The organism is Acinetobacter sp. RIT698, from assembly GCF_009668065.1.
In the GTDB taxonomy this organism is placed as follows: domain Bacteria; phylum Pseudomonadota; class Gammaproteobacteria; order Pseudomonadales; family Moraxellaceae; genus Acinetobacter; species Acinetobacter guillouiae.
In genome coordinates this window covers 1-57,671 of record NZ_WJYH01000002.1, presented here as the reverse complement: position 1 = coordinate 57,671, position 57,671 = coordinate 1, and the positions used below count along the sequence as shown (strand labels likewise).

General features: G+C 38.7%; 56 protein-coding genes and 4 tRNA genes (1 of these 60 running past the window's edge). 24 read left to right on the top strand and 36 right to left on the bottom strand.

What is annotated here, in order from left to right:
• Together GJV03_RS01180 and GJV03_RS01175 are read left to right on the top strand one after the other, a co-directional pair.
• Nucleotides 1–240, top strand: partial view of a nucleotidyltransferase domain-containing protein gene (locus GJV03_RS01180; protein ID WP_154129287.1) — the end only. 525 nt of this gene lie to the left of the window's left edge; 240 of the gene's 765 nt are visible here — the last part of the coding sequence; its start codon lies beyond the left edge, outside the window; it ends in the stop codon at nt 238–240.
• 31 nt (nt 241–271) lie between these two features.
• Complete coding sequence (locus tag GJV03_RS01175) at nt 272–1,153, top strand: pirin family protein (RefSeq protein ID WP_154129286.1); 882 nt, start codon at nt 272–274, stop codon at nt 1,151–1,153.
• A 34-nt stretch (nt 1,154–1,187) separates the two neighbouring features.
• On the opposite strand, the gene GJV03_RS01170 is transcribed toward GJV03_RS01175, so the two are convergent.
• Entirely contained in the window at nt 1,188–1,580 is a 393-nt protein-coding gene (locus GJV03_RS01170; protein WP_154129285.1) for a hypothetical protein, read from the bottom strand.
• Nucleotides 1,581–1,924: 344 nt separating this feature from the next.
• Between GJV03_RS01170 and GJV03_RS01165 the strand changes: the two genes are divergently transcribed.
• Nucleotides 1,925–3,166: an MFS transporter gene (locus GJV03_RS01165; RefSeq protein WP_154129284.1), complete on the top strand. Its 1,242-nt coding sequence runs from the start codon at nt 1,925–1,927 to the stop codon at nt 3,164–3,166.
• A 62-nt stretch (nt 3,167–3,228) separates the two neighbouring features.
• Here GJV03_RS01165 and GJV03_RS01160 read toward each other — a convergent pair whose 3' ends face one another.
• The 3 genes from GJV03_RS01160 to yccS all read right to left on the bottom strand — a co-directional run bounded on the left by GJV03_RS01160 (nt 3,229) and on the right by yccS (nt 6,429).
• Nucleotides 3,229–3,516, bottom strand: a complete 288-nt coding sequence (locus GJV03_RS01160; protein WP_034615366.1) for a DUF3817 domain-containing protein — start codon at nt 3,514–3,516, stop codon at nt 3,229–3,231.
• Between the two features lie 162 nt (nt 3,517–3,678).
• Nucleotides 3,679–4,233 carry a hypothetical protein gene (locus tag GJV03_RS01155; RefSeq protein WP_105714021.1) on the bottom strand — a complete coding sequence of 185 codons (555 nt, stop codon included), beginning with the start codon at nt 4,231–4,233 and terminating at the stop codon, nt 3,679–3,681.
• 30 nt (nt 4,234–4,263) lie between these two features.
• The gene (yccS, locus tag GJV03_RS01150) at nt 4,264–6,429 is read right to left on the bottom strand and encodes a YccS family putative transporter (RefSeq protein WP_354666819.1); all 2,166 of its coding nucleotides are present in this window, start codon (nt 6,427–6,429) and stop codon (nt 4,264–4,266) included.
• Between the two features lie 184 nt (nt 6,430–6,613).
• Between yccS and GJV03_RS01145 the strand changes: the two genes are divergently transcribed.
• Nucleotides 6,614–7,837 carry a DUF2252 family protein gene (locus GJV03_RS01145; protein ID WP_105714019.1) on the top strand — a complete coding sequence of 408 codons (1,224 nt, stop codon included), beginning with the start codon at nt 6,614–6,616 and terminating at the stop codon, nt 7,835–7,837.
• A 111-nt stretch (nt 7,838–7,948) separates the two neighbouring features.
• Here the strand turns inward: GJV03_RS01145 and sodC are convergent, their stop codons facing one another.
• The 3 genes from sodC to GJV03_RS01130 form a co-directional block, all read right to left on the bottom strand.
• Nucleotides 7,949–8,503 (bottom strand): superoxide dismutase family protein, encoded by a 555-nt coding sequence (sodC, locus tag GJV03_RS01140; protein WP_004718225.1) that lies wholly within the window; start codon nt 8,501–8,503, stop codon nt 7,949–7,951.
• Between the two features lie 275 nt (nt 8,504–8,778).
• Complete coding sequence (locus GJV03_RS01135) at nt 8,779–9,897, bottom strand: AI-2E family transporter (RefSeq protein ID WP_004718224.1); 1,119 nt, start codon at nt 9,895–9,897, stop codon at nt 8,779–8,781.
• A 100-nt stretch (nt 9,898–9,997) separates the two neighbouring features.
• Complete coding sequence (locus GJV03_RS01130; protein ID WP_004718222.1) at nt 9,998–10,642, bottom strand: ParA family protein; 645 nt, start codon at nt 10,640–10,642, stop codon at nt 9,998–10,000.
• Nucleotides 10,643–10,771: 129 nt separating this feature from the next.
• Here GJV03_RS01130 and GJV03_RS01125 point away from each other — a divergent pair, with 129 nt between their 5' ends.
• Entirely contained in the window at nt 10,772–11,239 is a 468-nt protein-coding gene (locus GJV03_RS01125) for a Holliday junction resolvase-like protein (RefSeq protein ID WP_154129283.1), read from the top strand.
• A 205-nt stretch (nt 11,240–11,444) separates the two neighbouring features.
• Here the strand turns inward: GJV03_RS01125 and GJV03_RS01120 are convergent, their stop codons facing one another.
• Complete coding sequence (locus tag GJV03_RS01120; protein ID WP_154129282.1) at nt 11,445–12,068, bottom strand: class I SAM-dependent methyltransferase; 624 nt, start codon at nt 12,066–12,068, stop codon at nt 11,445–11,447.
• Between the two features lie 183 nt (nt 12,069–12,251).
• On the opposite strand from GJV03_RS01120, the gene GJV03_RS01115 reads away from it, so the two are divergent.
• Entirely contained in the window at nt 12,252–12,842 is a 591-nt protein-coding gene (locus tag GJV03_RS01115) for a hypothetical protein (protein WP_004718214.1), read from the top strand.
• Nucleotides 12,843–12,921: 79 nt separating this feature from the next.
• Nucleotides 12,922–13,329, top strand: a complete 408-nt coding sequence (locus GJV03_RS01110; protein WP_004718213.1) for a protease inhibitor I42 family protein — start codon at nt 12,922–12,924, stop codon at nt 13,327–13,329.
• A 94-nt stretch (nt 13,330–13,423) separates the two neighbouring features.
• On the opposite strand, the gene GJV03_RS01105 is transcribed toward GJV03_RS01110, so the two are convergent.
• Together GJV03_RS01105 and GJV03_RS01100 are read right to left on the bottom strand one after the other, a co-directional pair.
• Nucleotides 13,424–13,981, bottom strand: coding sequence for a hypothetical protein (locus GJV03_RS01105; protein ID WP_154129281.1), 558 nt, complete (start codon nt 13,979–13,981; stop codon nt 13,424–13,426).
• 29 nt (nt 13,982–14,010) lie between these two features.
• Nucleotides 14,011–14,787: a class I SAM-dependent methyltransferase gene (locus tag GJV03_RS01100; RefSeq protein WP_105714018.1), complete on the bottom strand. Its 777-nt coding sequence runs from the start codon at nt 14,785–14,787 to the stop codon at nt 14,011–14,013.
• A gap of 89 nt (nt 14,788–14,876) precedes the next feature.
• Between GJV03_RS01100 and GJV03_RS01095 the strand changes: the two genes are divergently transcribed.
• Nucleotides 14,877–16,166: a hypothetical protein gene (locus GJV03_RS01095; RefSeq protein ID WP_004818705.1), complete on the top strand. Its 1,290-nt coding sequence runs from the start codon at nt 14,877–14,879 to the stop codon at nt 16,164–16,166.
• Between the two features lie 77 nt (nt 16,167–16,243).
• Here GJV03_RS01095 and GJV03_RS01090 read toward each other — a convergent pair whose 3' ends face one another.
• Nucleotides 16,244–16,687 carry a hypothetical protein gene (locus GJV03_RS01090; protein ID WP_154129280.1) on the bottom strand — a complete coding sequence of 148 codons (444 nt, stop codon included), beginning with the start codon at nt 16,685–16,687 and terminating at the stop codon, nt 16,244–16,246.
• 127 nt (nt 16,688–16,814) lie between these two features.
• Nucleotides 16,815–17,918, bottom strand: coding sequence for a fatty acid desaturase (locus GJV03_RS01085; protein ID WP_154129279.1), 1,104 nt, complete (start codon nt 17,916–17,918; stop codon nt 16,815–16,817).
• Nucleotides 17,919–18,000: 82 nt separating this feature from the next.
• On the opposite strand from GJV03_RS01085, the gene GJV03_RS01080 reads away from it, so the two are divergent.
• Both GJV03_RS01080 and GJV03_RS01075 read left to right on the top strand, forming a co-directional pair.
• Nucleotides 18,001–18,699 (top strand): TetR/AcrR family transcriptional regulator, encoded by a 699-nt coding sequence (locus GJV03_RS01080; protein WP_056516975.1) that lies wholly within the window; start codon nt 18,001–18,003, stop codon nt 18,697–18,699.
• Between the two features lie 33 nt (nt 18,700–18,732).
• On the top strand, nt 18,733–19,689 hold the full coding sequence (locus GJV03_RS01075; protein WP_154129278.1) for a 2-hydroxyacid dehydrogenase: 957 nt from the start codon (nt 18,733–18,735) through the stop codon (nt 19,687–19,689).
• Between the two features lie 139 nt (nt 19,690–19,828).
• On the opposite strand, the gene GJV03_RS01070 is transcribed toward GJV03_RS01075, so the two are convergent.
• Together GJV03_RS01070 and GJV03_RS01065 are read right to left on the bottom strand one after the other, a co-directional pair.
• On the bottom strand, nt 19,829–20,476 hold the full coding sequence (locus tag GJV03_RS01070; RefSeq protein WP_004718194.1) for a hypothetical protein: 648 nt from the start codon (nt 20,474–20,476) through the stop codon (nt 19,829–19,831).
• 205 nt (nt 20,477–20,681) lie between these two features.
• Nucleotides 20,682–21,395, bottom strand: a complete 714-nt coding sequence (locus tag GJV03_RS01065; RefSeq protein WP_154129277.1) for a hypothetical protein — start codon at nt 21,393–21,395, stop codon at nt 20,682–20,684.
• A 313-nt stretch (nt 21,396–21,708) separates the two neighbouring features.
• On the opposite strand from GJV03_RS01065, the gene GJV03_RS01060 reads away from it, so the two are divergent.
• Entirely contained in the window at nt 21,709–22,101 is a 393-nt protein-coding gene (locus GJV03_RS01060; RefSeq protein ID WP_056516777.1) for a hypothetical protein, read from the top strand.
• Nucleotides 22,102–22,154: 53 nt separating this feature from the next.
• Here GJV03_RS01060 and GJV03_RS01055 read toward each other — a convergent pair whose 3' ends face one another.
• The 7 genes from GJV03_RS01055 to GJV03_RS01025 form a co-directional block, all read right to left on the bottom strand.
• The gene (locus tag GJV03_RS01055; protein WP_154129276.1) at nt 22,155–22,538 is read right to left on the bottom strand and encodes a hypothetical protein; all 384 of its coding nucleotides are present in this window, start codon (nt 22,536–22,538) and stop codon (nt 22,155–22,157) included.
• Between the two features lie 323 nt (nt 22,539–22,861).
• Nucleotides 22,862–23,248: a hypothetical protein gene (locus tag GJV03_RS01050; protein WP_154129275.1), complete on the bottom strand. Its 387-nt coding sequence runs from the start codon at nt 23,246–23,248 to the stop codon at nt 22,862–22,864.
• Nucleotides 23,249–23,253: 5 nt separating this feature from the next.
• A complete protein-coding gene (locus GJV03_RS01045) occupies nt 23,254–23,847 on the bottom strand; it encodes a DUF6036 family nucleotidyltransferase (protein ID WP_154129274.1) in 594 nt (197 codons plus the stop codon).
• 2 nt (nt 23,848–23,849) lie between these two features.
• The gene (glyS, locus tag GJV03_RS01040; RefSeq protein ID WP_154129273.1) at nt 23,850–25,919 is read right to left on the bottom strand and encodes a glycine--tRNA ligase subunit beta; all 2,070 of its coding nucleotides are present in this window, start codon (nt 25,917–25,919) and stop codon (nt 23,850–23,852) included.
• The gene (gene glyQ, locus GJV03_RS01035) at nt 25,919–26,896 is read right to left on the bottom strand and encodes a glycine--tRNA ligase subunit alpha (protein ID WP_004718182.1); all 978 of its coding nucleotides are present in this window, start codon (nt 26,894–26,896) and stop codon (nt 25,919–25,921) included. Before glyQ ends, glyS begins: the two co-directional genes overlap by 1 nt.
• Nucleotides 26,897–27,002: 106 nt before the next feature.
• A complete protein-coding gene (locus GJV03_RS01030; RefSeq protein WP_154129272.1) occupies nt 27,003–27,395 on the bottom strand; it encodes a hypothetical protein in 393 nt (130 codons plus the stop codon).
• 240 nt (nt 27,396–27,635) lie between these two features.
• Complete coding sequence (locus tag GJV03_RS01025; RefSeq protein ID WP_154129271.1) at nt 27,636–28,154, bottom strand: 3'-5' exoribonuclease; 519 nt, start codon at nt 28,152–28,154, stop codon at nt 27,636–27,638.
• Between the two features lie 153 nt (nt 28,155–28,307).
• Between GJV03_RS01025 and GJV03_RS01020 the strand changes: the two genes are divergently transcribed.
• Nucleotides 28,308–29,792, top strand: coding sequence for an FAD-binding oxidoreductase (locus tag GJV03_RS01020; RefSeq protein ID WP_154129270.1), 1,485 nt, complete (start codon nt 28,308–28,310; stop codon nt 29,790–29,792).
• On the opposite strand, the gene GJV03_RS01015 is transcribed toward GJV03_RS01020, so the two are convergent.
• Nucleotides 29,755–30,207 carry a hypothetical protein gene (locus GJV03_RS01015; RefSeq protein ID WP_154129269.1) on the bottom strand — a complete coding sequence of 151 codons (453 nt, stop codon included), beginning with the start codon at nt 30,205–30,207 and terminating at the stop codon, nt 29,755–29,757. The genes GJV03_RS01020 and GJV03_RS01015 overlap by 38 nt on opposite strands.
• A gap of 24 nt (nt 30,208–30,231) precedes the next feature.
• Between GJV03_RS01015 and GJV03_RS01010 the strand changes: the two genes are divergently transcribed.
• Complete coding sequence (locus tag GJV03_RS01010; protein ID WP_151956651.1) at nt 30,232–30,648, top strand: lysozyme inhibitor LprI family protein; 417 nt, start codon at nt 30,232–30,234, stop codon at nt 30,646–30,648.
• 122 nt (nt 30,649–30,770) lie between these two features.
• A complete protein-coding gene (locus tag GJV03_RS01005; protein ID WP_354666818.1) occupies nt 30,771–31,871 on the top strand; it encodes an HPP family protein in 1,101 nt (366 codons plus the stop codon).
• Nucleotides 31,872–31,996: 125 nt separating this feature from the next.
• Here GJV03_RS01005 and GJV03_RS01000 read toward each other — a convergent pair whose 3' ends face one another.
• Nucleotides 31,997–32,257 carry a PspC domain-containing protein gene (locus GJV03_RS01000; RefSeq protein WP_004718168.1) on the bottom strand — a complete coding sequence of 87 codons (261 nt, stop codon included), beginning with the start codon at nt 32,255–32,257 and terminating at the stop codon, nt 31,997–31,999.
• Between the two features lie 328 nt (nt 32,258–32,585).
• Between GJV03_RS01000 and GJV03_RS00995 the strand changes: the two genes are divergently transcribed.
• Complete coding sequence (locus tag GJV03_RS00995) at nt 32,586–33,257, top strand: hypothetical protein (RefSeq protein ID WP_154129268.1); 672 nt, start codon at nt 32,586–32,588, stop codon at nt 33,255–33,257.
• Between the two features lie 191 nt (nt 33,258–33,448).
• Here GJV03_RS00995 and GJV03_RS00990 read toward each other — a convergent pair whose 3' ends face one another.
• Nucleotides 33,449–34,219 (bottom strand): TorF family putative porin, encoded by a 771-nt coding sequence (locus GJV03_RS00990; RefSeq protein WP_154129267.1) that lies wholly within the window; start codon nt 34,217–34,219, stop codon nt 33,449–33,451.
• A 608-nt stretch (nt 34,220–34,827) separates the two neighbouring features.
• Here GJV03_RS00990 and GJV03_RS00985 point away from each other — a divergent pair.
• The gene (locus GJV03_RS00985; protein ID WP_154129266.1) at nt 34,828–37,803 is read left to right on the top strand and encodes a cytosine permease; all 2,976 of its coding nucleotides are present in this window, start codon (nt 34,828–34,830) and stop codon (nt 37,801–37,803) included.
• A 405-nt stretch (nt 37,804–38,208) separates the two neighbouring features.
• Here the strand turns inward: GJV03_RS00985 and GJV03_RS00980 are convergent.
• From GJV03_RS00980 to GJV03_RS00955, 6 genes are all read right to left on the bottom strand, one after another.
• Nucleotides 38,209–38,284 (bottom strand) — tRNA-Lys (locus GJV03_RS00980).
• Nucleotides 38,285–38,448: 164 nt separating this feature from the next.
• Nucleotides 38,449–38,524, bottom strand: a tRNA-Lys gene (locus GJV03_RS00975).
• Nucleotides 38,525–38,617: 93 nt separating this feature from the next.
• Nucleotides 38,618–38,693, bottom strand: a tRNA-Lys gene (locus GJV03_RS00970).
• Between the two features lie 92 nt (nt 38,694–38,785).
• Nucleotides 38,786–38,861 (bottom strand) — tRNA-Lys (locus GJV03_RS00965).
• Nucleotides 38,862–39,056: 195 nt separating this feature from the next.
• Nucleotides 39,057–40,898, bottom strand: a complete 1,842-nt coding sequence (locus tag GJV03_RS00960) for a long-chain-acyl-CoA synthetase (RefSeq protein WP_154129265.1) — start codon at nt 40,896–40,898, stop codon at nt 39,057–39,059.
• Between the two features lie 207 nt (nt 40,899–41,105).
• Nucleotides 41,106–44,525 carry an Rne/Rng family ribonuclease gene (locus GJV03_RS00955; protein ID WP_154129264.1) on the bottom strand — a complete coding sequence of 1,140 codons (3,420 nt, stop codon included), beginning with the start codon at nt 44,523–44,525 and terminating at the stop codon, nt 41,106–41,108.
• Nucleotides 44,526–45,294: 769 nt separating this feature from the next.
• Between GJV03_RS00955 and GJV03_RS00950 the strand changes: the two genes are divergently transcribed.
• The 4 genes from GJV03_RS00950 (at nt 45,295) to GJV03_RS00935 (ending at nt 48,500) form a co-directional block, all read left to right on the top strand.
• Nucleotides 45,295–46,233 carry an RluA family pseudouridine synthase gene (locus GJV03_RS00950; protein ID WP_004718156.1) on the top strand — a complete coding sequence of 313 codons (939 nt, stop codon included), beginning with the start codon at nt 45,295–45,297 and terminating at the stop codon, nt 46,231–46,233.
• Between the two features lie 153 nt (nt 46,234–46,386).
• On the top strand, nt 46,387–47,055 hold the full coding sequence (locus GJV03_RS00945) for an HAD-IA family hydrolase (RefSeq protein WP_056516818.1): 669 nt from the start codon (nt 46,387–46,389) through the stop codon (nt 47,053–47,055).
• Nucleotides 47,056–47,135: 80 nt separating this feature from the next.
• Complete coding sequence (locus tag GJV03_RS00940; protein WP_154129263.1) at nt 47,136–47,837, top strand: YafY family protein; 702 nt, start codon at nt 47,136–47,138, stop codon at nt 47,835–47,837.
• A 57-nt stretch (nt 47,838–47,894) separates the two neighbouring features.
• Nucleotides 47,895–48,500 (top strand): glutathione S-transferase family protein, encoded by a 606-nt coding sequence (locus GJV03_RS00935; protein WP_154129262.1) that lies wholly within the window; start codon nt 47,895–47,897, stop codon nt 48,498–48,500.
• A gap of 139 nt (nt 48,501–48,639) precedes the next feature.
• Here GJV03_RS00935 and GJV03_RS00930 read toward each other — a convergent pair whose 3' ends face one another.
• The 3 genes from GJV03_RS00930 to GJV03_RS00920 form a co-directional block, all read right to left on the bottom strand.
• Nucleotides 48,640–49,311: a DUF1345 domain-containing protein gene (locus GJV03_RS00930; protein ID WP_154129261.1), complete on the bottom strand. Its 672-nt coding sequence runs from the start codon at nt 49,309–49,311 to the stop codon at nt 48,640–48,642.
• Nucleotides 49,312–49,435: 124 nt separating this feature from the next.
• Nucleotides 49,436–50,344, bottom strand: a complete 909-nt coding sequence (gene hcaR / locus GJV03_RS00925) for a DNA-binding transcriptional regulator HcaR (protein ID WP_154129260.1) — start codon at nt 50,342–50,344, stop codon at nt 49,436–49,438.
• Nucleotides 50,345–50,888: 544 nt separating this feature from the next.
• Nucleotides 50,889–51,347, bottom strand: a complete 459-nt coding sequence (locus GJV03_RS00920; protein ID WP_154129259.1) for a GNAT family N-acetyltransferase — start codon at nt 51,345–51,347, stop codon at nt 50,889–50,891.
• 127 nt (nt 51,348–51,474) lie between these two features.
• On the opposite strand from GJV03_RS00920, the gene GJV03_RS00915 reads away from it, so the two are divergent.
• The 4 genes from GJV03_RS00915 (at nt 51,475) to GJV03_RS00900 (ending at nt 54,819) form a co-directional block, all read left to right on the top strand.
• Nucleotides 51,475–52,413 (top strand): cation diffusion facilitator family transporter, encoded by a 939-nt coding sequence (locus tag GJV03_RS00915; RefSeq protein ID WP_004818752.1) that lies wholly within the window; start codon nt 51,475–51,477, stop codon nt 52,411–52,413.
• 2 nt (nt 52,414–52,415) lie between these two features.
• Nucleotides 52,416–53,546: an MBL fold metallo-hydrolase gene (locus tag GJV03_RS00910; RefSeq protein WP_154129258.1), complete on the top strand. Its 1,131-nt coding sequence runs from the start codon at nt 52,416–52,418 to the stop codon at nt 53,544–53,546.
• A gap of 39 nt (nt 53,547–53,585) precedes the next feature.
• On the top strand, nt 53,586–54,104 hold the full coding sequence (locus GJV03_RS00905; protein WP_154129257.1) for a hypothetical protein: 519 nt from the start codon (nt 53,586–53,588) through the stop codon (nt 54,102–54,104).
• A gap of 64 nt (nt 54,105–54,168) precedes the next feature.
• Nucleotides 54,169–54,819: a hypothetical protein gene (locus GJV03_RS00900; protein WP_151956662.1), complete on the top strand. Its 651-nt coding sequence runs from the start codon at nt 54,169–54,171 to the stop codon at nt 54,817–54,819.
• 2 nt (nt 54,820–54,821) lie between these two features.
• Here GJV03_RS00900 and GJV03_RS00895 read toward each other — a convergent pair whose 3' ends face one another.
• The 3 genes from GJV03_RS00895 to GJV03_RS00885 all read right to left on the bottom strand — a co-directional run bounded on the left by GJV03_RS00895 (nt 54,822) and on the right by GJV03_RS00885 (nt 57,276).
• Nucleotides 54,822–55,220, bottom strand: a complete 399-nt coding sequence (locus GJV03_RS00895) for a DoxX-like family protein (RefSeq protein WP_151956663.1) — start codon at nt 55,218–55,220, stop codon at nt 54,822–54,824.
• A complete protein-coding gene (locus GJV03_RS00890; RefSeq protein ID WP_151956664.1) occupies nt 55,207–55,653 on the bottom strand; it encodes a thiol-disulfide oxidoreductase DCC family protein in 447 nt (148 codons plus the stop codon). The genes GJV03_RS00895 and GJV03_RS00890 overlap by 14 nt, the downstream gene beginning before the upstream one ends.
• 102 nt (nt 55,654–55,755) lie before the next feature.
• On the bottom strand, nt 55,756–57,276 hold the full coding sequence (locus GJV03_RS00885) for a catalase (RefSeq protein WP_004718136.1): 1,521 nt from the start codon (nt 57,274–57,276) through the stop codon (nt 55,756–55,758).
• Nucleotides 57,277–57,671 lie beyond the last annotated feature (395 nt).

The following is a 57,671-nucleotide window of genomic DNA, read 5'->3' as shown; positions in this document are numbered from 1 at the left end:
GATCAAATCGACGCTCATGATCCCTTACGGCATTGGGCAGAAGATTATTTGGAAATCAAAAAACAGCAGAAAGAAAAAGCGCAATTGTCTGTTGCGGAACAAGCGCAAATCTTAAAACTGTTAGAAAATAAAATTGAGGCCTTAAATCTAAGAGCGATTGAACCGACCAATGATATTGAAAAATTGAATCAATATCTCACCGAATATAGCTTTAATTTAAAACAACATTTTTATGGCTAATGTTTTTACTCAATCAGAGAATAGTGACACTATGAAAACCCTTGCCTTTATTCATCGTAATGACACCCGCTTTGCGATAGGGGATTTTTATCCTGTACTTTCTGTCTTTTCACACTATGAATTAGGCAATACCGTCTCTCCCTTTCTGTTATTGGATCATTTAGGACCTGGTGTTTTAAAACCGACCAATTTACGCAAAGGGGTGAGTGAGCATCCTCATCGTGGTTTTGAAACGGTTACCCTGATTTTTGCTGGTGAATTAGAACACCGTGATTCATCGGGTGGTGGTGGTATTGTTTCAGCGGGTGATGTGCAATGGATGACCGCAGCTTCAGGTGTGGAACACAAAGAGGTCTTTAGTGAGGCATTTTCAAAAACGGGTGGTTATTTTGAAATGGTGCAACTGTGGGTAAATTTACCTGCCAAAGATAAAATGAATCCACCACGTTACCAAAGCTTGCGAAAAGCCAATATTCCAGTGATTGAACTTACGAATAGTGCTGGAACGGTACGAGTGATTGCTGGAGACTACCAAGGGCAACACGGGCCAGCAAAAACGCATTCACCACTTCAAGTTTTGGATATTGAAATCCAAGCAGGGCATAAGGTCAGATTGCCCGCAGGCGCAGGAGAAACCACACTGGTCTATTTACGAACGGGTAAGGCACAGTTTCAAGCTGAAGATGAGATATTTGAAGAGCAAGGGCTTGCTGTGATGTCGAGCTTGGAACAAGACTTTGAAATAACGGCATTACAACAGTGTAAATTGTTGCTGCTTACAGGCAAACCGCTTCAAGAACCGATCAATGGGCATGGGCCATTCGTCATGAACAACTACGCAGAAATTCTTGAAGCATATGACGATATTAAGCGTGGTACATTTATCAAATCAACAGTGCGCGATGATGAATAAAGCAAACTGTGAGAATTACAATTTGCTTTGATAATTAATTTATCGATTGTGGTTTGTTCTTGAGTGCAATCAAGCCTTTGATCAGTAATGCAATCCCGATACCCACACATAATCCCATTAGGAACTTGCCAAATATACCCAAGCCCAATTCTTTATGGTTGGCGGAGCTAATTGCTTTCGCCGTATCTTCAGCCGAGGCGGTCGCATTGGCTTGACTATCCATCAATGCCACAAAGCCTGTATCTGTTTTACAGCTTCCTATGATAGTGCTTGAGTTTTCAGCATATTTATTTTGAACCAATTGTTCACATCGCGCCTGATCTTCAGCGCTAATTTTAGGTGCAGAACTGATAAAATAAAGTCCTCCACCCACCAACAATAAAATCACGCCAATAATGATCAGCGATATTTGGTTTTTATTTTTCATTTAAATTATTTATATCCGCTTATACAGCATTTAGAGTAGCTTAAGAATAATAAATGTTCAACTTTCACTGGAAATTTGTCTGTGTTAGACTAGTAAAACTTAACCCTGTGTGTACCTCTATGAGCTTTCTCATAAATCGGGTCAAGTTATAAATCTCACAAATATAGTTTCAGCAATTACTTTACCTATTGAATTAGACACCTTGTGAATACGGTGTTGAACTGCCTTTATTCAACGTAAATTCCACAATTTAATATTTATATTTCAGTGCTTGTCATTGGGCGAACGCTTATCTTTAAAAAGTAGTGTGAGCAATGCAAGCCAATAAAGATATGTAGAAAATAATGCAAAATTTAGTGCAAAAAGAACAAACTGCAAGTTTGAGTCGCGCTACGCTTATGTTTCCATTGGCGTTGGTGTTATTTGAATTTTCAGTTTATATCGGTAATGATTTGGTTCAGCCTGCGATGCTCGCAATCACCAAAGAATTTGGTGTGAGCAGTGCATGGGCACCATCATCTATGTCATTTTATCTCCTCGGCGGGGCATGCGTCGCAGGGATACTCGGACCTTTGTCTGACCGATTAGGACGTAAGAAAGTGTTATTGTCAGGTGTTGCATTCTTTGTCATCACCTGTTTATTAATTTTACTCACCCACAATATTGAAAGTTTTCTTGTTTTAAGATTCTTGCAAGGTTTTGGTTTATCTGTGATCGCAGCAGTGGGTTATGCTGCGATTCAAGAAACCTTTGAAGAGCGTGATGCCATTAAAGTCATGGCACTGATGGCAAATATTTCTTTGCTTGCCCCTTTGATTGGCCCTGTTGTCGGCGCATTTCTGATTGATCATGTGTCATGGCACTGGGGATTTATTGCGATTGCCTTTTTAGCTTTTCTGAGTTGGTTTGGTCTAAAAGCCAAGATGCCAGCACGTACAAGCAGTATTCCCAAAAAACCGTTGAGTTATATTTGGGATGATTATATGCAAGTCTTGAAAAATAAAACGTTCATGGGCATGACCCTCGGCTTGCCAATGGTGGCGATGCCTTTGATGCTATGGATCGCATTGTCTCCAGTGATGTTGGTTGAGGAACTGGGACTCAGTAGTATGCAATATGGTCTGGCGCAATTCCCTGTATTGGGTGGGTTGATTCTAGGTAATATTGTGCTGATTAAAGTGATTGATCGTTTGCCACTGGGTAAAACAGTTTTGATTGGTTTACCTTTGATGCTTTTAGGTACCGCAATTTTGGTGGTTGGGATCATTTGGCGCGAATATTTTCTTCATTGCATTATTTTAGGCATGACCTTAGTCAGCTTTGGTGAAGGAATTAGTTTTTCAGTGCTTTATCGTTTTGCGTTAATGTCATCTGAAGTTTCTAAAGGCACTGTCGCTGCTGCTGTTTCAGTGTTGATGATGTTCACTTTCTTCTTTGTGATTGAACTGATTCGAATTCTGTATGAGCATTTTCATCTCTGGGCTTATGCGTTGTCATGTTTTGCGTTAATTGCTTTGTGGTTCACTATTCCACGTGGATTATTAAAAACAATTATGCAGCAACGTAAAGTAAATGGTGAGTTTTAAGCTCACTTGAGTTTCCCTCTCCTTGTAAAAGGGGAGGGAGCTTTGCTTCTTAAATAAACAGGTTAAGGCTGTTGTAATGCTTTTAATTTATGATCAAAAACAAAAGGCCCAAAAGGTAAAATTGAAGCAATTAAACCTAAAATAAACATGTGAATGGACCACTTCTGTTTTCCACAGACAATCAATAACACTGCAAGAAAAGCAAGAAATAACACACCATGTCCCATGCCAATATATTTCACATAAATAGGCATATCCCAAATATATTTCAAAGGCATCGCAATAAAGAGAAGAAGGAGAAAGGAAATACCTTCAAGAAAACCAACAATACGTAAAGATTTGATATTCATGGTCACTTAGTCAAATGAGAATGAAGCTTGAGTCTAACCGAATTATCTAAACGATTTGAAAAAAATAGTAAATAAAATCGATTGATTTAAATAGATGAAAGATCGTTCTTGAGAATAAGTTTTTAGTCTCCAGACCAGATATAGCCCAATATTTAAGATCGATTATTGTAAAGCTTTGATTGCAGCGTCCTGCTGTTGCTGTTCAAATTCAGTGATATAAACACACCCGATATAGGTTTTGTGTTCACCTTCATCTACAACGGGATTCGATTCAGCCAAAGTCAGTTTACGCAAAGATTTTTCGGTTTCTTTGGTCTCAAGATCTGTTTTTACAACTTTCTCTCCTGAAAAATATGGCATATCTTTAAAGAACGGATTTTGCGTGATTTGAAACTTTTTAGCGAGGTCTTTGGTATCCGCATTTCTTAAAACAGCCAACATTCCACCAGAAACCAAACTAATTTGATCTGTAGATTGACCGAATACCGTAATGGGAACTTTACTGACATAGCTATATTCTTCACCTTGTTTGATCCAGCCATTCTTTTTCAGATCATCCTCAAATTCAAAACCTAAGGCATAATAATTTTTAAGTGTCTTTTTACACTCTAAAAATTGCTGTAAGTCTTGATTAAATTGAGAATCTGCAAAAGCATTGGGCGCAGCACCGATAGTCAATGCAGAGAATAAAAACGCTAGGCAATGTTTAAGTTTCATGTGAAGCCTCTAAATGTCTGGTCATTCTTGCTATTTAATTTCTAATCGAAGTAAGGTTGTTTTTAGTTTTAACAACTCAGGTAAGGTTTCCAATAATAAACTGATTTGTTTAAGCACCAAAAGTAAATTATCTGACAAATTTTCTTGATCACTGATGTGCTGAATTTCAGTGAGCTTTGTTTCAATGAGCTTTGTTTCAATTAAGGCTTCATTTACAGCGGTTTGGTTAAGCAAAACATCAGTTAAGGTATGTTTGCACCATAACATCAAATCTAAAATCTGCTGATCATGTACATGTTCACGATGGCTACCTAAAGCTGAAACATAACTGAGCTGGCTATGGCTATAGACCAAGTATCTAAAGGCATTGTGAATTAAATCCGGATTTGGATTGGGCTCAGCACTTAAACTGGAAATCATCGTGGATAATTCAATCTGTGCATTATGTGCCGCTCGACGTGCTTTACGATAATCAATACTGTTGGTACGGCCTTGTTGATATTGTTCAACAACCGCATCGAAATAGTCTAAGGTTGCTTTACTGCTTTTCCGGATATTGTTGGAAATATCACGGAAGTTCCAGTCTGGCCAAATAAAACTGACCGCAAACCATGCGATTAAACACCCCAAGAGGGTGTCGATAATGCGCGGTAAAATAATGGCATAGCCTGCGCCTTTTAAATTAAAGATCAACAAGACCATTAGCGTTGCCATTAAAGTCGCCATGGCATATTTCTTTGAGCGTAAGTAGAAAAAGTACACCCCAAAAATAATGGTAAGGAGCAATTGGCCTTCAATACTGGGGACAAAGTATAAAATCGGAATACCCAAAAGTACCCCTAATACAGTCCCTAGCGTGCGCAGTTTTAAACGACTTTTGGTGGCAAAATAACTAATTTGGCATACAAATAAACTGGTAAGTAAAATCCAATAGCCGTTTTTGGCAAAGGGCAGTAGCGAAATGGTATAGCCCACAGCAAACACAAACGCGATACGCACGGCATGGCGAAATAATGCAGAATTTGGGGTTAAATGTTGTTTAATCTTGAGCCAAAGGTCTGGTAGATCATGGATATCATCATCCAATAAATTGAGATTATCTCGATGTTGGCTATAACTTTGTTGATAGTTACGTTGTTCAATACTCAGGTTAACAAATTGATCTTGCACATTTTTCAGATTGTTTAATACCAACAGTAAGTTTTTTACTTCTAAATTATGTGGGTTGTGTTGAATCCATTCCTGCATTGAGTTTTCTAAATGGGCTAAAGCAATATTGTTGTCTGTATGTGTTTGAAAGATTTGGCGCTTTAAAATTGCCTCGGCAAGTTGCTGACAATTACGCGCCTGCAAACGTACGTTCTTTTGAATGCGATATATTAAATCTGTGCGGCTAAAGTTCTGGTGAATCTTTTCATAGTGCAAATAATTGGAGGTAACTTGTTCATGAATATCTTGAGCCAGAAAATATAAATTGAGCCAGTAAATGGTGTTTTTATTGGCACGAGAGGCTTTTAATCGGGTCAGTAATGAGGCTTTGGTTTGGTTTAAGTTTTGTACCAACTGACTGTTTTGCAAAGAAAGATCATATAAAAGTTGCTCAACATTGTCGACATTATCAGGATCAAACAGTTTTGCTTTTGACATCAACAGCTCGGAAAGAAGATTGAAGCTATTGGATAAGTTGTCTTGTACAGCCTGTGTCGGTTTCAGTAGATAGAAAATGATAGAGGTCAAGCCATACCATAATGTGCCCATGACAAAATAACTGGGCTGTTGATACCACTCAGTATATTCACCCAAGCCAAACATGGTATAGATTGACAAGAGCACGGTACCAAATGAAATGGTGGCGTAGCGTTGCCCCAATGCCCCCATTAAGATAAAAGCTGCGCTGGACAGAGATAAGTAAATTAAAAATAAAAGTTTATAGGGATGTAAAAAATCTAAAATACTACTCACAGTAAAAAATAGCACACAAACCAAGCCAAGATTTCTTAAACGAATACTCAGTCGGTCATCAAAATCTGTGAGTGCTGTTGCAATTGCACCAAGCGTAATTGGAACAATGAGCTGTTCATAACCTAGAAAATACAGCCCAAGCGTTGTTCCAGTTAAAACAATCAAAATCTGTAGGCAATAAATCAAAGTTGAATTTGATTTTATATTTTGAAAGATTTGCTGATAACTATTCACAGTGTCAATTCAGTGGCTTGGGCGTTTCAATATTTTACTCATTTCTGAAAAGGCGACACGATTTATTGCATATAGAAATGTAAAAAATAAACGGTAATATTCAACATTTTGTATACAGTTTAACCCTTACTTAAATGCTTAAAAAAACTCAGAATAAGCGATCAAATACTTAAAAATAGTAAAAATGTCAAACCAGCAAAACACTGAAATAAAACAACCTCGTTATCGCAATGCTGAATTAACAGAACGTCGTAATTTAAAAATGGCGGGTTCGATCCATGCCTATGTACGTGGCAATACGGCCAAATATTATGATTGGTTGAAGCAAGCTGAAATAAGTTCGATCCCACAGGGGCCAGCGATTTGGATTTGTGGAGATTGTCATACTGGGAATTTGGGCCCTGTTGCCAATGCTGAGGGTAAAATTGATATTGAAATTCGTGACCTAGATCAAACTGTGATTGGTAATCCTGCCAATGATGTTATCCGTTTAGGGTTATCCTTAGCCACAGCTGTGCGTAGTTCAGATTTACCCGGTGTGGTCACCGCGCAGATGATTGAAGCGTTGTATGCAGGTTATGTGAATGCCCTAGCACATAATGGTCGAGGGATTGATAAATTACAGCGACCAGTACTTGTGCATAGTGCGATGCAAAAAGCACTTAAGCGAACCTGGAAAAATTTAGCAAGAGAGCGTTTAGAAGGTTTAACGCCAGAAATAACCTTGGGGAAGAAATTTTGGCCCTTATTGAAAAAAGAACATCTCGAAATTCATCGTGTTTTTAATCAGCCCGATATTCAAGACTTGGTCACAATGATTGGTCAGCGTGATCAATCAGCTCAGTTGAAAGTCATCGATTCAGCATATTGGGTTAAAGGGTGCAGTTCTTTAGGCTTATTGCGCTATATCGTACTGATGGATTCATCGAATCATATTGTCAGAGATGGGAAAGGCCTATGTTTAATGGATCTGAAAGAAGCCACAACAGCACTTGCACCACGCTATTCAAATACACCGATGCCAAAAGACAATGCAGCAAGAATTGTTGAAGGTGCAAGACACTTATCACCCTTTTTAGGGGAGCGGATGCGAGCAAGCAAGTTTTTAGATACTTCGGTTTTTATTCGAGAGTTATTACCACAAGATTTAAAACTCGAAATAGAAGGGGTCAATGAAGTTGAAGCCAAAGATTTAGCTTTCTATTTGGCTTTTGTCATTGGTCGTGCACATGCTCGACAGATGGATGATTCAGTACGTAATGCTTGGGTGAAAGAGCTAAAACGCAATCAATCAAAAACCATTGATGCGCCATTTTGGCTATGGCGTAGTATTGTTGAATTGATGAGTGTACATGAGGCAGGTTATTTGGAACATTGCCGTCGTTATGCGCTTTCGCATCTGAAATAAAGACAATGTGGATAAGCGCATACTTATCCACAATTTGGGTCTGTTGACAATTCGTCTATGTTTACGGCTATAAACCATTTATGAAAGGCCTACAGCCCCTAATGATTTAAATTATTGAATCACACCACATGCAATACGATCCCCACCGCCACCCAGTGGTTTTGGATGATCTGAATAATTATCGCCACCCGCATGAATCATAATAGCTAAGCCTTGAATATCGGCCAGTTTTAGACGTGGTGCAATTAAGGTTGTTTTGGCATTACCATTTGAATCTACATTGAGTACAGGTAAATCGCCCATATGTCCATCATTGGGGGTGCCATGTCCAGTTTTTTGCGGATTGAAATGACCACCCGCAGCTAAAGCCGCGCCCATTTTTCCGTCTTTTTCAGCAGGTGCACATGAGCCTTTTTCATGAATATGGAAACCATGATAACCAGAAGGTAATTGGCTAAGTTGGGTGTTGATGGTTAAACCATTTGGAGAATCTTGCAAGCTTACTGTACCAATTTTTGCACCAATGCCTTGTGCAGAGACCGCATGCATATCCACTGTTTGTAATGGTGTTTTAAGCTTAGGTTTGACCGTTGTTGTACTACATGCCGCTGTAAAAAGTGCGATACATGTACAAAGTATAGAAGTTTTAAAGAAAGTAGATGTCATCGAACGCATCCAAAGTATTTGATTATGATTAGTCACTATTCAAACAAAGCACGGCCTGATAAACAATGTGAATTAAATGTCTGATTGTATGAATTTATTTAACAGTAAATTTGATTGGCATTGATTATGCTGACTAAAAATAAATAAACAAAATAATTACGCAGAATATCTGCGATATATAGATCGTTAGACAAGGTATATTCGCCAATTAAAGCTTATTCGCGAATATACGATTTCAAATATTGAAATTTTAATTGTCACTTGCCTGAATTGGGCTAAGGTTTTGTAGGCTGATCATCATCAATGTCATAGGCCATCGTGGCATCTGGCATTAGGATTTCTGGCTCAGTGGTTTCATGTAACCACTCACGCCAAATGGCCAAAAGAATTGCAAGAATGACAGGGCCAATAAACAGTCCAACCAGTCCAAAACTTGCTAATCCACCAAGTACACCAAACATGATCAACAAGAACGGAATCTTGGTTGCACCTGAAATAACCAAAGGTCGAATCACATTATCAGCAGTACTGACAATACAAACACCCCAAGCCATTACACCAATTGCTTCCATGGTTTGACCTTGTGAAAACAGCCATAATGAAACTGCACCATAAGCAACAGGAGGGCCGAATGGAATCAGTGCCATCAAGAAAGTCACAATGGTGAGTACCATTGGATTTGGAACACCGGCAACAAAATAACTCACACCAGCAAGAAATGCTTGAGCAACCGCAGTTAAACCAACACCATAAACCACAGCACGGGTTGTTTCAGAAATGGTGTCAAGATAATGGTGAATACGTGGGCCAATTAACATTTGTAAGGCTTTACTGACTTGTTCCAAAATGGTTTGACCATCTCGATAGAAGAAGAATAAAGACATGATTGCAAAACCCAGCTTAACCAAATTCTTGGTAATTTCGTTCAGGACGAATTTACCATAGTTCATATGGCCTTGAATCCACAGACCAATGGTTTGCGAAAGGCTGGTAGGATCGGCATTAATTTCACGTACAGTACGGCTGACTTCTTTGCCAATGATGGGAAGTTCACGGATAAAGTCTGGAACAGTCAAATGACCTGAAGATAATTGGCGTTGTAGGTCGAAATAAAGATTTCGTCCTTCATGTTGTAAAATAAAAATGGCAAAAGTCAGTGGAATTCCAACCACCAAAACCACCAGCGTAATCATCAGTGATGCACTGAGGGTTGGTCGATTCGAACCAAACATTCTTAAGATGCGTTTGTACATTGGCCAAGTCATATAGGCGATAATACATGCCCATAACACAGGTACAATGAAGTATTTGAGAATATCGTAACCCAAAAAAATAAGGATGAACAATAATCCAAACAATAAGATACGTTGTAAGTTCGAAGTGAATTCTTGCACTAATTACTCTAAAAATTGTGAGTGATTGACTCAATATTAACTGAAAAATAAAGTGTGGCAAATTTTAAGCACAATTTATTTGATCTTTATTGAATTGGTTTTAGAACCAATCGCTTGGATCGTCTATTAAAGCATCAAGTAAGGGTTGCCATTGTTCTTGAATGGTTAAAAAGTTCTTTTGGGTTTTATCAAAAACATTTAGACCTTGCATCGCCAATTGGCTATAGGCAGTACGTTCAGATATCCATGCAACAGGTTTTTGTTCGATTTTATCAAAGAATTGCTGAATATCTTTCGAGCTTGAGCTGTTGGCTTTCATTCGATTGGCAACCAGATATACAGAAACTTTACCTTTACGAATTTTTTTAATGTCTTGGATGTGTTTAAGGAAACGTCGGGTACTGTCGATATCAAAAAAAGAGGGTTGTAACGGAGTGACTACAGCATGGCACTCACTAATCAGTTGTTCAGCATGTTCACCAGTTAAAGCGCCTGGTGCATCAATCACTAAATAATCTAAGTTTTTAGGTGCATCTCCAATCGATTTTTCATGACGCCAATCCAGACTTTGAATTGTTGCTGCAGTGTCAGGACGTTGCTTTAACCATTGCAATGCAGATTTTTGTCCATCTGCATCAGCCAAGGCCACTTTATAGCCTTTTTGTGCAAGCGCCGTCGCTAATGTTATTGCCGTAATCGTTTTCCCACAACCGCCTTTCAAATTTGCAACAAGTATTGTTTTCATGATTGATCAATTAAGTCTGTAAGCTAACCTTCACCTTACTTTAGCATTAATTTTTAGCATATAGGTTATACATGACAAAACTTTAGTAGTTGTTTACATTGTGCAAGATATCGAGTTAAAGGAAAAAGCATGTCCATCTGGATGGCGATGTTAATTGGTGCATGTATTGGCATCGTTTTAACCACAATCGTGTTATCAAGTACGCGTAATGGCAAAATCAAAGCAGAGTATGAGCAGTATATTGCTGAGTTGGAATTAGAGCATCAGCAGGCTTTAGCAAGCGCACAAAAGCGTAGTGTAAATACCAGTCGTGCTGTGCTGAAAGGCAAAATGGCGGAACAACTTGCACCAATCATGCCTGAGTTTCGTTATTTACCCAGTGATGCCAAGTTTTTAGGGGATCCTATTGATTATGTCGTGTTTGATGGCTATACCGATTTTCGAGATGGTGAAGGTTTGGCTGAAGATATTGAAGTGGTGTTGATTGATATTAAGAGTGGTGGGGCACGTTTGACCAAGGGGCAACAAGCGATTGCTCAAGCAATCCAAGATGGCCGAGTGCGCTTTGAAACGATTCGGATTGATTTTGACGATTAGAAGGTTGAAGTGTTGTTGCATCGAGTGTGTAGATTTTTAGCCTAAATCAAAAACCAAGGTCCTTTTCGACTTTGCTTTAGATCAAGTGAAAAGGACACTGTTTTTAAATTGTGGGTGAAAGGCGAAACGATCTTGTTTTTAACAGGGATTGAGTGAGGTTAAAATTTCTCTATCAAATTTATCTATTCTATTCAATGGCGCAAGCTTAAAGCTTGTGTGCTCTGGCCATAAACATACGTCGTCCAATTTTTGGCAGATCCTCAGCATCAAAATAATATTTTTCAGAAAACTTAAAATTGGCGTTTAAAAGTTCAAGTTCGATATTACGGTTTAAGTGACATCCATCAGCAATAACTTTTTGTATAGGCGTTAAAATATCTTGTAATTTTTTTAAGGTGTTATTGTCATGATATTGAACGTGTTCAATTAGATGCAGTGTCCCTTGAGGTTTTAAAACGCGATAAATTTCTTGAATGGCTTTGTCTAAATTGGCAATGCTACACATGGTCCATGTACTGACGATATTTTCGACTGAATGATCTGCAAAAGGCAGCTTTTCTGCGCTGGCTTGAATGTGTTGTACATGAAAAGGTGCATCAAATACCCGTTTTTGAGCAAGTTGATAGACATCTCGGTTTGGCTCAAGCGCATAAACTTGATCAACCTCTTGGTAAAATGGCAGGTTTAAACCTGTGCCAAAACCAATTTCTAAGACTTCACCTCGAACTTTTCCAAGTAATTCTGCACGTCCATCCATCATGCTTGGTGTTTGCATCACCTGATTAAGCAAATGCGGGAAAATACGTTGTTGGTAAAATTTATAAATCATCATTGTATGCAATTATATGGATATAAGCTAAATTCTAACCAAAGCCTGCTTTGAATATAAGACAAAAATAGGACGAAATCTCTGTATTTTGTTACCGAAACTCGATTTTTATTTTAAGTTTTTATATTAATACTAGGATTATAGATTTTGTACAATTTTTAAGTGTGGTTTGAGGAGCATGATATGAGTAAAAAGTTAGTCTGTGCAGCGTTGATGGCACTGAGTGCTTTTCAGGTCTATGCTTTTCAATCCACTGATTCTTCTAAAGTTTCAAAAGCCAATCCAGCATTTAATATTGCCAATGGTTTAGCACCAATCGACCAACATCAGAAAATTTCTGTTTTGGAACCCTTTCATGGGGAGTTTCGGATCCTCGGTTCAAAAGAATATAAGGATGATGAGCAAGCAAAATTTTCTCCAATTGATTATGCGGTAACTCGCGGTTTATTTACTGAGCCTGAAATTGCCCGCCAGATTTCGATCAATCAATATGATCGTTTCTTAAATTGGAAAATGGCTCGACCACCAATTCCTGCTCAATTGGCAACTCAATTGGTCAGTAATATGCATATTATTCCCGCTAATCCTGAAATTGCTCAACAAATCAAACAGGTAAAGCGTGGCGATTTAGTTCGTTTAACTGGTGATTTGGTTCAAGTGAATGATAAAGATTTGGTGTGGAAATCTGCTTTGGATTGGAATGGTGTTGGTGATGGGGCGTGTAAACTGATTCGAGTGAATTCTATTCAGTGGTTGGAAAAGCAAAATATCTAAATTCAAATTGAGCCACATCAGAGAAGATGATAAGGTTTGCTATAATTTTAGCCAGTTTGAATCATAAAGAGTGTGATAAATGAAAGGTTTAGTGGGTTTTACTTTGTTGGTTTGCAGTTTGGGCTTAGTCGCTTGTCAAAGTTCAAGTCCTACAGTGGAAGGTAAAACACATGAGTATACACTGAAACAAAAGTGCCCAACTTTGATGGATATGAAAGTAGGTGAAGTGCTTGTATTCAATGCACCTGAAAACCCAAGCACAGGTTACCAATGGCAGTTATTACAACCACTTAAAATATTTAAAACAGAAGAAACCTATTTGCAAAATGATAATGAAGAGGGAGCAGTGGGTGTCGGTGGCACCAAGACTTTCCGTTTTAAAGCTGAAAAACCAGGACAAGATTATATTGAATTGGTGCATGTTCGTTCATGGGAATCTTCAAAACAACCTGATCAACAATGGCGTTGTCGTATTCGGGTTTCTTAGGATTTCACTTTAATTGTACTGGTTCAAACATGATCAGCGTTTCTTCTCTTGTGCCATTTGATCTAGCACAAGAGAAGATTAAAGCATTAGTTTTTTATTTTTTATCGGTCAATTGTTTCCAGTGATCGAGTTGATCTTTGGCTGTGAACATACCCCCCATACCTTTTACATCATCAGCTGAATTTTTAGATTGACCGTCTTTAGACAGTTTATTCTCGTCATAGATTTTGGCTTGATTTTCCCAAAATTGATAAATTAAACCTTGAATATAGCGACCTTGTTCAGTTTTTAGATCCAGTTCTTTAAGCATATTCAACGCAGATTCAATGCTATCACGTTTGAGTTGCTGATCAATTTCGTAGGTCAGCGTATCTTCAGCTGCACGTTTTTTAAGGTCAGCTTCTAAAGCATTATTATTTTCGGTAAATTTCTGATCATATTCTTCAAGTAATGCAATATCGTGAGCATCATCGGGTGTACTTGGAAAGCTTTTAATCGGTTTGGTTTTCAATTGATCCATGATCTCTTGAGAGGCGTCTTTAGGTTCAGATGAATTGTTTTGCTGTGGGCTATCTTTAGGAGAACATGCTGCCATGAAAACGACGGATGTAAGTAAACCTGAAAGGAGTAAAGGGCGAAGTATTAAATTCATGATAAACATTCCTCATTAAAGCGTTTCGATTAGCGCAGTTTCCTAAAGTTATAAACATAGGTGACATAAGGGAAGTCTATTTCATCTTGCGCATGTTTACCCGTATATTCCAAGACAATATGTTCGAATTTGTGTTTCAGCGCGAGTTGCTCTTGTTCTGGCATCGCTGCAATAAAACTGGTGGATAATAAGCGCTTACTGACCACGTTTTCCACGGTTCCAGTTTGTACTTGTGAAAAGACTTTGGCTGTTTCAAGTTGGAATAAAAATTGATTTTCAAACGCCAATTTCCATTGCCCACTATGGTAACGTGGTGTGTCTCCTTCGATCGTCGCGAGCAGATCTGCCAATGCTTTAACCCAGTCTATCGTCTCATCGCGCTGGTTCCAGACCAAACCAAGATGACCCTCAGGTTTTAAAATGTGGTGAATTTCATTCAAGGTTTCAATATTGGCAAACCAGTGAAATGACTGGGCGCACAAAACAGCATCAATACTTTCAGATTCTAACGGAATTTGATCACTCTTTGCTTGAAGCGTTTGTACATCAGGATGTACTATTTTCAATTGTTCCAACATTTCTGTGACGGGCTCGACAGCAATAATATTGGGCGTTGCTTGTTTGAGGTAAGGGAGAAATTTTCCAGTACCTGCACCTAAGTCAACAACGCTTGAATCTGGGCCTAGAGCTAAATCTTCTTTTAACCATTTGACCACGTCTTGTGGATAATTGGGTCTGACTTGTTGATAAAGTTCAGCAGCAGTACTGAAGCCTTTTTGAGCAGCAGGATGTAGGGAATGTGTCATATTTTGCGCTTTTTTATCTGACTAGACTCTATAAAATATGACACTTGAAGCAATCAATAGGCAAGCGCCTATTTATTTAATTTCAGCCAATGATAGAGCTAGTGCTCGGTGTGCGAATGGATAAGCAAATAATTTTTGAAGATGATCATATTAGAGCAATCTATTTACAAGGCGATTCTGACACTTTAGTCCTGTCATTTGGTGACTTGATTTCTAGAGCCAAAGGACTTTCCATCAATGCTGAAAAGTCTTTGATGAAATATAACTATGCCGTGGTCGGGATTATGCCAAAACAGAAGTCTTGGTTTCCTGCCTCAAGCATGGCTGCATTGTTAGAGCACTTAGATCCCATTTTAAAACAATTTAAAAATATCGTGGGTTATGGCGGTTCAATGGGTGGCTACGCGGCAATCAAATATGCCAAAGCTTTAAAAATGAATCGAGTGGTTGCCATGGTTCCACAATATTCAATCGATCCTTTAGAGGTTGAGGACAAGCGTTATACAGATTTCTATGATGCTGAATTAAATGCGGATATGCGTATTCAGGCACAAGACATCGTTGCAGACTGTGAATATATCATTGTTTATGATCCTTATTTTGAAAATGATAAAGAACATTATTTAAAAATTAAGCCATTGATCCCTCAATTGCATACGTTACATTTACCGTATACTGGTCATGATGCGATTGCAGTTTTAGCTAACTCTGCGTTACTACATGATTTTATTGAACGTGAATACGATCAAACTTATTTTTATAAGCAGATTCGTGAAGTAAAGAAAAACAGCAAATTTTATTATCGAAGTGTGATTGCTCACTTATTGGGGACACATAACGAAGCTTTGGGTAAAATTCTAAAAGGTACAGATATTCAACTGGATAGTACTTTCTTTGATGCCAGTTTAAAGCAGACCATTACGCGTATTTTATTGACCAATAAGCGAGTGGATGAGCAAGATTTGCAGAAACTGGGTATTCAAGTCAATTTTGCTTTTGAAGATAAAACGCAGCTACAAGACAGTTTTGGCAATATTTTAGTATTTAACGTGATCACACAAAAGCTAGAAAGCTATGATCAACAAGTAATTGATGTGAATGGCAAATACATTATTCCATTGCATGTTGAAAACAATGGTTTGGCACAAGTCGAGATCAAAAAGCAGACCTATTTGATCTGTATGAATGATCGCCGTGTAACCAAATTATTTAAGCAAGATGAAGCGTTATCTTTGGATATGAATCCAATTGTGATTAAAAAAACCACTGACTTTTATGTATTGACCTATAAAAACTTTTATATGAGTTGTGATATTCAAGGTTTGGTGAGTTTTGATGATGAAAGCTTAAATGAGTTTTGTCACTTTAAGGTTGCTTAAAGTCAGCGGTTGAGCTGAAACACCATTTGCTGTCTAACGATTTGACATTTGAGCCATTTAAATAGACAGATACAGCTTTAGTTACACTGCTTTAAATAGGCGATTGGAAATAAAGCTGTATATTTTTTAAATTCATTTTGAACGTCTAAATCACTGACTTTATAGACTTCGCTAGAATGTTGATAAACATCAGTCACTGCTGCCAGAGAACCTTCTTCACTGTCTCTATAGTGATAACGGAAGGTTTTTTGCGTGGCATGGAGTAGTTTTTGCTTCATGGGTGGTTGATGAAGGAAGGTATAATTAAACACACGATTTTCCATCTCCAAATAATATCGAGCTTGAATACGACAACCTCGATTTAATTTAATCAGTTTGAATTCATTTCCCTCAGAACTTCTAAACTCTGCTTCATCCAAGTTATTAATCGATTGTAAAATATATGCTTTTGCATAGGCTGGTGAATATAAGCCAAAACAAAGCAGAGCGAGCATAAGTGACGGATAAGCTGTCCTATTCATTGTGCGGTCTTTTTAGCTGATTGTTTAACTCACTATAAGGCGTAATCAGGTGTTTTAAAATATAAAACAAGACCCCATACCAGAGGCCTCCATTAACTCAAAAGTTATAAATAAAAAATTATAAATTTTAGAATCTACGATTCGCTCGTTTAAACGTCCCAAAGTCATTAAAACGAACCCCATTTTCTTGCATCACTGGATAGCAGTCTTGGGCAATGGCTTGACGAATATAAAATGGATCACGTACAACAAAATGGTGAATGGCATGTGTACCAGCAAAGTTAAAACAAAAGGCTTGTAAAGGTTTCATTCGCCAATCTGTCCAGACCTGACACTGCTGAACGATATTGCCATCTTCAACATCGCCATAATAATGCATATTGGAACTGGTAAAATGCAGGCTTAAAGTGCGTAAAAAATTTGGTGCTGCAATGCTTACGGCATAAAACTTTGTGGTTTTGTCTGCAAGTCTCCATAAGCTATTTTTAGGTTGTGCTATGCCTGTGGCTTTCATTGCCAATTTGGCAGCATTGATCAATAAGAAACCATGCCATAAGGCATAATGAATATGTCCAAAGGGTGCATAACTCGCAGAAAGTTTTGCTTTTAATTTGAGTTTATCTGCTTGGGATAAATGCTTTTGAGCATGAATAAAACGCTTGGTGGTTTTCATCATGGTGATGGGGCGTAAATAGATCGCAAACATATTGTCACCAGTCATCAGCAAACGTTTTAAGCCCCATTGGTCACCATTGTTAATACCGCGTTCTTCTAAATCTGTTTTGGTACCCGATGATTTGTGATGATGTAGATGTACCTCGCGACGTATCCATGGGTTCACGGTACTTGGGCGAAAGGCGTAAACGGCTGCCAACATGGCATCATTGATTTTTTTGTTTTTACGGTAATACATTTGGTGAATAAGATCATGCTCTAGTTCATGTAAGAGCGACATCCAAAATGCAGAAAGCGGAATTGCCACATACCAAGGCATTTTCCCACGAGTGTATTGTGTTATATTGAAAATAATCCCTGTTACAGCTGTTACAAGGATGGCTAGGCCAATTTGGTCTTGGTGCTGAACCAGCCAAGGATGACGTTCGCGTAATTGATTTCCAGCTTCCAAAATTGTTTTACGAATTCGGTGGCTACGTTGTTCATCTTCTGGATCAGCAAAAAGTTTAGTTTTGCTTTGTATGGACATTTGTACATCGGAAAGGGGTAAATTCATCTCCGGTTTCCTCTATATTTTTGTAGTACTACAAGGAAGTTTTTAAAACCAACATTTGTTGGGTTTTATGAGAGATTATCTGATGATTAAAATAACGTCAACGTCAGTTTTAAAAAAAATGACGAAAAAGGTGAGCCAACCAAAACAAGAACGTTCCCAAAAAAGAATGGATAAGATGCTGGCAACCACGCAAGAGTTACTGTTATCCATTGGAATTGAAAAGATTTCGATTCCTGAAATTGCCAATGCATCTGGCGTTCCACGGACCAGTATTTATCAGTTCTTTCCGACGAAATACGATATTTTTCGTCATATTGCACTGACGCATTTAAACGATTTAGTCAAACAACTCGGACAAGCTGCTGTTCGAGTGTTGACGGAAAACCCAAATGCACCCATAGAAGTATACGGACAGTTACTCTCAGAGAGTATGATTCGTACCACAGCCAAATATTTTAATGAATCTGAAACGGCGAGCTTGTTGATTTTAAGTGGACCTTTTACCCGGCAAGCTTATCTGGAATACCAAATAGAATTAAAAAAGGTCAGTCATGGTGTCCGAAAAGCATTGGAAATGATTAAAGTGGATGAATATGTACCACAGGAGCCTGATACATTGACGATTTTGATGGAATTGGTTTTTACTTGTATGAAGCATGGTTATTACAACGAAAGCTATATTTCTGAAGCCATTATTCAAGAGGCCTACCGTATGACCAATGCATACTTATTGGCTTTAAAGAATAATTCTTTTGGTTTTCCAGAAGCATCTGCTTCGTAAGTAAAACTGGCTCTCTATCATTAAGGAAAAGCAATGAAAGCTGTATTTTTAGATTATGAATCTTTAGATAAACAGGATTTGGATTTTAGTCAGCTAAAAGCAGCTTTTGATGACTTAATACTTTATCCATCGACCACAGCAGAGCAAGTTCTAGCACGCATTCAACATGTAGACGTGGTGATCAGCAACAAAGTGATTGTGAATGCTGAGGCGATGGAGCAATGTAAAAATTTAAAATTAATTTTGATTTCGGCCACGGGGACCAACAATATTGATTTAGATTTTGCACGATCAAAAGGTATTGTCGTGTGTAATTGTCAGGGCTATGGCACATCTGCAGTTGCACAGCATACACTGACGTTAATGTTGGCATTAGCAACATCTTTACTCAAATATGAGCATGCAGTTAAACAAGGCGAATGGAACAAATCGCCAATTTTCTGCTTACTGGATTTTCCAATTGTTGAATTATCTGGAAAAACTCTTGGTATTATTGGCTATGGTGAGCTTGGTCAAGCGGTTGCCAAATTGGCAGAAGCTTTTGGGATGAAAATTTTGGTCGCATCATTACCCAATCGACCAACGCATAAGGATCGGACACCTTTTACCGAATTGCTTGCGCAAGTCGATTTTCTTTCTCTGCATTGTCCTCTAACAGATGAAACACGTGATTTAATTGATAGCCAAGCCTTTGATAAGATGAAAAAATCTGCATTTTTAATCAATTGTGCCCGCGGTGGTATCGTTAATGAACAGGCTTTAGCAGACGCATTAAGACAAGGCAAAATTGCAGGTGCGGCAACAGATGTACTTTCTGTTGAACCGCCGACACAAGGTAATGTTTTACTTGCAGATGATATTCCAAACTTGATTATCACACCGCATAGTGCGTGGGGCAGTGTTGATGCACGTCAACGTATTGTGAATCAAATGCTTGAAAATGTTGAGGCATTTAAGCAGGGGAAAGTGATTCGTCAGGTGAATGGCTAAAGAGCCGAGTGAAAAAGCACAATGAAAAAAGGCGCAATAAAAAAAACACCGTTAAATAGCTATATTCGTTTTACTGCTATCACCTTGAGCATAGGTAGCGCAAGGTGTGGAGATCGACGGATTAAGTGTGTTTAGCTGCTTATCTTGGTACACCAACCTCATCATCTGTTGAACTTTGCGTATTGCTTGAGTTGGTATCTTTTGAACCTGTGTTATTGGTGTTGACATCACGCTCTTGGTTTTCGATTGGTAATGACTGTTTTTTAATTTCAGGTTCTTCTTGCCCATTGTTGGGTAATTGATTTTGAACTGCGGGTTGAACAGGTTGTGTGGTGATCGGCGTATTTTGAACGTTTGCTGTAGTTGCAGCAGTTACAGTATTCGTCGTATTGGGTGTGGTCGAAGATTGGCTTAAGCTGCCTTGTTCAATCGGAACATTTAAATTGGTTTTACCCATCACTCGATCTTTGGTTTGCTCAACTTTTTTTACCGCAGTATCTATGCCTTGGCGAGTACTATCACGAGCCTCAGTGGCTTTTTCAGTGGTATATTTTTTGGTATTTTCAATGGTTTCATCCAAAGACGGTTTAATTTTTTGAATCCCTTTTTCGGTCGCATCACCTACTTTTTCAGCGGTATTCTGTACAGCTTCACCGGTCTTATGTGCCAACACTTTAAAAATATTTGGATTATCACCATATGGCTGATTTTGAGTATTGGTTTGCGCATAGAGTGATGGTGTTGCAAGTATTGCAGTGATCACACATAGACTTTTGATCATCTTCATGATGTTTTGATCCCTTTATGATGATTGTAGCGATTCGCTCAGTGCTAATTGGGATTATCATACTGTTTTATTTAGATAAAAAGTAAAATGGAAAGAAAAATCCTACAGCAAGAAAACATATGTATACATTGCATACCAAATTACTAGTAGATGTATAAGAAAAGCTCACCTAAGTGAGCTTTTTTAAATGGGCATTAAATCTAAATTATTTTGTAGCAACTTTAGCGTCTGTAGATACGGCGACTTTAGCGCTATCTACTGGTGTTTTCACATGGGTTTGTGAATTTACTTTTGCACCTGTATTTGCTGGTTTAGGTTTAACTAAATCCTTGGTTTTCTGCCAAGTTTTACTTGTCGCTGATTTGGTTTTGTCTTTTACTTTAACAGCTGCTTCTTTGGTGTTGTGACCCGCTTCAGAACTTAGTTTCTTGGTATTTTCCCACGCACCTTTCGTTGCGACTTTACCTTTGTCTATGCCTGTTTCCACACCAGTCCCGACTTTATCAGCAGCATGTTTAGTGCCGTCCCATGCATCTTTAGATACATCACGGGTTTTATCGACACCTTTTTCAACACCTGTCCCGACTTTATCAGCTACATTTTTAGTGCCATCCCACGCATCTTTAGACACATCACGGGTTTTATCGACACCTTTTTCGAGACCTGTACCTACTTTAGCAGCAGTATTCTTAGTGCCATCCCAAGCGTCTTTAGACACTTCACGGGTTTTATCAACACCTTTTTCGAGACCATTACCTACTTTATCTGCTGTGTTATGGATACCTTGACCAATGTTGTTTAGAATGCCTCCATTGGTTCCGACTTCAGCAGAAGCATTTGCACTTACATCTGTATTGGCAAAAAGAGGAGAGCTGGCAAGAAGTGCTGTGGCGATCACTGTTGTTTTAAGCATTTTCATAATTAGTTTTATCCTGTACCTGAATGAGTTCAAGTTTGAGTGTTGCCTATAATAATGTGAAATATGTATAAAAATAGCCTTAGAGATAAAACAGCAACAGCTTATCTACAGAGTTTTAACAATAGTGTAAGAATTGTGAATGAATGTTACGACTAGACGTGTTTGGAAGACTTGGGCATTTTTATTTTTTAAATTCTGATGCTTATAAGAATATGAGAACGATGATAAAAGCATTTTCTGTAAGAATTTCTAGCTTGTTATTAAAACAAAAACGACATAAGCTTTGGGTTAAATTGTTGGTTTAATCATCATAATGAAAAATATAATAATCTTAATATTTCTCACCTTTATATTGAGTTTAAAACCCAGTTTTGCCTGCGGCTGTGGTGATGAATTGTCTTCCAGCCATCAAATAATGAGTTGGATTGTGATGGGCGTGGTTTTTTTAATTTATTTGATTCCAAGCCTTTATTTTGCAAAATATTTTAGGAAATATCAGCTATCTATTGAGCATTTGATTTTGTCTCATGTGCTGATGATTGCGATGCTCTACGCAATGATGAATTCGTTTAAATTGGGTTTAAATCCAATTTATTATTGGTTTGCTGATTACCTCCCAAATAGTTTCATATTTGCTGCGATTGGATTCATTGGCGTCCTTGTTTGGATTTATCCCGTGATTTATGTGGCTAAAAGAGCGAAATAATTTTGTATTTAGCTCTTTTAGCTTCGACGACGTATCAAAGTGAAGTGACGAGATTAATTACATTTTTCCAGATTTGATGTTTTAAAGTTATTTTTAAGTGAGTTGAAGTTTTTTAGCTTTTCAGCATCTTTTGGGTCAAAAACAGTTTGTTTATTTTCGACTTCAGCATCTACATTTGAAAATGCTGAGATGAGCTGATCACCTTTAAAAATCCAATGTTCTGTGGCTTTTCCTGTTTCAAAGTTGCCAGTAAATTCGATGACACAGTTGTCTGTTTGTTTGATGAGTTTGGCAAGGTTATGTTTTGTGCTTGGTTCAGCAGAGATATTTTTATGTTGTTCTAAAACAGTTGGAGCATTTGGATCGGTGGGTGTGGTTGAGCAGGCAGAGAGGGCGATCACTATTAACGGTACAGATAATAATATTTTAGAATTCATATGCTTTTGATCTTAAACTTAACTTGATCAATTGAGTCTATACAATGTATTGGGAATATTTAGTTTTAGATTGTTAATTTTTATTGTTATGTTTTCATTTATTTATGCGTTTTGGAAAGCGGAGACTAAAAATAAACCCGCTCGAAAGCGGGTTATAATTTATATTTCTACTTAGTGCTGTAACACCGAAATATCCGCAACACTTGTAAACAAGTCACGTAACTGTGCAAGTAAACGTAAACGGTTTGCTCCCAACTCTGAATCCCTGATTCTCAAAGAACGTATTCGTCGCCTAATGTAAAAGACAACAGAACAAATGATTTTTACCCATGCTCTTGATAATGGCGTGTTTGAAGTGTGAGTAATTGTGATTTTAAATGATTTAAATCTTCATCTAAACCAAATCTTTGCGCTAGAGGATCAACCAAGTGGCTTGAGTCAAGATGAGTGGTCTGTAAAGACAAATCATTTGAAAAAGACTTTAACTGTTGTCTACGAGACACGCTAGAACACGAATAGCGTCTAAATTTTTCAAGTAAGAAAACTAAACGGCGTGTTTCAAGTGTACTTAGATTATTTGTTATAGAAGGTAAAAGCTCTGAATAGAGTAAAGCTTCAGCAACTGGTTTCACTTCACTAAATGTTGCCGATGATAATGGTTGTTTTAACAACGTATTCAAAGCATGTTCAAACTCTACCTGATTCATCATATGAGTTAACCTCTTAACTCCGAAAGGATTGACACGATATATTGAATATTCGAGTGTAATTGTTCAGGAGTCGCATAGTACATTTCAGCATTATTCGCTGATTTTTTAAACGCTTCAAGAGAAAACTTACCATTAAGGTATAATTTTTTGATGTCTTCGATATCTCTATCAGATAAACGAGCAAGTTTTGAAATGGCTAAATCTAAACCGGATACTAAATAAACTTCAACAATGCTATTGGCAACTAAAGGAATCGCTCTTTCAGGATAGTCAGGGTCGACAGATGCAAGGCTGGTGTTAAAACTACGATCAAACTCTAAATTAGTTTCAAGATTATTATCATCTAAATATTCAACGTCATTATTTTCTAAAAACAAAACTATATCGTGTTTCTTTAATTGCTGGATTGCCTGAATTTCAGCATCTATATCATTGCTACCACGAGCATTGGTATGAATATGAAATGCACAACCACCAAAAATAAATGCTTTTACAGCGCCATTAGGTAGATTCTTATGATTTTTTAATATGTAATTCTCAAGCTCTTGAAAGAGCTTGAGAATAGCGATAGTAATTGGAGAATTACTATAGATTGTCATACTTAGTGCTGTAACACCGAAATATCCGCAACGCTTGTAAACAAGTCACGTAACTGTGCAAGTAAACGTAAACGGTTTGCTTTGAGTTCTGCATCATCTGCCATGACCATCACATTCTCAAAGAATGCATCAATCGGTGCACGAAGCGCAGCCAACTTAGAAAGCGCAGTGGTGTAGTCTTTCGCGTCCAAAAGTGGTTGAACTGCAGGTTTGATATTTTGAATCTCGGTATAAAGCGCCTTTTCAGCATCTTCAACTAATTTAGCTTCAACAATCTCACCTGTAGGTGCAGCTTCTTTTGCCAAGATATTGGCAACACGCTTATTGGCAGCAGCCAAAGCAGCAGCTTCTGGCAAGTTACGGAAATGATTTACCGCTGTCACACGCTTATCAAAATCAAGTGGAGATTTTGGAGAAAGTGCTTGAACAGCCTGAATCACATCAACCGCAACACCTTGGTCTTCGTACTTAGCACGGTAACGACCTTCAAGGAATGCGACAGCATCGGCTAAAGTCTTCGCATGATCTTTCAATACATCGCCATAAGCAGCCAAAGCAAGCTTGATCAGTTCTTCAATCGAAACATCAAGATTATTTTCAGTCACCAAACGTAAGATACCAATCGCAGAACGACGTAAAGCAAATGGATCTTTCGAACCTGTTGGTGCTTGGCCAATCCCGAAAATACCTGTGAGGGTATCTAAACGATCAGCAAGGGCAATGGTTGTACCTGTTTTCGTTTTTGGTAGAACATCGCCAGCGAACTTAGGTAAATATTGTTCACCTAAAGCTTCAGCAACTTCATCATTTTCGCCTTCAATACGTGCGTAATAAGTTCCCGCGATCCCTTGAAGTTCAGGAAATTCTCCGACTAACTCTGAAGTTAAGTCACATTTTGCAAGCAGAGCAGCTTTTTCAGCATCTACAGAATTTGCACCTGTGATTGCGGATAACGCCACAGCCAATTTTGCAATACGTTCAGACTTGTTCCAAAGTGTGCCCAATTGTGCTTGGAAGACCATATTGGCTAATTTCTCTTTACGAGAAGCAAGTGGTTGCTTTTGGTCTTGTAAGAAGAAAAACTCTGCATCAGACAAACGAGGACGTACAACTTTTTCATTGCCTTCAATGATTTGAGTTGGATCTTTAGACTCAATATTGGAAACAGTAATGAAATAAGGCTGTAATTTATGCGCTGCATTGACCAAGCAGAAATACTTCTGGTTGTCTTGCATCGTGGTAATCAAGGCTTCTTGAGGTACAGCAAGGAAACGCTCTTCAAAGCTTGCACGTAGCGCAACAGGCCATTCAACCAATGCGGTGACTTCATCACGCAGGTCAGCAGGAACGATGGCAATCGCATTGACTTCATCAGCCAAAGCTTTAACTTGTTGGTCAATGATCGCTTGACGCTCTTCAAAAGAAGCTACGACATGTGCTGCTTTTAATTTCGGTAAATAATCATCTGAATTTGTGAGTGAAATCGCTTCAGGCGCATGGAAACGATGACCATAGGTCAGATTACCCGCTTTATGATCCTGAATCGTTGCATCAATCACATCATTGTCTTTTAACAAGACCACCCATTTCACTGGACGAACAAATTCAGTACGGCTTGCCGCAGAACGCATACGTTTTGCGATGGGTAGATTATCCAGTGCTGTTTGTAAAATTTGTGGAAGTAAAGCGTCAAGACTTTGACCTTTCACATCTTTTAAATAGCAAACTTTTTCAACTTTACCTGCTTGGAAAGTTGATACTTGATCCGCAGTAATGCCTTGACCACGCATAAAGCCTTCTAAGGCTTTAGTTGGTTTGCCTTCTGCATCATAAGCAGCTTGTAGGGCAGGGCCATCAAAACGCTTTTGAGTGTCTGCTTGTGCACCATCAACATTGACAATTTTTAATGCCAAACGACGTGGTGCTGCATAAGCTTCAATTGAATCAAATGCCAAACCTGCGTCTTTTAAACCTTTAACCGTTTCAGCTTGTAACGCATCACGTAAGGTCTTTAAGCTTTTAGGTGGTAATTCTTCACAGCCAAGTTCGAATAAAACTGTATGTTTAGACATTATTTATTCTCCTCAGCTTTTGCTTCTGCTTCAACTTGTGCTTTTAACTGTGCAAGCACTTCGTCACGTAAATGCGGTTCAGCCATTGGGAAACCGAGTTTGGCACGAGCAGCCACATAGCTTTGTGCAATAGAGCGTGCCAAAGTACGCACACGTAAAATATAACGTTGACGTTCAGTGACTGAAATAGCACCACGTGCATCGAGTAAGTTAAAGCTGTGTGATGCTTTGATGACTTGCTCATATGCTGGAAGTGGAAGTTCCGCTTCCATTAAACGGGTTGCTTCAGCTTCATAAAAGTCGAAGAGTTCAAACATTTTTTCAACGTTGGCATATTCAAAGTTATAAGTTGATTGCTCTACTTCATTTTGATGGAACACATCACCATAGGTGACGGTACCAAATTGGCCTTTGGTCCAAACCAAATCATAAACTGAATCGACACCTTGCAAGTACATTGCCAGACGTTCAAGACCGTAAGTGATTTCACCTGTGACTGGGTAGCATTCAACCCCACCAACTTGTTGGAAGTAAGTAAACTGAGTCACTTCCATACCATTTAACCACACTTCCCAACCTAAGCCCCAAGCGCCCAATGTTGGAGATTCCCAGTTGTCTTCTACAAAACGAATGTCATGTGTAAGCGTGTCAATACCAATCGCTTCTAAAGAGTCTAGATACAGTTGTTGGATATTGTCAGGGTTCGGTTTAAGCACCACTTGGAATTGATAGTAGTGTTGTAAACGGTTTGGGTTTTCGCCATAACGACCGTCTTTAGGACGACGTGAGGGTTGAACGTATGCTGCGTTCCATGTTTCTGGCCCAAGCGCACGTAAGAATGTTGCAGTGTGAAATGTCCCTGCGCCCATTTCCATATCGTAAGGCTGTAACACCACACAACCTTGTTCAGCCCAGTAGTTTTGTAAGGCAAGAATTAAGCCTTGGAATGTATCAATATGCGATATGGCGCGACTCATGCAGCATCCACTATAAGTATTAGAAAAAATTGGTTCTAAGTATAAGGATTTTGGGGAGGTGTGGCAAAGGTTAGTCTATAAATATTGATTCTTATCGCAGATCAACTTATGTACATTTTTTCAGATTTTCTTTTGAGATAAAGCTTTTCATTTCTTTGGCCTCTTTTCTTATTTTCATTTCCTCAATGTGCTCTTCAATTTTTGCATCTGGAGCATCACTATTGATTATGGGTTCCGAGCTTGAATTTTCAGATATTAAAATGAGATCGTCCCTAAAAAAAGCCCAATCTTTTTCTATTGTGGGTGTATTTTTAGAAGTGGTTTTTGCTTTTAAGATACAGATTTTATCTTTTTTAATCAGCGTAAGTTCAAGTGTGCTTGATGGTTCGCCCGTCATTGCAATTCGCTTTGCTTCTAAAATTACAGGTTCATTTGATGTACTACATGCAGCAAGGAAAAAAGAAGAAGTTAAAATGATGAAGTGGGTTATTTTGTTCATTGGTAAAATTAAATAAGTTAAATTATATGTTTGATATTAACATAAAAAATTTATATTCATGAGCTTTGTAAAGGTAGAGGGCGCTTCAAAAGCTGAATGTCGGAAGTTCATCATGACGATGTCACAACGCTTCATTCAATGTTAAGTAAATGAATTATTTAGAAATCATAGGGGCGAATTTAGAGGATGATAAAATGCACAAGATCATTATTGGGCTGTAGCAAAATTAGAAAAGATCAATTAAAACTTAATCTTCAATCCATAATCCTTTTTCAATGCCAATAAAGCCTCAGCATTGCCTTTGGCATCGTCAACAGGGTTATGGGTATGTGCTGTTTTACGTAAATGCTTAAAACTTTGAAAGCTATCTTTGACCAGTCCTTTATACAAACTGCCTAAATTTTGTGAACTAAATCCAAAGGGATTATTGCCAGTAAAATGATGAAAGTACCAACAGACAAACATCCAGTCAAAACCATTATTATCGCTAATAAAAATAGGGCGATCTTTACTGACTTTACTCACCCACTTGGCAAAGTCTTTCATCACATGCTCAGGATTGTTAAAACTTAGGGTATCTTCACGACTAAAGCCTGAAACTGCGAGAGCTTGAGGAATATAATTTTCGGAAATCGGTTTAAGTAAACCATAGAATTGTTGATGTAAATGATCTTCGACTAACACTGCACCTAGCGCAATCATTGAGTAATCACCGGGAATTGGACCATCTGCTTCGATGTCCACCATAATATAAGCCATATATTCTCCTTATTTTAAAATATTGTTTTTATGGTGGAAGTCATTATAAATGATGATTTTGATCGCTGACAAACTTTATCGGTATTTTGCTTTTTTAATATTTATAGCTTATAAATTATTGAATAAATTTAAAACATTTTTAAATCATTTATTATGCTAAAACGACAGAAAAACAAACTTTGGCTAAGCCTTCTCCTTATTCTATTGGCAGTTATTTCTATTCCTGCAATTCATCTTTTTAAAACAAAAATCAATGAACAACAGGGAATTGAGCATATTCCTACAGGTTATCGGGATGATGCCAGTCATCTTAATTTGACAAAAGTGTATAAAATTGTCGATGTTGAAAGTACACCTGAAGCGATTCAACAACAGCTTAAAACTTTGCTTAAATATGTAAGTGAACATCATCTAAAAGTCTCAATTGCGGGTGCTAAGCACAGTATGGGTGGGCACACCATTTACCCTGATGGTATTGCACTGAATATGTTGCCTTATAACCACATGAGCTTTGATGAGAAGAGCAATATTCTCACGATTGGCTCGGGTGCAACATGGGAAGCGGCCCTTCGTTATTTAGACCGCTATGGTAAATCAATTGCAGTGATGCAATCTTTTAGTAATTTCTCGATTGGCGGTTCGATCAGTGTCAATGGGCATGGTTGGCAAAAGAATTCACCCCCGATTTCATCCAGTGTTGAGTCATTTACCTTGATGAATGCCCAGGGAGAGATTGTAAAATGTAGTCGTACAGAACATCCTGAACTGTTTAAATTGGTGATTGGTGGCTATGGATTATTTGGCATTATTCTCGATGTAAAATTAAAAGTTGTAGATAATGTTGCTTTAACATTTCAATCAATTTCAGTTTTACCTGAAGACTATGTAAACGTGTACCAAAAGATTGTCAGCAATAATCCAGATGTACAATTTGCTTATGGTCGTTTACGTATTTCAGACAAGCATTTTTTACAGCAGGCAACCTTAAACTATTTTGAAAAAATCGATAAAAAACCTTTAGCCTTGTCACAACAGCAAAGTAAAAACGCTGAAACTAAGCGGATTGTGTTCCGTGGCTCTGTCGATAGTGAATACGGCAAACGACTACGCTGGGATCTAGAAAGTAGTCTGAATTCAGTATCGCCTTATGCAATATTTAGTCGCAATGAAATTCTCAGTGAAGATGCCGCCTTGATTGAAAATAAAGATATCCATTCAACCGATCTATTGCATGAATATTTTATTCCAAAGCAGCACTTGGCTCAGTTTATTCAAGATCTCAAGCCCGTTTTAAAAACTAAAAAAGTGGATCTACTCAATATCACGATTCGTGAAGTTGAACATGATCATGATGCATTTATGAATTATGCCCGAGAGGACGTTTTTGGCTTGGTGTTTCTGTTTAATCAAAAGAAGACCCCACAACAAGAGCAGGATATGCAACAACTGACTCAGCAATTGGTTGATATTACACTTAAAAACCAAGGCACATTTTATTTGCCTTATCGCTTACATGTAAGTCGCGACAAGATGCGTTTAGCCTATCCGCAAACGGATGCTTTTTTTAGTTTGAAGAAAAAATATGATCCAGAGGAGATCTTTAGTAATCAGTTCTATCTACATTATCGTGAGTCGTGAATGATGGTCTGGAGAATACTTTTAATAAACCCCAATAACAGCACCCTGCAAATACAGAAATTGCATAAAAAAACCAATCGCTCAATAGTTTCCATAGCGGTGTAGGCAATGATCCAGTAAAAACCAGATAGCCAATGATGCTGACAATTAACCACATCAACAGTGAGCCGACGAAAATACTGAAAAAATTAAGCCAATACTGATGTGCAAGCCAAAGTGAAATGACATACGCAATTGGAATGACAATAATGCAATAAATCAGATAAACGATTAAGCTGATACCAAATATTGTGAGTAAAGACTGTATATCATATTGATGATTCATAAAAAGAAAAAATGCGATCAATAGGATTAAGCTCAGACTGGGTGCTAAAAACAAAGCCTTTAAAATCGATTTATTGCTATATTGAGCCATGATCAAAACAACAAAGGAATAAATATGATAAGAGCATGCACAATCATGATGGTTTTATCTACAACTATTTGTTCAATATCAGCTTATGCAGAACAGAGTGCTGCTTCACCTGATGTATATAACCAATGTGTTGAACAAACCATCGAAAAACTGGCTTTAGGTAACATTAACAATGCTGTGGTTGAATCATGTAGTAACCAGAGCAGGGCATATTATGAAAAAGAAATTGTCAAAGTTCTTGATCAGATCAAAAAACAGAGTCAGATAGACCTTCGGCAAGAACGTTATAATGACATCATGAAATCGCAACGCTTATGGAAAGCTTATGTTGATCAGGAGTGCCAAAATGCTGGAAGTTATATTGGTTCACCCATGTATGCGTTTTGCCCAATGCAAGAATATGGGAAAAGACTTGATCAATTGACTGAATATGCCCAGTGAAAAATCAGTAGATGAGAAATATCGGCGAAAAATTTATCCATTTAAGATAGATAATAAATATATCTTATAACCACAACATCGTATAATTCACACTTTAAACCGTGTTAAAGCGCAGGACTGTCGTGTTTCATACGCAACTTGAATGGTTAAATACCTTAAAACCCAATTTTAAAGTTTTACCGCTAAAAGATCGTTTAGTCTGTGGTGTTGGGGCATTGCTTGGATTAGCAGTGTCATCATTGATCAGTTGGTATGTACTCGGTGGCTTTAATGCATGGTATATCGCACCGATGGGCGCGTCCTCAGTATTGCTCTTTGCTGTACCCGCGAGTCCTTTAGCACAACCTTGGAATATGGTGGTGGGGAATACCATTGCAGGTTTAGTCGGCGTGACCTGTGCCATCTTTATTTCCAATCCAACCGAGGCATTTAGTGTTGCTGTTGCGTTGTCGATATTTTTGATGATGAGTACAGATTCATTGCATCCGCCAAGTGGCGCAGTGGCGATTACTGCCGTATTGGGTGGCGCTTCTATTCATCAGTTGGGTTATCAATTTATTTTTTATCCAGTATTACTCAATTCAGTCTTGCTGCTGGTGATTGCAATCATTTTTAATCGTATGTTAGGAAAGCAATATCCACAGGTTGCACAGCTCAATACACGTTCTAAAGATCCAACACCGACACAGAAAGTCACCATTCAACCGCAAGATATTCAAGATGTGTTAGAACAACAGACACAGCTTTTAGATATTAGTGAATATGATTTACAAAAAATCATTTTAGAAGCACAAGCAAAGGCCAATGCAAGAGCAGTACATCAATACCTTTGCCAAGATATTATGAGCAAGGATGTGCTGAGCTTGGATGAGCAAGATGATATTCACCAAGCTTTAGATAAGTTTAAACATGTGAATTTGATGAGTTTGCCCGTGCTCAATGCTGATCGGGAATTGGTTGGCACATTGGCATTGTATGAAATTGTAGAATGGTTTAAACGCGCTGCCGATGCTCGGGCCCCTTGGGAACATTTGGTCAAACAAATTATGAATCGACAAGTGGTGACTGTACAGCCGACACAACCGATTCAAAACTTGGTGCCTTATTTCGTTGAACGCTCTTTTAATTATATCCCTGTGGTTGATCATCAAAAAATGGTCGGGATTATTAGTCGCGCAGATATGATTGCAGCATTACAGCAACAACTCAATAATTCACAATGATACTGTTTAAAAATAAAACCGTTTAAAAATGAAACTGTTTAAAAATGATGCGGTATAAAAAAAGCTACAGCAGTTTGGGGGAACTGTTGTAGCTGAAAAGGGTAATATCTTTAAATCGAAGTCAATTAATGGGTTTTCTCTTCATAAATGGTTCGTACAGGGCGTTCATAGCTTTGCGGTTCATTTAGCTGCAATTTTTGTTTTGGCATAATTAACCAAAGCACCAAATACACCAGAATACCTGGAAAAGCTGCGCTCAAACATGAAACAATTACGAAAATAATTCGTAATAATGTGACATTCCAACCAAAACGTTCAGCAATACCGCCCATTACACCGGCGATCATATTATGTCGGCTTGAACGATATAAACCAGAATTGGCCATTTAAATCTCCTTAAAGTTATTCATCATCATTCATGATTAAAAAATTAAAAATGAATTTATATAAGTAAATAGTGGCGTTTCTGTTTGATTCTTCAAGTGAATCACCGATTAAAATTGTTAAGACTGTGTAACAACACCAGTTAAATCATTAAAAATAATGTAAAAAGTGTCCAAACTTATAAGGAGATGGTTGAGACAAATATGTTTTTTATACTTTTGTAAAAAATACACCGTTAAGATTTCGAGAAACGGTACAACACAATAAGATATACATATACACATTCATTTTTGATGTGTCTGGCACGGTGTAATTGGGTTATTTGGATTTATGTATTTAACTTTTCATAAAGTAATTTTTTTTCGAATTTTAGGCATCAGTATTTGTACAGTGCTGAGTGCTTGCGATTCCTCAAAATCAAATGATAAACAACAAGGTGCATCTGACACACAAAATTCATCCAGTGAACTTGCTTTGCAGCCAATGCCACAACGTGCCAATGCAAGTGAAGGTAAAAAACTGACCGATCTTGCGGGTCAAGCCACCTTACCTGCAATGGCAGAAATGAAAGGGCAAGACCAGCAAAGCGACGTGGTTTCCACAAAAGCTGAGGCATTTGTAGGACGTTATCATGTTCAAATGAGTTGTGAAGACCCTTTTGCCAAGTGTGAAAAAGGCAGTGCAGAGTTTATTATTAACTTACTCCCAGACGGTACCGCACATCGTACCTTTGTGTATATGGGGAAAATGACTTATGAAAATAATGATATAAAACCGAACCGTGGTTATCAAAAAAATACTTGGGCCTATGATGAAATAAATCATGAAATCGTGATTAACCGAATTGAAGGTATTCAGTTCTATTACAAAGTGGATGCACAAAACGACTTGGTGATGGATATTGATAAAATTGTTAATGGAACTGAAGAAAATCGACTCTATTTTAGTCAACACCATACCGCACCAACAAAAGCCTATGTGTTAAAGAAATTTGATAATTAAAAAATTAGTAGCTAGAAAAATTGATAATTAAACAATCTGGTGAGGCTTTAGGGTGTAACCCACCAGAATGACAAATTTAAAATTTAAAGTTTAGAAATAAATGATCATCTCAGAAAAGCATTTTTTAAATTGAACAAATCTTAGAAAATCAGTTAGCAGTTAAACATTGTGTATCGTCTAAAAATGCAATGTTAAAACGCTTTGGTTAAACTAAAAATTGCACCGTTTGCGACTGTACGTTTTTCACTTTTAGAGAGCTGATCGGTATTCAAGTTGGTACCGACTGCAGATAACTCTGCAGTTAAGCCTTCAAGTGTTTTAAATTGATAATTCACCCCAAGCTTCCAATCGATGTAATTGTCGGCATCAACATCAATCAATGCACCTTTATCTTGGATGATGGAATAACCAATACTTGACGTCAGACCAAAACCTGTTTCAGCCAATGGTACTGAATAGCCTAAGGTGAAGTTCCATGCATCACCTGCAAACCCAATATAGTCATCACTATAATTAATATTGGTGAGGAGGCTATCTTTACCCAAAAAGATATCATTAAAGGTTAAACGTGCAGAAAACTCATGCCATGCCCAATCTGACCAACCTGGATAGCTAAATCGGTTATAGCTTAAATCTAGTGTTGGCTTAACTTTTTCAGACCAATTTAATGCCGTGTTATAGCCAATATATGAGGTAAATTCAAAATGTGGTGATGTTGAACCACCGAAGTCCGTATTGGCAGCAAAGATTCCGCCGTATAAACCAGAATCATGTGACAGTACAAAGGTCCCTTGTACCGCAGGATCATTACGAGATTGGGATAAACCACGGAAACGGTAGTCCGTTGTCAGTGCAGTAGAACCGCTTAAGCTAAGACCTGATGAATGTCCTGTTTCTGAGGCCATAGCAGAATGAGTTGCCATTGTTGTTAGCATTACCGATAAAATTACTGGTTTAATCATATTGATTTCCTTTTCGTAAAAATTTGGATTATTCCAAAATCCTTTTTTATGTCGATCAACGACGCATTTTTGTTTTTGTTATCTTAAGTAGTGATGTTATAAAGAGATAATAGAATATTCAGAACACATGCCTCAAAAAATCTGAATCGCTTGGGTATAACGATGACTTTTATCCAATTGAGTTAAATTTTTTTAATGATTATTTATGTAATTATTTTTTAATAAAAAATTCTTTTGAACGATACATTACTTTTTTAACCCTAGATCAATGATCTGCTTTTCACTCATCGTTTTATTCAATTCAAGTAGTACTCAAGCTGGTGTATAGGTCGATATTGAATATCGAACAAATACAGGCCTGAGATAATTTTTTCTTTAATCTGTTCGTGATTATTCTGGCCTCAATATTTTTAACATATTAGATGGTCTTTATTTGAAATTTTAAGGTGATTTCGCAAATGATTTTGATCTCTTTGCGATGGAGTAACTATGCTATTCAGTCCTTTTTAGTCTTACTTTAAAAAAACTAAAGGCTTGATACTGAATATAAAAATTTAAGCCAATTGTAAGATTGGTTATAACTTTTTTATTTATGGAATGGATTCCTTATGTCTATCACATCTATGGAAAGTAGCACGATTCAGGCAATTCCTGAAAATCAACGTCACGGTAACGCACGAGATCTATTTACGATCTGGTTTGGCTCAAACATTATGTTATTGACCATGTTTACGGGCTCATTGGCGGTTACAGTTTTTAATCTGAATTTCTTTTCCGCCTTAATGGCATTGGTTTTAGGAAATCTTGTTGGTGCGATTTTTGTCGCACTTCATTCTGCGCAAGGCCCACAACTTGCAGTGCCGCAAATGATTCAGACACGCGGGCAATTTGGTTTCTATGGTGCTTTGCTTGTTGTTGGCGTCGTGGTGATTATGTACTTGGGCTTTTATGCATCCAATCTGGTGGTTGGTGGTGAAGCGCTACATACAATTTATCAGCCGATTTCTAAGGTACAAGGCATTACGATTATTGCGATTGGGAGTCTGATTGCAGTCATTTTTGGTTATAAACTTATTCATAAATACACGCAAATCCTTGCGGTACTTTCAGGTTTAATGTTGCTTGCTGCTTTTATTCGTGTATTTAGTTCGCAATACTTCCCTCAAGATTTCTTTCAGCTGGGAACGTTTTCAAGCATTGGCTTTATGGGAACCTTATCCATTGCAGCATTATGGCAGTTGGCTTATGCCCCGTATGTATCAGATTATTCCCGCTATTTGCCTAAAGCGACTGGGGCAAAAACTGCATTTTGGGCAAGCTATTGGGGCTGTTCACTCGGTTCACTGATTTCAATGATCTTGGGCTTAACCGTTGCTCGTGCCTATAGTGGTGAGTTTATTCAAGGCTTAATTCACTTAACCGGCTCCGGTCTATTCAGTACCGCTTTGATTATCGTCTTTTCTCTCGGGATTGCTGCCACAAATTCGATGAATTTGTACTGTGGTACTTTATCGAGCATCACTATTCTACAAACGATTTTTCATCGGTGGTCACCGCGAGTGCTTGCCAGAACCATAGTGGCATTAAGCTTATTTAGTGTGGCGATGTTCTTATCTGTTTCAAGTTCGGAAAGCTTTGTCGAGAGTTATGTCAATTTTATTCTCTTGCTCATGTGTGTACTGATTCCATGGACAGCCATCAACCTCATCGATTATTACTTTATCCATCATACTGAATATGATGTGCCATCTTTCTTTAAACCGGATGGTGGGATTTATGGTTACTTCAATTGGCCTGCATTAATCTGTTATGTGATTGGGATTTTGATTCAGATTCCATTTTTATCTACACCGCTGTATGTTGGTCCGCTTGCTAAATTATTGGGTGAAGTGGATATTTCATGGGCGGTTGGTTTGTTGGTGGTTAGCCCACTGTATTATGTTGTGGCGATGTTATATAAACGCACATTACCTGAAATAGACAATCAACTATTACAGCAACATAGCTATGATTATGTCATTGTTGGGGCGGGTTCGGCGGGGAGTGTGATTGCCAATCGACTAAGTGAAAACCCAAATACTCGTGTCTGCTTGATTGAAGCAGGCGCTGCTGATAATTCGCCACGCATTCAGATTCCAGCAGGAACGATCACGTTATATAAGAGTAAAAAATACAGCTGGAATTTCTTTTCTACCCCACAGAAACGTTTGAATAATCGTCAAATCCATGCCCCACGTGGCAAAATGGTCGGTGGTTCAAGTTCAATGAACAGTATGATTTATATTCGCGGAAATGCCTCTGATTATGACAATTGGGAGGCGAAAGGTTGTGTTGGATGGGGCTGGAAAGAGGTTTTACCCTTCTTTAAACGCTCTGAAAAAAATGTCATTCAGCAAGACTTGGCTTTTCATGGTGTTGATGGCGAGTTGTTTGTTGATCATCCGAAAGATCCTAACCCATTATCTAAACTCTTTATCCAAGCTGCTACTTTGCTCAATCTAAAAGAGAATCAAGATTTTAATGCTGCATCAAGCGAAGGTGTGGGGATATATGATGTGACTCAACGTGATGGTCAGCGTCTATCCAGCTTTAAAGCATTCGTTCAGCCGATATTGACACGTTCAAACCTTACAGTGGTGACGGAATGCGAGGTTGAGTGTATTCATCATAGTGATGGTCAAGTGCACTCGATTCATGTGCAACGACAAGGACAAAATTTTGATATCAGAATCAATAAAGAGTTAATCCTCTCTGCTGGTGCTTTTGTTTCGCCGTTATTATTGATGAAATCTGGTATTGGTCCGAAATCTGAGCTGGAACAGGCCGGTATTGAATGTAAGCTTGATTTACCTGGGGTAGGTAAAAACTTGCAAGAGCATATTGATGGTTTGGTGACGGTTAGAACAAATAGTTCAAAAACATTGGGTTTTTCCGTTGGGGCTTTGGCATCTATACTGCCCGCACCATTCCAGTATGCACTCAAAAGAAAAGGCTGGTTGACCACCAACTATGTAGAAGCAGGGGGCTTTGCAAAAACACCACTGGCAACAGATTTACCGGATGTGCAATTTCACTTTGTTCCGGGGTATCGGAGTCATCGTGGTCGTCTGTTTGAATGGGGGCATGGCTATGCAATCCACACCTGTGTTTTAAGACCAAAGAGCATTGGTGAAATACGTGTGAATGCCCAAAAGCAGATCGAGATTGATTATAACTTCCTTGAAAAAGAACAAGATATGCACGTGCTGATCGAAGGAATTAAACTGGCACAGCGTATTTTAAAACAAGATGTATTTAAGGCATTCAATGGTCAAGAAATCTTACCCGGACCTGATGTTAAAACTGATGCAGACTATCAAGCTTATGTTCGTGAATATGCTGCAACCGTATTTCATCCCGTGGGAACATGTAAGATGGGGATTGATGCAATGAGTGTGGTCAATCCAAAGCTTAAAGTTGTTGGTTTTAATAATCTGCGTATCGCTGATGCATCCATTATGCCTGATCTTGTGTCAGGTAATACCAATGCACCATGTATTATGATTGGCGAACGTGCCGCAGATTTTATCCTTCAACAGCAATAACCCACTGGGTAAATTCCCGCTGATTGTTTTAATCGAGTGGTCATACGCATAATTAAACCGTGCGCAATCTTGGTTATTGGGCACGGTTTTATATTGTTTGGGTGGGGGAATACGATGACTCGTCAAGCAGGAGAATATTATTTTGCTAGCGATGATTTGGCATTTACTCGTTCGACAAGAAGAATAAAAGCTTTTTAGCTATTCGAATTGGTCGTGTCATCTGATTGCGATTGTTGGCTTGGCTGTTTTGAGCTAAAACCGTTGACTTAGATCTCAGTCGATCTTTTGAGTATTGATGCTTCATCGTCAATGAATGATAAAGCAATCAATTTGATCAGATCATGCAGCTATCAAAAAAATAACTCAACTGAGCTTATTTTAAGGGAGATAAATGACTTAAAAATCTGGTGGGTTGTGTGGGGTTCGAACCCACGACCAATAGATTAAGAGTCTACTGCTCTACCAACTGAGCTAACAACCCTGACTGAACTTGTTTAAAACATGATTAAACCAGAACAAAAGATGAAGCAAAATTTCGAGAATGGCGAAGCATCTAATAAAGATATTTGGTCTTGGTCGGAACGTTTGCAGGTTTCGTTTCTATTGTAGTACTTTAGCCGTACAGAAAGAAGCCTTAAGAAAGAATGGTGGGTCGTCCGCGATTCGAACGCGGGACCAACGGATTAAAAGTCCGCTGCTCTACCAGCTGAGCTAACGACCCTGAGCGAGATGTGTAAAGCACGTTGCTTTACCCGATATCAGTGAAAATCGAGAATTTTCTATCGGTATCTATTTACAGGTTGAAACATGAAGATGGTGGGTCGTCCGCGATTCGAACGCGGGACCAACGGATTAAAAGTCCGCTGCTCTACCAGCTGAGCTAACGACCCTGAGCAAGGATGTGTAAAGCGATGCTTTACTCGATATTTGTGAAAATTGAGAATTTTCTATCGCTATCCATTTACAGGTCAAAACAATTAAGTGGTGGGTCGTCCGCGATTCGAACGCGGGACCAACGGATTAAAAGTCCGCTGCTCTACCAGCTGAGCTAACGACCCTGAACCTTCATCCAAGCTAGGCTTGAATGTGTAGTGCAAGAAAACTAAAAAGTTTTTAAACACCACTTTGTTTTGATGGAGCGTATTTTAGCAAGATATTGATAGAGCGCAAGTAAAAATTAAGAAAGTTTGCAACGTTCGGTTATAAATAACACAAAATGGACTAAAAAAGCCCTGAAATCAGGGCTTTTAGCTTTAGAAGCGGTATTTATAAGCTTCAATATTGGCAAAAACTTCCGCAGTGACATCACAATAGGCATTGGCACTTGGCAGTAAAACCAATAAACGATCAGAGGTTTTTTCAGGATTAAAGGCTTGTTCCTTTAATTTATTTTTCTGATATTTAAATGTACCCGTCGTTTCTACAATTTGTTGGATACGTAAAAATACTGGAACAGCATAGGCTGGCAAGTTCTTTTTAAACTCGGCTGCAAGCTGGCTTAGATCTTGTTCAGTCAGTTCTTCACCTTCATGTAAAGTAATGGCAGCCATACCTGCTCGACCATTGGTATTTGGGATTTCAACGCCGTAAACCACTGCTTCTGTGATTTTAGGGTATTCACTACAAATATTTTCAACTTCTGTGGTTGAAACATTTTCACCTTTCCAGCGGAAAGTATCGCCAAGGCGATCGACAAATTGCGCGTGTCGGAAACCAATATCACGAACCAAGTCGCCAGTAATAAAGTAAGAATCGCCTTTTTTAAAGACATCTTTCATGATCACTGACTTGTTCTTTTCCGGGTCTGTATAGCCATCAAAAGGGGAACGCTTGGTGATTTTACCAATCAATAAGCCCACTTCACCTTTTTTGACCTTTTGACATGCACCATGACTGTCACGGATTGCTTCATTTTTTTCTTTATCGAACTGGACGATGGCATAAGGTGTAGGTGAGAAGCCAACAGTATTGTTAAAATTAAAAACATTACTGAAGCCTACATTTCCTTCACTAGAGGCATAAAGTTCTAAAATTTCTTCGATACCAAAGCGTTCTTTAAACTTGCCCCAAATATTTGGACGCATACCATTACCGATCATTTTGGTGACACGGTGCGTATGATCAAGTTCTGAAGCAGGTGCATCCATAAGGTAGCGGCAAAGTTCACCGACATAACCAATGGCTGACGCATTAAACTTTTTGACATCAGACCAGAATGCAGAGGTAGAGAATTTACGACGGATTGCCAAGGCTGAACCACCTGCAATAGCACCACACCAGCACACCACCATACCTGTTGCATGGTAAAGCGGTAAAGTGCAGTACATCACATCATCTTCACCTAAGTTTAAGACATGACCATATGTTCCATATGCCAAGGTCCAACGACTGTTGGTAAAGACCACAGCTTTAGGTAAACCCGTTGTGCCAGAGGTATAGATATAAAACAAGCCATCTTTCCCTTTGACACTTTGTGTGGTCGAAGGATTGAATTTTGGAAATTGTTGAATTTTTTCAGCGAGATTGATAAAGCCTTGAGGTGCTGTACCCGGGTCTTGCGTTGTATTTTGATCTGCAAACCAATGGATGCGGTCTTGAGCAATGTTTAAGTCTTGACGAATCTCATCTACAGCAACACGACATTCTTCACCGACGATCACCGCAACAGGATTGACCAAATTGATACTATGCGTCAGGACTTTACCTGTTTGTGAGGTATTGACTAAAGCTGTTGTTACGCCAATTTTTGCCAGTGCAATCACGGTCGCAATCAACTCAGGACGATTTTCGATCATCACGGTGATCGCATCGCCTTTTTTTATACCAATAGAAAGATAAAAGTGTGCAATTTGATTGGCCCAGTTATTCAGTTCTTTATAACTATAGCGTTGATCTTCAAATAATAACGCATCACCATAAGGATTGCGTTTTACAGCACGTTCAAAAGCAAGACCTAGCCCAGCAGGCGTATTGGGTGTTCTGATATAAGCTTGTTTAAGTCCAGTCAGGATGTTGGGAAGCTTATTGATGAGCTGTGGTAAGCGCTCTGCGACATCAGTAAATCCGATGAGATCGGCCTGTGTTGTTTGACTCATATCAATCCTATTTATTTTTCGTAATCCAATACAATTTTTAGAGTGTCATTGACTCACATTACATTTGTCTTTTTAATCGTATAAGACTAGTGCAATCAACCTAATCTGACAAATGTCCTGATAATCTCTTCAAAATAGCAAAAAAACCTAGCCATCGAAATGACTAGGTTCTCTTTAATCGCTACATTTTAAGCAAATTTTTACACATTACTCATCCGCTGGCGGTGTCGCTTTTTTTGGCGGGCGACCACGAGGGCGACGAGGGCGGGCAGGTTTTTCATCTGTTGCCACATTGTCTGCCTTTTGTGCATCTTCATCTACGCCAGCTTCAGCAGTCGTATCTAAAGCAAGCGATTGTTGTGGCTTTTTCGCCTTTTCAGTTGCAACAACTGCTTTCTCAACTGACTTAGCAGGGGCTGCTTTAACCACTTGAACTTCCGCAGGCGCTGTTTCAACTGCCGTTTCTACAGGTGTTTCAGCTTGCACTTCTTCTGCTTGAGTAACCACAGGTGCGGCTTCAACTGGACTTGCTTGAGTCTCAGTTTTCACTTCTTCTGGTTGTTGCTCAAGTTCAGCTTGATGCTCTTGCTTTGCTTGTACAGCCGCTTGTTTTGCTAAACGACGACGTTCACGCGGATCATTCGCTACACGGCGATCATTCTCAGGCTTCGGTGGCGTTAAGTCTAAAACATCAGCAGGTTGTGCTTCTGGTGCTGCTTTAGAGATAGCAACATCACGTGTTACAGGCTGCTTGCTTTGTACATCGGTCTTTTCTACCACAGTTAAGGTCGCTGAATATTCTTCAGTAAACTTAACCAAAGCGCGATTGAATGTTGGAATTAATCCAAACTGTTCAATCAATACCGCACAGTCATCACCATAGACATGACGAATCAAAGTTCCCACTGTGTACTGATTTAATGTCGGTACTTGAGATGGTGCGATTTTAGGCGTTGCCGCTTTTGCTTGAGCAGCGTCACGTTGTTGACGGCGTTTTTGGCGCGGGTCATTGCTGGCACGTTGCACAGGCTGTTCTGCTTGAACCTCTGCTGCTGCAGGTGTTTTTGCTTCAGTCGTTACAGCCTGGCTTTCTACAGCCGGTGCAGTAGCTGGTTGAGCGTCTACGCGAGGGGCTTTAGCAACAGTTTCAGCTTTTTCATTGCGATCATGACGCTTCGGCTTGTTGCTTGCTGGCGCAGCAACTTGTTGCGGGTTTAATGCCACAATTTCACTTTGAGCTTGATCAAGGTTAACCACTAAAGCTGTTTCAAGTGCTGCATGCTTCGGGGTGTCAATGAGTTCAACCTTAGGTTGTTTCTCTTGAGGTTGATTATGCTCTACAGGCGCATTGTTGTTTGGCGCTTGTTGTTGCTCATCATTAAACACGCTGCTATCGCGATGACGATTTGGGCGGTTTGGACGTTGCTGATGGTTACGATCACGACGTGGAACAGCTTGTTCAGCATGATTCGTTTCAGCATTTTGATCATGCTGTTGACGTGGCTGCTTTTGCTGACGACGTTGATCACGTTGTTCCTGACGCTGTTCTTGGCGTTGCTCTTGACGAGGCACCTGAACCACTTCTTCAATCACTTGATGTTGATCAGTGTTTTGTTCGCGTGACTCTTTGTGCTTGTTGCGATTTTTGTTTTTATTGTTGTTGTTACGCGGAGCTCGTTCTTCTTTCTCGCCCTGTTTTTCATATTCACGCGGTTCTTGTTTTTGAACAGGTGCATGTGAAAGATAAGCATTGGTTTCAGCAACAACTTGAGCTTCAATTGCAGCTGGCGCGCTATTGCTATTCACTTGTCCAAATTGACCACGGCTTACAGCACCACCGTTAATCATTTGTTCAATGGCTGCAGCTGCATTGTTTGCAGTACGTGATTGGTCAACAGTTGCTGCTTGTTTTTGTACAAACAGGTTTTCTAACCAAGCACATGGGCTAGAAGCAGGTTGAGCAACTTGTGCTTGAACCGCTTGCTGAGCTTTTTGAGCTTGAGCAGGTTGTTGCTTTCTGTTTTGCTTATTGTTTTGTGCTTGAGCTGGCGCAGCATTGTGTTGCGTTTGCTCTTCTTCTAAATGCCATTCAGATGACTCATAGCCCAATTCTTTTTCGCTTGAACGGGTAGCTTCAGTACGTTCATAGCTAGTTGGCGCAAAACCTTCTGGGTTATATGAGATTTCGTAATGTGGCGTTTCTAAATGTGGATGTGGCAGTACAGTAACACGCACATTTGACGTTTGTTCTAAGTAAACCAGACTGTGACGCTTTTCATTCAATAAGAATGCTGCAATTTCAACAGGCACTTCAACTTGAACTTCACCTTGACGTTCACGTAATGCAATCTCTTCAACTTTACGCATAATTGAAAGAGAAAGAGAACGTAGATCACGTACCATACCTGTGCCATGACAGCGAGGGCATACATAACCTGTAGCTTCTTCAAGAGATGGGCGTAAGCGTTGACGGCTCATTTCCATTAAACCAAAACGTGACAATTGACCGAACTGGATACGGGCACGGTCACTTTGCGTCGCTTCACGAAGTTTAGCTTCAACCATACGTTGGTTGCGTTCTTTGGTCATATCAATAAAGTCGATCACCACCAAACCACCAATATCACGTAAACGTAATTGGCGAGCAATTTCTTCAGCTGCTTCTAAGTTGGTGCTGAGTGCAGTTTCTTCTACATCATGTCCGCGTGTTGATTTCGCCGAGTTGATGTCGATTGAAACCAGTGCTTCAGTTTGGTCGATTACAATTGAACCGCCTGAAGGAAGTTTAACTTCACGTTCATAAGCTGTTTGAATTTGACTTTCAATACCAAAATGCGCGAATAACGGTTCATTTAACGTATAGGTTTTTAACTTATCCAATTGATTTGGCATTACCGCTTTAACAAAGTTATAGGCTTCGTTATAGGCTTGCTCTGAGTCAATTAAAATTTCTGCAACATCATCACGTAAATAGTCACGGATAGCACGCGTCACCACACCAGCTTCTTGATGAACAAGCATTGGTGATGGACCAGAGTTTGCTGTACCTTGGATTTGTGCCCACAGGTCTAACAAATGTTGAAGATCAAGTTGCAGTTCTTCTTGTGAACGGCCAATCCCTGCTGTACGAACGATTACGCTCATACCACGTGGGGTATTTAATGACGCCAACATTTCTTTAAGTTCTTCACGAACTGAACCCGAAATTTGACGACTAATACCACCACCTTTCGGGTTGTTCGGCATCAATACTAAATAGCGACCAGCAAGGGAAATATAAGTTGAAAGTGCAGCGCCTTTGTTGCCACGCTCTTCTTTTTCAACTTGAACCAAAAGTTCAGTGCCTTCAGTGATGAGTTCACGAATATTTGATGTTTGGCGAGGGTCTGCCTTGTAGTAAGTATTGGCAATTTCGCGCATCGACAAGAAACCTTGACGACCCGCACCATACTCTACAAATACAGCTTCTAAAGAAGGCTCTACGCGAGTGACATGGCCTTTATAGATATTGGCTTTCTTTTGTTCACGTGTACGGTTTTCTAAATCGAAATCGTAAAGACGGTGACCAGTGATGAGTGCAACGCGAACTTCTTCGGCATGTGTTGCATTAATCAACATACGTTTCATGGGTGTAACACCTAATAGTGATTCACACCAACAACTCGCTATCTTTTTTAAGTGAAGCGAACATCTAAAATATTGGATCAATGCTCAAATCACGGATACATCCAATATGATCTGAGTAATTTACCCACTTGTTTTGAGCAAGGTTGGGTTTGATGCCTGTATTGATGCTGCAATACTTCTTTAATCTTTGCACGATTAAAGTTTTGAGCTCTTCACTGGCACTTAAGTGGTGCATTGGATGACTGATTTGATTCGTCTTTCACTATCACATTGCTCGAAGAGCATCTCAACTTTTGTGAGAGCGTCTTGATACGGAATTATCATCGTACCTTTACAAATTGTGCAGTTCCAATGCCTCAAACACTTATGTCCTGAATAACACTCTACAGCGACTTGCCTGATGTGTATCAGTTTATGTTTAAAAACCAACGTCTGGGTTGGCGACATATATTTTTAAACAAACTGATTTCTGTACTTTAAGTACAATTAAACGCAACAGTTTGTCTTTTTGCCGATATAATAAAGCCTTCGGCGTCGGCATATTCTTTTGGGACCTTTCCGCATCTGTCGTGAATTTTATCGTTTGTGTCGCGCTTTCATTTTTAAAAAAGGGTGGCACTAAATTTCACTTACGGTGGTATCCGTGCGCTGACTATAGCAAACCTTGAATCATCTGCCTATGGGCTATATGCTTATTTTGTATGAAAAGCATAGTCTAAATGATCAGTTTTTAATCAAATTTTAGTTTTTTATTGGATCACCTAACTGTATGAATTCTACGCAACAATGGCAAAATGTAACTTGGTTTGAAGTAGACGAGCATCAAGAAGGCCAGCGCATCGATAATTTCTTATTTACTCGCCTGAAAGGTGTGCCGAAAAGCCGTATTTATCGTTTAATTCGTGAAGGTCAAGTGCGCGTCAATAAAAAGCGTATAAAAGCAGAAACTAAGCTAGCGATTGGCGATCAAATCCGTGTTGCACCTATTCGCTTTGAGCAAAAAGACGAAACTGATGCACCTGTATCCGATAAGGTTGCACAAAGCTTACTCAGCCGTGTGGTGTATGAGGACGAAGGTTTATTGGTGGTCAATAAGCCGTCTGGAATTGCCGTACATGGTGGAAGCGGTGTGGCATATGGCTTAATTGAAGGCTTACGCGCGGCAACAGGTAAAAAATATTTGGAATTGATTCATCGTATTGACCGCGATACTTCGGGTCTAGTGATGGTGAGTAAAAAACGCAGCACATTGAAGGCGCTACAAGATATGTTGCGTGAGCATAAAATTAAAAAAACCTATGCTGCGATTGTTAAAGGTCAAGTGAGTTTAGATCAACAGTTGATTAATCAACCTTTATTGCGCTATGAACTGTCCAATGGTGAACGTCGTGTACGTGTCTCAGAAGAAGGTAAAGAATCTAAGACACAATGGAAAGTTGCCGAGCGCTTTATGCATGCGACACTGGTCTATGCTTCTCCACTGTCAGGCCGTACCCATCAAATTCGTGTGCATGGTTTAAGTATTGGTCATCCTTTGGTGGGCGATGATAAGTATGGTCATGAAACAGAGTATCGTGGACCAAAAGCTCGTCGATTGAGCCTACATGCAATGCGACTTGAAATTCCTGGTTATCCTGTGATCGAAGCGCCTTTACCTGAAGATATGCAAAGCTTGGTTGCACAATTAAGAGCACAAAAGAAAGATTGATTCGATCTTGCTGCTCACTTTATCTTTTACACAAAGGGAACTTGTTTTATGAAAAGTTCCCTTTGTGTTTAAAAATGCGTTAGCTTGTCATGTAAAGTGCATAAGATCTAAATATTAGTCATGCATAAACTGAGCAAATATTGGAAATAATTCATGCAAAAACCTGTAGAACTTATCATTTTTGATTGGGATGGCACTTTATTTGATTCAGTTGGGCAAATTGTGGCGAGTTTATTGGTTGCTGCAAAAACCTTTGACCAACCGTTAACAGCTGATGCTGCGAAAAGTATTATTGGTTTAGGTTTACCTGAAGTTGCTCAAGTGTTATTTCCACAGGTCCCTGAGTTACACACTGAAATTTTGAAATGCTATGGCGATCATTATGTTGAGCATTCCAAAGATGATTTGTGGTTCGCTGGTGTCTCTGAAATGTTGCATGATTTAAAAAATCAAAATATCAAATTGGCAGTTGCAACAGGGAAAAGCCGTCGTGGTTTAGATCGTGTTTTGGCTCAGACCCAGAGTCAGGATTTATTTGAGATCACCCGTGCAGCGAGCGAAACCAAATCCAAACCAGATCCATTGATGTTGGCTGAAATTTTAGATTACACTGGAATTTCGGCGGAGCAAGCCATTATGGTGGGTGATACATCTTATGACTTAGAAATGGCACAGAACATTGCCATGCCACGTGTTGGGGTGAGTTATGGGGTACATGCGATTGATGTATTACAGCGTTTTAATCCGCTGACGATCGCGGATAACATCGATCATTTACATCAGTTTTTAACTCAACAGCTTAAGGCTAGTGAAGTTGCTTAGATGCTGTTTTTACGCTGTTTGCAGATTGCTCTCAGCGTAAACTTAGATAAAACCAAAGAGATATAATAAGAAAATTGACCATGAGCCGTTCTATTCGATTACTCACTTTATTACAACTTTTACGTGAACAGCGTTATCCCATTACCGCGCAATGCTTAGCAGAACATTTGGAGATTAGTGTCCGAAGTATTTATCGGGATATTGAAAGTTTACGTGACCAAGGTGTCAGTATTGAGGGCAGTGCGGGCTTAGGATTTCAGCTGAAAGAAAACTTTTTACTGCCTCCGATGAGTTTGGATGAAACGGAAGTCGAAGCAGTGTTCTTGGCATTGCATTGGTTAAGGTCAGTGCCAGATCCAGCATTAAAAAATGCTGCACATTCAGTTTTGGCCAAACTCAATGCGGTATTGCCCAAGAATAAACAAGAACTGATTGATGAAACCATGCTTCGGTCTATCAACCATTGGCTTGTGGTTGATGAAAAAATTGTCGAACAAGTACGTCTAGCAATTCGTTATCAGGTCAAGATTGAAGTGCATTATTTAGATGAAAAACAAAATATCTCTAGCCGTATGCTTTGGCCTTTTGTCTTAGGGTATTTCAATGACAAAATGTTGTTGGCTGCATGGTGTGAATTACGTGAGGATTTTCGAAATTTTCGTTTAGATCGGATTCAAAAATTAACTGTGACCGAAATCATTTACCCAGAGTTTAAGCGTCATCTTTTTCAGGCATGGTGGCAAAAAGAGCTGCAAAAAAAATCCATGATGAAAAGCTCCTGACAAAAACTGACACAGCTGCCCTTTATATTCAATACACCACTATAAAGGAATGGAAAAATGGGCTTAAAACTATATAGCAACGCGCAGTCTAGAGGTCTTGTTATTGAATGGCTACTGATTGAACTGGGTGCTGAATTTGAAAAAATTGAGTTGGCTTATCACACTGAAATGAAGTCGGAATCTTATCTAAAGATTAACCCATTTGGCAAAGTACCCACCTTAGTCGATGGCGATGTGGTGATTTACGAAATGCCTGCAATTTGCGCCTATTTGGCAGATAATTTTTTTGATCAAGGACTTGCACCAGCACTGGATGATCCAAAACGTGGCTTGTATTTCCGTTGGTTATTCTTTGCTGCTGGACCTTGGGATGCAGCCACTACGGGTCGCGCATTAAAGGTTGAGATTACCGATGAACAAAAAATGCATATTGGCTATGGAAACTTTCAGGACACCTATACGGCTTTAATTCAGGGTTTGGAGCAGGCTCAACCTTATCTATGTGGTGAGCAATTTACGGTAGCCGATGTATTTGTTGGTTCCATGCTATTTTGGCAATTGAAGATGGCAGAGATTGAAAGCCATCCTGCAATTGAAAAGTATCTTAATTCAATCAAAAACCGAAAAAACTTAAGAAATAATCAAGTACTTTTTAGCGACTAAATCATCAAGACGATGCAAACTTAGCATGATCTCGTGCTGGGTTTGTATTAAGGATTTTTAGTCACATTCAAGCGCAGAAAAATGATAAAAAACTTTGGAGATTGGTTTTTAGTGTTAATCCCTCTATTTTTTACTTCAGTTAAATAAAACCTGCGGCAACATTAATACAGATCGCCAAAATCGTGGTGTTAAATCCATACGCCAAAAGGATATGGAGAATATTTAAAATGCGCATCGAACGAGATGTAATCGATACATCTGCTGTTTGTGCAGAAGTACCAATGACATAACTAAAATACAAAAACTCAGGGTAGGTTGGTTTAGGTGTTTTTGGAAAGTCCAATCCACCATCCTGATGATTCTCCACTGCCAAATAAAAGTCATGTGCATAGTGAATAGCAAAAATAGTATGCATAAATAACCATGCAAAAATGATGGTGAAAATTGCTAAGGCGATATGTCCTGCTTTAACTCCAGTCACATCGGGCAAATGTGCCAATTCAATAATAATGGCAATAAAACACATGATGAGTGAGAGCACAACCAACAGCAAAATGATCCATTTGCTGGCATCCTGCTGCTGAGCACGCTTTAAAATATGCGCTTGATTGGTTGCCCAAAGCATTTTCATGGTCAGGATTAAATAGACCAGGGTGGCAATATTCCAGCTGAATAACAAATTGGTTGACCACTGCCAGTCTGTGCTCAAAGACATCCCCATATACACAACTGCTGTGAGGAGAAAACTAATAAAGAAATATGGGCGAGACTGAATGCCTGATCGAAGTTGGTGAAATGCACGTCCTAACATGATGAACACCGCCTGAGTTAAAGATTGATGGATATTTGAGCAAAGAAAATGAGCATTAAGTTCTATTGGTTTAAGTCGTCATATTAAAAAATAAGCCTACGCTCTATGTCTTGTCGCAGCGGTCTTATTTTTGCTCTAAACGATTGATATCCAGATAAAATACTTTGGTTAATAGTTCAATGAATTTTTGTATCGCAACAGAGCCAGCACTTTTTCGATAACTTACATACAAGTCTAGATAGGGAAGCTCAATATCTAAAGGTCGAATGACGGTGTTACTGTTGATTAATGGCGCAATATAGCTTGGCAAAATTGTACAGCCTAAGCCCGCCCCAACTGAATTAATATTCAATGAAATATTGTCAGCTTTTTGGACGATATTCAATTCAATATGATTATGTTTGGCAAACTCTAAAATGGTGTTGTGCAAAGCCGTGGATTGTTCTTCAGCAGGAATAATAAAATCGATCCCATTGAGCGCTTTAACAGGGATACGTTCATACTTGGCTAAAGGATGATCTTTGGGTAAAACAAAAATTAACGGTTCACGGAGCACAAATTTACTTTCGATTTCATCATTATGAAAATTGTGCCTGCTAAAGCTGATATCCAGCTCCCCCTTTTTCAATGCACGCATTTGTTCAAGGTTGTTTAAACTTAATAACTCAATTTTTAGCTCAGGATTTTGTACCCTTAAATTTGGTAAGACATAAGGGAAAATCTTTATTTCAGCCACGGGTACAAACCCAATCCTTAACAATAGCTGTCTGGCTTTGGAGACCTGTCTTGCCATAGCAACAGCCTTATCGGCTTGTGCTAAAGTTAAGCGTGCTTGCTCCAGAAAAACAGCACCTTCTTCAGTAAGTTCAACTTTACGCTTGGTCCGATTTAACAGCCGAACACCGACATCTTCTTCAAGATCTTTGATCTGCTGGCTGAGTGAGGGTTGTGCTGTATAAAGTCTCAATGCTGCTTTGCTAAAGTTGAGTTCTTCAGCCACAGTAATGAAGTATCTCAGATGTCGTAATTCCATATAACGCGTCCAAAGAATAATCCAAAAAATGTCTTACTAAGATTTTCAAAGAGTATAATCTATAAACAACTGTCAGGTGAAGACGATTATAGTATTTAGAAAATAAATGAACTTTTCAAAATCATTGTTATTTTAATATAGAAAATAACATGGTGAATAATTGGTAAAATATCTTAATTAAAACAAAAAATATTTCTCTAAGCTCTAGCCTAGAAGCGGTCATCTGTACAAAGTTGCATCAATTTATCTACGGCCCTTACTTGTCATAAGCGTACTTTCAGGAATGGAAAAATTGATATCGATGTTTTAATTGATGTATCTCGTCATCAATCTATAGCGGCCCAAATTTATATGAATGAACACTTGAAAAGTGTTTGATTGTACTGATTTAAGTCGTTGCAATCTGTCTGATAAACATGATCATGCTGAGGATTACTAAAACCGACTTGGAGATACAGGGCAAGGTCGGTTTAGTCGTCATGGATAGTTAGCTTGATCAGGGTGTTTATGATGATGTTTTTGATATCACTTTATCTCAAAACACTTAGACGGAAGGCTTCTTTAGTTTCAAATGCAAAATTGGAAATGGGTTACCTTCAGCATCAAGTTCTGAACGCGCAATTTGTTGGAAGTTATGTTTCTTATAAAACTCCAAAGCACGAATATTTTGTTCGTTGACATCTACCTCATGCGCACCTAACTCAAGGGCTTTTTGAATGAGCATGGAACCGATGCCTTGATCAAAAAATTTAGGGTCAATAAATAACATTTCAATCTTTTGATAAGCCAGTCCCATAAACCCAACGATTTGACTTTCACGTTCCACATGAAACAACCGCACATGATCAAAATAATGATGCTGAATGATGAGCGTTTTAATTTGTAAGATATGCTGTTCGTTTAAAAAGTCATGAGTCGCACGTACAGAAGCTTCCCAAATTTTTAATAATTGTGGATGAGACTGCGACGGAGTATTTAGAATATTGGTTAAATTGGGTTCCATAAAAGATTCACTCAATTGTGAAAAGCAACAAAAAATAAAGAAAAATCACAGATAGTTTCGCTAATATGAAGCAGGACAGATATAAAAATCAAATTGATGTATTTGATGATAAAAAACAGGACAATAAATGTCAGATTCCAACAAAATTGTTGTATATGCAGCACTTTTGGGCAATTTAGCCATTGCTCTGGTTAAGTTTGTTGCCGCTTATATTACAAATAGTTCGGCGATGCTCAGTGAGGCAGTCCATTCTGTCGTAGACACTTTAAATGAAATCTTATTGCTGTATGGTTTAAAAAAATCACAACAGCCTGCAAATTATCATCACCCCTTTGGTTATGGGCGAGAGTTATATTTCTGGGCCTTTATTGTCGCATTGTTGGTTTTTGCTTTAGGTGCTGTAGTTTCAATTTATCAGGGTATTCAACATATTCGTCATCCAGAAGTTATACAATCCCCATTGGTCAATTATGTGGTACTCGGGTTTGCGCTGCTTTGTGAAGGCACTTCATGGTTTATTGCCTTGAAAACATTTAAAAAGACCAAAGGTCAAATGGGATATTTTGAAGCTTTTCGTCGCAGTAAAGATCCGACAACCTTTACAGTTTTATTTGAAGACTCAGCAGCTTTAATTGGCTTAATCATTGCATTGCTGGGAATATTTTGTGCTCAGCAGTTTAATTTACCCGTTTTAGATGGTGTGGCTTCGGTACTGATTGGTGTTGTCTTAGCCATCTCAGCCCTGCTTTTGGCAAGGGAAACCAAAGGGTTGTTGATGGGTGAAACAGCAGATCCAAAACTGCGTCATAATGTATTGAAAATTGCTCAGGAAGATCCTGCCGTGTATTCAGCAAATGGCGTACTGACTGAACAAATGGGTGCACATCAAGTGATTGCTTCTTTAAGCTTAGAGTTTAAAGATAGTTTAACTTCAGATGATATCGAAGCCTGTGTGAACAGAATTGAAGCAAAGATTAAAAGTATTCATCCCGAAATCGTGGCATTATTCGTGAAGCCACAAACACAGCAAGTATGGCTTGAAAGAATGAAAGGGCGTTTAGAGTAATCATGTCGAAACAAGAGCCAATGGTCCGTCTTGAAGATACAACGGTACAAGACAACACAATGCAAAATAAGACTGTTCCATCTCAGCAAGTTCAACAATTGCATTATCGAATTGATACTGAAAATTGTCTGTCACACACATGGTATAAACCTGTATTTAGTGTGATTGGTTCAAATCAACACAATGGTGAACGGTTCTTTAATGAAGTACGTAGACCACAAGGTCGTAGCCGTTGGGATTTGATGAAATGGCTGGGTACCCGAAAATCATATACTTGGAATGTGGATACTCAAAAAGAATCATCAGAATTTTATGCAGCAAAACGCGTATTACCTCAGAATCGACCAGATGCTGATGAGCATGATTGGCAAATCTGGTTTGTGAGCCATGCGACTGTACTGGTTCAAATTGGTCCCTATAACTTTTTAACTGATCCTGTTTGGGCCGACTATGTCAGTCCAAAACATGGGCGTGGACCAAAACGTGTGATTCCTGCTGGAATTGCTTTAGAGCAATTGCCAGAGATTCATGCAGTTTTACTCAGTCATAATCACTATGACCATATGGATTTAGCCTCTTTAAGATGGCTACACAACAAGTTTGCCATGCCAATCTATACAGGTTTGGGCAATGCCTGTTACTTGCCTAAAGAGTTCCATGTGATTGAGATGGACTGGTGGCAATCTGCATTGTTTAAAAACTTAAAAATTATTTATACCCCAGCACAGCATGGTTCGGGTCGTGGTTTACGTGATCAGAATATTGCATTGTGGGGCGGTTTTTCTGTGGTATCGCAACATGGTCATTTCTTCTTTGCTGGCGATACGGGGTATTCACCGCATTTTAAAGAAATTCAAAAACGTTTAGGTTCACCGCGAATTGCGTTATTGCCAATCGGTGCGTATGAACCAAGAGCGTTAATGAAATATATGCACATGAATCCACAAGATGCTTTTCAGGCGCATTTAGATTTACAAGCCAAGCGTTCTTTAGCAATTCATTACCGTACTTTTCAATTGACGGATGAAGCACGGGAACAGCCTGAGCAGGATTTACAAAAGGCTATGAAGAATTCATCAAAAATGATTAATCCATTCTACTGTATTCGTGAAGGCCGTAAATTGGTGGTGTAGTGGACCCTTATTGAGCCATAAAAATTGAGAGCGCTAAAAATGATAAAAATATTATCCAGTACTTTGTTATTTTACTTGGTGATGAGCTCAGTCGCTGCAAAATCTATAGAAGTCATTCAAGCGGCTAAGGCGGATTGTGTTTCAGACGAGCCATGTGCTGTTGTAGACCAATCTGCAGCAGTCGAAGATTTTGAACCTGAGGATTATACGAAAAGTATTAAGCCTTCAAATGAAAAATATGATTTGGAAATGGGGGATAAATGGGAGCTGATATACCAAAATTCAGATACTCAATTCTTTGAAAATGATCTGCGATTGGCCGATACTATTCAGCTTGCTCAAGCTTGGATCAAAAGTGTGAACCCAAAAAAACAATATACGATTAATTATTATCAAGTATTGTGTAAGGATCGGACATTTACACGGTTAGAACAGTTTAAAAGTCAGGACGATAAAAACTATAAACTGGTTAAAAAGGTAGAGCATTATCGTCAGACACAACCCTTTAGTCAGGCAGGTGAAATACTTCCAGTTTTGGAAAAGCTGTGTCAGGATTAGGGGGTATTTACCCAAACTAAAAAATAGTGTTGATTCCTGATTGAAAAATCAAGGGAGATGAATAATGAAAATAATCCAAACTTTATTGATGTTATTGGCATTATCTAGTACAGCTTTTGCTGAGACTCAAAATATACAAATTAATCAGAATAATTTTGAGTTGAAAACTGTATTGAATCAAGATGATGTTGATTTATTACGTAAAGATATTGAATTATATCGAAATAATCAAAAGTTGCTCACGCATACAATTTATTCAACCAGTGGTGATTGTAGTATTAGCCAAATTGAATTGGGCGATTATGAGGTCAAAGATAACAATATTATTTTTTATAGTTATTGGGCCTCAGGTGATCGGCAGGGGCTCTGGACTTATCCTTATGGTGTGCGCAAACAAACCTATACTGTAGATGCAAAGGGTAAGGTGAAATTAGTCAGTGCCGTACTATATGTTGAAGATATTTTGGGTGATCCACTTAGCACAAACCCAGATGAGGAATACCTTCAATTTTTGCATACCGCTCCCAAAACCAAACAACAACAGCGTGCACTGAATGAATATATTAAAACCATGCAAAGTGATTATAAAGGTCGTTTTGTGCATGGACAGGAACGGGTGCGCTTAATTCAAGATGTGAAAAGCAAACTCGCTAAGCAAATTGCCACTGAAACCAAAGGATGGAAAGAGCAGTTTGGTACAAATGTGCGAATGTAAGTTTATTCGGCTTTTTGAGCATTGAGAAGTTGAATTGCGACAATAGACAGTGCAGCCATTGCGGTATTCATGATGAAAGGATTAAAACCCTGCGCAAAATAGTGTGGATAAACGATCGCTACAACCAGTAAAAACAACAGCATCGCGATGATATTTAAATAATGCAGAATTTTTGATTGTCTAAAAATAAGAAATAATCCACCAAATATGATTTCTCCAAATCCTGAGAGTTCAATAAGTCTAGGAATGGGCAACAATTGAATCCCTGTAAATTGCCAAAATTGTTGCTCTTCGATAACTTTATATATGATTTTAGGGATAAGTCCCTGATAGAACCATAATACAGCCAGTGAAATATGAATGGTCAATAGGGCATTCTGAAGTGCTTTAGAATTTTGCATCAATGCTATGTTCCAAGAAATGTTTTTTATTTTCAGATGAAGGCAGTAAACACTGCTCAGTTGTACCAAATAAACGATAGCGATTTAAAGCGATTCGGCGGTATAGAAAATCTCGGATAAATTTGGGTATCCCATAACCCATTTTTAAATATGAAAAGGGTCGTCCTAAGCTTTCAATCACTTTTAAAAATGCAGTGGATTCACTATAGGCTTGCCCATTTTTGATCACCAACATGCTATCAAATTGCTCTGTGGGCATTTGGTAATGTCTTAAGATGTCTTGCCCTACTGGTGATTGCACCGAAGTTAATTTAAATTGTGCCTGTGTATCATATTTGATTAAAAACTTTGCCCAGCCATTACATAACACACAGATTTCATCAAATAAAATGATGTCATGTTGTTGAATTATCGCTTCAATTTTCTGTTGCATGGCTTTACTCGCGATTGGGAGTTTCTTCAATATAGTGCATTTACACAAAATAAAAAACCGCCCGAAGGCGGTTTCTATTGAATGACTTTTATTGAGCTAGGCTTATTGAAAACCAGGATGACCTTTACCAGGATCGCTATCGCGTGCAGCTTGTGCATCTGCAACAGTTAAGCCCAAGGCTTTTGCCACGCCTTCACCATAGGCTGGATCACATGCATAACAATTACGGATATGACGATACTTAATAAAATCAAGTGCATCACCCATCGCACCCGCCGTATTATCAAACAGTGCTTGTTTTTGCGTATCATTCATTAAATTGAATAAAGCGCGTGGTTGGCTGAAATAATCCGAATCATCTTGGCGGAAATCCCAATAATCTGCATCACCACTGATTTTTAATGGTGGTTCTTTAAACTGAGCTTGTTCCTGCCATTGGCTAAAACTATTCGGTTCATAGTGTGGTAAACCGCCATAGTTTGCATCGACACGGCCTTGACCATCACGGTGATTAGAATGAACAGGGCAACGTGCAGCATTGACAGGAATTTGTTGATAATTCACACCCAAACGGTAGCGTTGAGCATCGGCATAGTTAAATAATCGCGCTTGCAACATACGGTCAGGTGAAACACTGATACCTGGAACTAAGTTACTTGGTGCGAAAGCCGATTGCTCTACATCAAGGAAGAAGTTTTCAGGATTTTTATTCAGCTCAAACTCACCCACATCAATCAGTGGATAATCTGCATGAGGCCAAACTTTGGTAAGGTCAAATGGATGATAAGGGACTTTTTCTGCATCTGTTTCAGGCATGACTTGAATTTGGAGCTTCCATTTTGGGAAGTTACCATTTTCAATCGAATCAAATAAATCACGTTGATTACTTTCACGGTCTTTAGCAACAACTGCTTCCGCTTCAGCATCGGTTAAATTTTCAATGCCTTGTTGAGTACGGAAATGAAATTTGACCCAAAAACGTTCATTGTTTGCATTGATAAAGCTGTACGTATGACTACCAAAACCATGCATATGGCGGAAGCTTTTTGGAATACCACGATCAGACATCACAATCGTCACCTGATGCAAAGCTTCAGGTAATAACGTCCAAAAATCCCAGTTGTTGGTTGCACTACGTAGATTGGTTTTAGGGTCGCGTTTTACGGCTTTATTTAAATCTGGGAATTTACGTGGATCACGCATGAAAAAGACGGGAGTGTTGTTTCCAACGAGATCCCAGTTACCTTCTTCGGTATAGAACTTGAGTGCAAAACCACGAATATCACGTTCTGCATCTGCTGCACCACGTTCACCAGCTACAGTAGTGAAGCGTGCAAACATTTCTGTTTGTTTGCCAATTTGTGAGAATATTTTAGCGCGTGTGTACTGAGTAATATCGTGAGTTACGGTAAATGTACCAAAAGCACCTGAACCTTTTGCATGCATTCTGCGCTCAGGAATAACCTCGCGTACAAAGTTGGCCAGTTTCTCGTTTAACCATAAATCTTGTGCCAGTAGAGGACCACGTGCGCCTGCCGTTAAACTATTTTGGTTGTCTACAACAGGTGCACCAAAAGCCGTTGTCAGGTGGGTTACAGGACATTTTTTTGAGTCTTGGCTCATTCTATTTCTCCATTTTTAATTAATCATGTATTCATTTTTGAATAGATGGAATAGATAAAGAATATTCGCTATTACATGACATTAACCGTAATTGAAAAACCAATATAGTGAACAATTGTTAAATCTAGTTGATCTAAAAATAAATGATTTGTCATTTATTTTTAGAAACAACTTACTGGTCTTTATCTGCTTTAAAATACTGTTGTTTAAGGAAGAGCAAGCAATGTTTTAAAGCGATAACTTTACTTTAGAGTGATTTTTTATATTTGTAAAATTGATAAAAATATTATTATTGATTTGTTTTGGCGATTAATGGGGGAGCAGAACTTTGTGTGGTGTGAAGTAAGTGATTTTATATAAAACCGCCTGAGCGTGATTTTTTCAGCATTTAAAGC

Bases quoted from the DNA above. Each gene is read 5' to 3' on its own strand.
- GJV03_RS01175 (WP_154129286.1), top strand. From the start codon at position 272: ATGAAAACCCTTGCCTTTATTCATCGTAATGACACCCGCTTTGCGATA.
- GJV03_RS01170 (WP_154129285.1), bottom strand. From the start codon at position 1,580: ATGAAAAATAAAAACCAAATATCGCTGATCATTATTGGCGTGATTTTA.
- GJV03_RS01165 (WP_154129284.1), top strand. From the start codon at position 1,925: ATGCAAAATTTAGTGCAAAAAGAACAAACTGCAAGTTTGAGTCGCGCT.
- GJV03_RS01160 (WP_034615366.1), bottom strand. From the start codon at position 3,516: ATGAATATCAAATCTTTACGTATTGTTGGTTTTCTTGAAGGTATTTCC.
- GJV03_RS01155 (WP_105714021.1), bottom strand. From the start codon at position 4,233: ATGAAACTTAAACATTGCCTAGCGTTTTTATTCTCTGCATTGACTATC.
- GJV03_RS01145 (WP_105714019.1), top strand. From the start codon at position 6,614: ATGTCAAACCAGCAAAACACTGAAATAAAACAACCTCGTTATCGCAAT.
- sodC (WP_004718225.1), bottom strand. From the start codon at position 8,503: ATGACATCTACTTTCTTTAAAACTTCTATACTTTGTACATGTATCGCA.
- GJV03_RS01130 (WP_004718222.1), bottom strand. From the start codon at position 10,642: ATGAAAACAATACTTGTTGCAAATTTGAAAGGCGGTTGTGGGAAAACG.
- GJV03_RS01125 (WP_154129283.1), top strand. From the start codon at position 10,772: ATGTCCATCTGGATGGCGATGTTAATTGGTGCATGTATTGGCATCGTT.
- GJV03_RS01120 (WP_154129282.1), bottom strand. From the start codon at position 12,068: ATGATTTATAAATTTTACCAACAACGTATTTTCCCGCATTTGCTTAAT.
- GJV03_RS01115 (WP_004718214.1), top strand. From the start codon at position 12,252: ATGAGTAAAAAGTTAGTCTGTGCAGCGTTGATGGCACTGAGTGCTTTT.
- GJV03_RS01110 (WP_004718213.1), top strand. From the start codon at position 12,922: ATGAAAGGTTTAGTGGGTTTTACTTTGTTGGTTTGCAGTTTGGGCTTA.
- GJV03_RS01105 (WP_154129281.1), bottom strand. From the start codon at position 13,981: ATGAATTTAATACTTCGCCCTTTACTCCTTTCAGGTTTACTTACATCC.
- GJV03_RS01100 (WP_105714018.1), bottom strand. From the start codon at position 14,787: ATGACACATTCCCTACATCCTGCTGCTCAAAAAGGCTTCAGTACTGCT.
- GJV03_RS01095 (WP_004818705.1), top strand. From the start codon at position 14,877: ATGATAGAGCTAGTGCTCGGTGTGCGAATGGATAAGCAAATAATTTTT.
- GJV03_RS01090 (WP_154129280.1), bottom strand. From the start codon at position 16,687: ATGAATAGGACAGCTTATCCGTCACTTATGCTCGCTCTGCTTTGTTTT.
- GJV03_RS01085 (WP_154129279.1), bottom strand. From the start codon at position 17,918: ATGAATTTACCCCTTTCCGATGTACAAATGTCCATACAAAGCAAAACT.
- GJV03_RS01080 (WP_056516975.1), top strand. From the start codon at position 18,001: ATGATTAAAATAACGTCAACGTCAGTTTTAAAAAAAATGACGAAAAAG.
- GJV03_RS01075 (WP_154129278.1), top strand. From the start codon at position 18,733: ATGAAAGCTGTATTTTTAGATTATGAATCTTTAGATAAACAGGATTTG.
- GJV03_RS01070 (WP_004718194.1), bottom strand. From the start codon at position 20,476: ATGAAGATGATCAAAAGTCTATGTGTGATCACTGCAATACTTGCAACA.
- GJV03_RS01065 (WP_154129277.1), bottom strand. From the start codon at position 21,395: ATGAAAATGCTTAAAACAACAGTGATCGCCACAGCACTTCTTGCCAGC.
- GJV03_RS01060 (WP_056516777.1), top strand. From the start codon at position 21,709: ATGAAAAATATAATAATCTTAATATTTCTCACCTTTATATTGAGTTTA.
- GJV03_RS01055 (WP_154129276.1), bottom strand. From the start codon at position 22,538: ATGAATTCTAAAATATTATTATCTGTACCGTTAATAGTGATCGCCCTC.
- GJV03_RS01050 (WP_154129275.1), bottom strand. From the start codon at position 23,248: ATGATGAATCAGGTAGAGTTTGAACATGCTTTGAATACGTTGTTAAAA.
- GJV03_RS01045 (WP_154129274.1), bottom strand. From the start codon at position 23,847: ATGACAATCTATAGTAATTCTCCAATTACTATCGCTATTCTCAAGCTC.
- glyS (WP_154129273.1), bottom strand. From the start codon at position 25,919: ATGTCTAAACATACAGTTTTATTCGAACTTGGCTGTGAAGAATTACCA.
- glyQ (WP_004718182.1), bottom strand. From the start codon at position 26,896: ATGAGTCGCGCCATATCGCATATTGATACATTCCAAGGCTTAATTCTT.
- GJV03_RS01030 (WP_154129272.1), bottom strand. From the start codon at position 27,395: ATGAACAAAATAACCCACTTCATCATTTTAACTTCTTCTTTTTTCCTT.
- GJV03_RS01025 (WP_154129271.1), bottom strand. From the start codon at position 28,154: ATGGCTTATATTATGGTGGACATCGAAGCAGATGGTCCAATTCCCGGT.
- GJV03_RS01020 (WP_154129270.1), top strand. From the start codon at position 28,308: ATGCTAAAACGACAGAAAAACAAACTTTGGCTAAGCCTTCTCCTTATT.
- GJV03_RS01015 (WP_154129269.1), bottom strand. From the start codon at position 30,207: ATGGCTCAATATAGCAATAAATCGATTTTAAAGGCTTTGTTTTTAGCA.
- GJV03_RS01010 (WP_151956651.1), top strand. From the start codon at position 30,232: ATGATAAGAGCATGCACAATCATGATGGTTTTATCTACAACTATTTGT.
- GJV03_RS01000 (WP_004718168.1), bottom strand. From the start codon at position 32,257: ATGGCCAATTCTGGTTTATATCGTTCAAGCCGACATAATATGATCGCC.
- GJV03_RS00995 (WP_154129268.1), top strand. From the start codon at position 32,586: ATGTATTTAACTTTTCATAAAGTAATTTTTTTTCGAATTTTAGGCATC.
- GJV03_RS00990 (WP_154129267.1), bottom strand. From the start codon at position 34,219: ATGATTAAACCAGTAATTTTATCGGTAATGCTAACAACAATGGCAACT.
- GJV03_RS00985 (WP_154129266.1), top strand. From the start codon at position 34,828: ATGTCTATCACATCTATGGAAAGTAGCACGATTCAGGCAATTCCTGAA.
- GJV03_RS00960 (WP_154129265.1), bottom strand. From the start codon at position 40,898: ATGAGTCAAACAACACAGGCCGATCTCATCGGATTTACTGATGTCGCA.
- GJV03_RS00955 (WP_154129264.1), bottom strand. From the start codon at position 44,525: ATGAAACGTATGTTGATTAATGCAACACATGCCGAAGAAGTTCGCGTT.
- GJV03_RS00950 (WP_004718156.1), top strand. From the start codon at position 45,295: ATGAATTCTACGCAACAATGGCAAAATGTAACTTGGTTTGAAGTAGAC.
- GJV03_RS00945 (WP_056516818.1), top strand. From the start codon at position 46,387: ATGCAAAAACCTGTAGAACTTATCATTTTTGATTGGGATGGCACTTTA.
- GJV03_RS00940 (WP_154129263.1), top strand. From the start codon at position 47,136: ATGAGCCGTTCTATTCGATTACTCACTTTATTACAACTTTTACGTGAA.
- GJV03_RS00935 (WP_154129262.1), top strand. From the start codon at position 47,895: ATGGGCTTAAAACTATATAGCAACGCGCAGTCTAGAGGTCTTGTTATT.
- GJV03_RS00930 (WP_154129261.1), bottom strand. From the start codon at position 49,311: ATGTTAGGACGTGCATTTCACCAACTTCGATCAGGCATTCAGTCTCGC.
- hcaR (WP_154129260.1), bottom strand. From the start codon at position 50,344: ATGGAATTACGACATCTGAGATACTTCATTACTGTGGCTGAAGAACTC.
- GJV03_RS00920 (WP_154129259.1), bottom strand. From the start codon at position 51,347: ATGGAACCCAATTTAACCAATATTCTAAATACTCCGTCGCAGTCTCAT.
- GJV03_RS00915 (WP_004818752.1), top strand. From the start codon at position 51,475: ATGTCAGATTCCAACAAAATTGTTGTATATGCAGCACTTTTGGGCAAT.
- GJV03_RS00910 (WP_154129258.1), top strand. From the start codon at position 52,416: ATGTCGAAACAAGAGCCAATGGTCCGTCTTGAAGATACAACGGTACAA.
- GJV03_RS00905 (WP_154129257.1), top strand. From the start codon at position 53,586: ATGATAAAAATATTATCCAGTACTTTGTTATTTTACTTGGTGATGAGC.
- GJV03_RS00900 (WP_151956662.1), top strand. From the start codon at position 54,169: ATGAAAATAATCCAAACTTTATTGATGTTATTGGCATTATCTAGTACA.
- GJV03_RS00895 (WP_151956663.1), bottom strand. From the start codon at position 55,220: ATGCAAAATTCTAAAGCACTTCAGAATGCCCTATTGACCATTCATATT.
- GJV03_RS00890 (WP_151956664.1), bottom strand. From the start codon at position 55,653: ATGCAACAGAAAATTGAAGCGATAATTCAACAACATGACATCATTTTA.
- GJV03_RS00885 (WP_004718136.1), bottom strand. From the start codon at position 57,276: ATGAGCCAAGACTCAAAAAAATGTCCTGTAACCCACCTGACAACGGCT.